Below are 55,118 nucleotides of genomic sequence, written 5' to 3'. Positions count from 1 at the left end.
ATCCAGTCGGTGGACGGGATTAAGCTGGCCGTGGTCTCTTCTCGTGATGAAGAGAAGGTTAAACGCGATCTGCCGGATGTACAGGTAGTCGCGACACCGGAAGAGGCCATTCAGCATCCTGATATCGATCTGGTGGTGATTGCCTCCCCCAACGCCACGCACGCCCCGCTGGCGACGCTGGCCCTGAACGCGGGTAAACACGTGGTGGTGGATAAGCCTTTTACCCTCGATATGCAGGAAGCTCGCGACCTGATTGCGCTGGCGGATGAAAAGCAGCTTCTGCTCTCCGTCTTCCACAACCGCCGCTGGGACAGTGATTTCCTCGGCATTAAGCAGGTTATTGAGCAAGGCACGCTCGGCAAGGTTAAACACCTGGAATCGCATATCGACCGCTTCCGCCCGGAAGTGCGCGTGCGCTGGCGCGAGCAGAACGTCCCCGGGAGCGGACTGTGGTTTGACCTGGGCCCCCACCTGATTGACCAGACGCTGCAGCTCTTTGGCCTGCCGCAGTCGGTTCAGGGGAATATCGCGACGCTGCGCGACGGTGCAGAAATAAACGACTGGGCGCACGTGGTCTTAAACTACCCGGAGCACAAGGTTGTTCTGCACGCCAGCATGCTGGTGGCTGGCGGTACGGCGCGCTTTACCGTCCACGGGGACAAGGGCAGCGTGGTGAAAGCCAGAATCGATCAGCAGGAAGCGCAGTTGCTCTCAGGGGTGATTCCCGGCAGTGAAACCTGGGGCGAAGACAGCGACAGCATGGTCTTCTTTGGGGCCGACGGCGCGCCGCAGACGATCCCTACCCCGAAAGGCGATCAGCGCCAGTATTACGTCAACGTACGGGATGCGCTGCTCGGGAAAATCGCCAACCCTGTCCACCCTGTTGAGGCACTGGCGGTCATGGCCGTGCTGGAAGCGGCGGTGACGTCGTCGGAGACGGGGTCAACGCAGCCGCTGGCATTAACGGCTGAAGAGCGTGCGCTGCTGGGTTAAAAAAATAAGCCGGGTGGCGCTAGCGCTTACCCGGCCTACGATTCAGAGCCGTTTGTAGTCAAGAGTTAAAGATTACTGACGCTTTTTCGGCATCATGCGCAGAAGGGTATTATCTTTCCAGAAATAGTGATGCATCAGTGCCGCCACCGCGTGCAGGCCAATGACAAAATAGCCCAGGTTCGCCAGCGTCTCGTGCCATTCTTTCAGCACATCAACCAGGTCAAAATTTGACTCCGCCGCATGCGGCATCACCATGCCAAACGCAAACCAGTCGCTGCCCCGGTTATACATCATCACAATGCCAATCAGCGGCAGCGCAATAAACAGCAGATACACCACCAGATGCCCCAGATGAGACAGCCCCGTCACCATTGCTTTTGGCTTCGGCTGAATCGGGGGCGCGCGGAATTTCAGGCGAACCAGCAGACGCGTCACCATCAGCACCAGGATACTGATACCGCACGAGACGTGGATCATATTGATCGCCGGGCGCGCGGTGCGCGGGAAGAAGCCTTTGAACTCCATGGCGCAGTAGGCGACGATGATTAACAGAAACACCAGCCAGTGGATGCCGATTTGCAGGCTTGTATATTTAGTGCGCATGTCATTTCCCGATTAAAAACAGTTATCGCGCCAACATAATCCCCTTTCCTTAAAAATTCATTAACTTTTCTGTATGGTTTTTCAAATACTTCCTCCCGCATGAAGCATCTTCAATTGCCGCCCTGCCCGTGATGGTCTAAGCCTGGATGAGTTCAAACTGTCGCATCGACACGTTTACAGGAGAACACCATGAGTAAAATTGGCATTAACGGTTTTGGACGTATTGGACGCCTTGTACTTCGTCGCCTTCTTGAAACCCAGGACAGTAATACCGTCGTCGCCATCAACGACCTCACCTCCCCGAAAGTGCTGGCCTATCTGCTCAGGCATGATTCCAACTACGGTGGCTTCCCGTGGAGCGTGGATTTCACCGAGGATGCGCTAATTGTTGACGGTAAAACCATTGCGGTGTACGCCGAAAAAGAGGCGAAGCACATTCCGTGGAAAACCGCAGGTGTGGATATCGTCGTCGAGTGCACCGGTTTTTATACCTCTGAAGAGAAATCACAGGCGCACCTGGACGCTGGCGCGAAGAAAGTGCTGATCTCAGCCCCTGCGGGTGACATGAAAACCATCGTCTACAGCGTGAATGACGACACCATTGACGCCGGTGATACCATTATTTCCGTCGCATCCTGCACCACCAACTGCCTCGCCCCGCTGGCGAAGGCCCTGAACGATGCGTTTGAAATCAAGGTGGGCACCATGACCACCATTCACGCCTATACCGGTACGCAGGCGCTGGTAGATGGCCCGCGCGGGAAAGACCTTCGCGCCTCACGGGCGGCGGCAGAGAATATTATTCCCCATACCACCGGTGCCGCCAAAGCCATTGGTCTGGTGATCCCCGCACTCAGCGGCAAGCTGAAGGGCCACGCGCAGCGCGTGCCGGTTAAAACGGGTTCGGTAACCGAGCTGGTGGCGATTCTCGGCAAGAAAGTAACCGTTGAGGAAATCAACGCCGCGCTGAAAAAGGCGACGCAGGGTAATAAGTCGTTCGGGTATACCGACGAAGAGATTGTGTCGTCCGATGTGATTGGCTCGCACTATGGTTCGGTGTTTGACGCCACGCAGACGGAGGTGTCAGAAGCGGGAGAGCTGCAGCTGGTGAAAGCCGTCGCGTGGTATGACAACGAGTACGGTTTTGTGACGCAGCTGGTGCGGACGCTGGATAAGTTTGCTGCGCTGTGATTTCCCTGACCCTCTCCCCAATGGGGCGAGGGAATGGTTCCGTGCTTAGATTATTTTGCGTGCCCCCTTGAGAACCGGATCCTGCTGCAGCTGTTTCCACGCGGCAATCACCGCCTCAGGAAAGTCGACGTGCGCGATAAAATCGCGCCCGACCGGGCCGTAGCCGTTAACGTCATCATACAGCCGCGGCAGTTCCCCCAGAACCAGTGACAGGTAGCGGTCAACGGGCCACAGTCCGCTATTGCCCGCGCTAAACTCCACGCCCTCGTTGCCGTTATGCAGTATCGGCGTAAACCCGGGATGGCTTATCCACTGCGGTGACGCGGGTTCATCCTGGCAAACGCGGGCAAACGTCGCCATCGTACGGCGCTGCATCGTCGGATCCTGCACCACCAGCACCCGCCCGGTTGCTCGCTGATGCTGTTTCAGCATATTCCAGCTAAAGCGCGCGTTTTCACCGCAGTTGGTGGAGCGATCTTCAATCCACAGACGCGCCTCGGGGATCTGCCAGAAATCCCGCGCAATGTCGGCGAGAATGCTCGCTTCGGCCCGCCCTTCGACCTGTAAGGTGTGATAACGCGGATGACTGCCGATGGCAGCATATAAAAACGCGGTTGAATGGCCAATACCGCCGCTAATCAGGAGCGGAACGTCTCTCTGCGCGGCTATTCGGCAGGCAGCCTCAATGGTCGGGATCACCGCGTTTCCAGCGAGAATCACCGCATCAATCTCCGGAGCCTGACGCGTCGCGCTCAGTTCGTCCTGCGCCAGCCATACGCCGACAGTATTAATGGCCGCCAGCGTGGCAACCGCCAGAAGGGGAAAATGGGGCTGAACCATGATGAACTCCTCACGTTGTTGAATCGCCGAATTTATCATTTTTCTGAAATAACCAGAAACATCCAAAAATCATCGGGTTGCACCTGCCTATTATGCTTTTGATTTCCAGCCTAACAAAACATTGTATTGTGCAGGCGTCATGACAAAGCACCCAGCGCTGCTTATTTCACCGTGATCTGACCAGTTTTATCCCCCCTGCGCTTGCCAAACACAACATCCAACCCTAAGTTGCTTAACAATTTCACAACCTTTTTTATCATCACGGGTTGCACCTGAAGCGCGCCAGGTGGCACCTCTCTCAATATCAACGTAGCGGGGTTTCAGGTCATGACAGAGCATGAAAGTACGACGACGGTATTACGAAAAAATAAGAAGGTGTTAATCGCCAGCCTTACCGGAAGCGCCATTGAATGGTTTGACTATTTTCTCTACGGTACGGCGGCCGCGCTGGTTTTTAATAAGATCTTTTTCCCGATGGTCGACCCGGTGATCGGACTCATTCTCTCGTATCTCTCTTTCTCATTAACCTTTTTTATTCGCCCCATTGGCGGGGTACTTTTCGCCCATATCGGCGACCGCATCGGCCGTAAAAAAACGCTCGTACTGACCCTCTCTTTGATGGGAGGTGCAACCGTTATGATTGGCCTGCTGCCCACGTATGAGATGATTGGGCTGTGGGCGCCCGCTCTGCTTATTCTGATGCGTATCATTCAGGGGATGGGCATCGGCGGTGAATGGGGCGGCGCGCTGTTGCTGGCCTATGAATACGCGCCCGAAAAACGTAAAGGCTTCTTCGGCAGCATTCCGCAGGCGGGCGTCACCATCGGCATGCTGATGGCGACCTTTATCGTCTCGCTGATGACGCTGTTCAGCGAGGAAGATTTCCTCTCCTGGGGCTGGCGCATTCCGTTCCTGCTGAGCTCGGTTCTGGTCTTGCTCGGGCTGTGGATCCGTAAGGACATCGACGAGACGCCTGATTTCAAGAAGGTAAAACAATCGGGCCAGGTGGCGAAAGCGCCTCTGCGCGATACCCTGAAACATCACTGGCGCGAAGTGCTTATTGCCGCCGGTCTGAAGGTGGTAGAAACCGCGCCGTTCTATATCTTCTCGACGTTCGTCGTGAGTTATGCCACCACGACGCTGACGTATCAAAAATCCCAGGCGCTGGAAGCCGTGACGCTGGGAGCCCTGGTGGCCACGGTGATGATCCCGTTAATGGGGCTACTCTCGGATAAAATTGGCCGTCAACGCATGTATGCCGCGAGCGTCTTCATCCTGGGTTTGTTTATCGTGCCGTGGTTTATGCTGCTCAATACCGGAACAACCTGGGGCATTGTGCTTGCGACGGTCATCGCCTTTGGCGTGCTGTGGGCACCTGTAACGGCGGTACTCGGCACGCTGTGCTCTGAAATTTTTAGTGCAAACGTACGCTACACCGGCATTACGCTCGGTTATCAGCTGGGTGCCGCGCTGGCAGGCGGTACCGCGCCGCTGATTGCCACCGGACTGCTGGCGAAATATGACGGCGACTGGGTTCCGGTGGCCTGGTATCTTGCCGTCACGGTAGCCATTTCCCTAATCGCGATTTTCTGCGCCAGCCGCGTTAAGCGAACGACCCTTCTGCAGGCACAGCCCGAACATCTCTGATCGTTGTCGGCCCGATTTTCGGGCCGCTCTTTTTCCTTAAACTTCCCTTCTACATTTGATTAACATGCGTAAATCATATTCACTTGAATTATCATTTGCGGCAGACGTAGAATCGCTAGCCCGCTAATTATTCAATTATTTCTAAGGTAAACGACGTTATGCGCCTGCCCGAACGCGACCCTTATGCTCCTCGCGAGTGGCAGCCACATGAGAAACCCGCCCTGCTGGGTTCGCCTTCCACACCCGAGCACACTACCCCAAAACGTATTGCCTACGGCGTCGTTGGCCTGCTGGTGTGCCTGACGGGCGCGCTGGGAAATGCGGTGGTGACCGCCAATCTGCAAAACCTGCAGGGGACCTTCGGGGCCTGGTCGACCGAAATCGCCTGGCTGCCCGCGGTCTACGTGATGACCAACATCTCTATCAACCTGCTGCTGGTCAAGTTCCGCCAGCAGTACGGTCTGCACGCCTTCACCGAAGGTTTTTTGGTGCTGTACGTGCTGGTCACCTTCTTCCATCTGTTTGTGAACGATCTCAGCTCGGCGCTGATGGTTCGCGCCGCGCATGGGATGGTGGCCGCCGCGCTAAGCTCGCTGGGGATTTACTATCAGATCCAGGCCTGGCCTGCGAAGCACCGCCTGAAGGCGCTCACCATCGGGATTACCGGGTCGTCACTCGCAATCCCACTTGCCCGCCTGTTTTCGACCGAACTGCTGCAGCTTGACGAATGGCGCGGACTCTATTTCTTCGAGCTGGGTCTGGCGCTGATCTCCCTCGCCTGCGTAATCGCCTTAAAACTGCCGCCGGGCGACAGGCGCAAGGTCTTTGAGAAAAAAGACTTCATCACCTTCTTTTTAATGGCCCCCGGAATGGCCCTGCTCTGCGCCGTACTTTCCCTGGGCCGTCTTGACTGGTGGTTCGAGGCGCCGTGGATCGGCTGGTCGCTGGCGCTATCGCTGGTGCTGATTGTGTCTGCCATAGTCTTTGAACATAACCGCACTAACCCGCTGCTGAACACCCGCTGGCTGTCGAGCGGCAGCATCGTCCGTCTGGGGCTGATTATGCTGCTGATCCGTATCGTGCTGGCAGAGCAAAACACCGGCGTCATCGGCTGGCTGCAGTACGTGGGGTTACAGAATGAGCAGATGACCCACCTGGCGTGGTCCATTTTCGCCGGGATCGTCTGCGGGATTGTCACCAGCTGTCTGACCATCAAGCCCACCAAACTGGCGTGGCCCATCATCACCTCTCTGGCGCTGATGATTATCGCCTCCCTGCTGGACAGCCAGTCAAACAACCTGACCCGGCCGGATCAGCTGATGCTAAGCCAGTTCCTGCTGGGCTTCGGCAGCGCCTTCTTCCTGGCACCCGCCATGCTGGCCGCCATTGGCGGGGTGATCGCTGACCCGCGCAATCTGGTCAGCTTCTCGGTGATGTTTGGCATGAGCCAGAACCTCGGCGGCCTGCTGGGATCCGCGATCCTCGGGACCTTCCAGACCTGGCGCGAGAAGTACCACTCCAGCCTGCTGGCGGACCAGCTCACCACGCTCAATCCGCTGGTCAACGAGCGTATCCAGATTTACACCCAGATGTACCGAAGCCTGATTGGCGACAGTTCGCTGCTGGGAACGCAGGCGATAACGCAGCTGCAAACGGTCACCACGCTGGAGGCGAACATTCTGGCTTACAACGATACTTATCTGCTGACGGCGAGCATTGCTGCCGCCACGCTGGTCTGGATTTTATGGCGCCTGTTGCGCCTGCGCATCACTGCCCGCATGGCGCTTAAGAACGCCACCGGCAACAAATAATTGAAATAGTTCTGGAGAGTTTATGAGTCAGCAGGATGCCGCCAAAGAGCAGGCCAACACCCGCAAAAATGTGCGCATTGTTTCCGTTTTCACCGCCGCTGCCATCGGTATTGTCGGCGTACTGGTGATCCTTTATGCGTGGCAGCTGCCGCCGTTCACCCGCCACACGCAGTTTACCGACAACGCCTACGTGCGCGGTCAGACGACGTTTATCAGCCCCCAGGTGAATGGCTATATCACTGAGGTGAAGGTTCAGGACTTTATGCAGGTTAAAAAAGGCGACCTGCTGCTGCAGATTGATGACCGCATCTATCGTCAGCGCGTGCATCAGGCCGAGGCACAGCTGGCGATGAAAATTGCCGCGCTCAATAACAACCTGCAGCAGCGTAAAAGCGCCGAAGCAACGATCGCTAAAAACGACGCGGCGCTGAAAAATGCCCGCGCCCAGAGCCTGAAAACGCAGGCGGATTTAAAGCGGGTGAAGGATCTGGCGGCGGACGGTTCGCTTTCCGTACGCGAACGCGACGCGGCGCTGGCCAGCGCCGCCCAGGGCAGCGCCGATATCGACCAGGCCAAAGCCACGCTTGAGATGTCGCGTCAGGACCTGCAGACGGTGATTGTCAATCGCGGTGCGCTGGAGGCGGATGTCGAAAACGCGAAAGCGGCGCTGGAGCTGGCGCAGATTGACCTGCAAAACACGCGTATTGTGGCCCCGCGAGACGGTCAGCTCGGCCAGATTGCCGTGCGTCTCGGGGCGTATGTCACCGCCGGGACCCATCTCACTACCCTTGTGCCACCTCAGCACTGGGTTATTGCCAATATTAAAGAAACCCAGCTTGCGGAGCTGCGCGTCGGTCAGCCTGTCAAATTCACCGTCGATGCCCTGAACGACAAAGCGTATCAGGGCCGCGTGGAGAGTATTTCGCCGGCAACCGGGGTTGAATTCAGCGCCATCACGCCGGACAACGCCACCGGCAATTTTGTCAAAATCGCCCAGCGTATTCCGGTGCGCATCGAGGTGCTCGGCAAGCCTGAAGAGTCCGCCCTGCTGCGTCCGGGCATGTCGGTGCAGGTGACCATTGATACGCGGGAGGCGAAGCCATGATCCTTCGCCCGATAGCCGGTCTGGTGCTGGCGGTCATGCTCGCCGGATGCCAGTCCGTCGACGTCAAACCGACGCAGCCGACGCTGCAAATTCCCGCCCAGTGGCGTGCTGACGCCGGCCCTGCCAGCCCGGCGGAGCAGCTCTGGTGGCGCAATTTCCATGACAACAACCTCAACCGCTATGTGGATCGGGCGCTGAAGAACAACAGCGACGTGCTGAACGCCCGCGAACGAATTAACGAGTATCAGGCGCGGGTCTTTGCGGCCGACGGCAGCCTGTTTCCGTCGCTTGACGCGGGCGTAACCGGGACGCGCGCCCGTTCGCAATCCGCCGCGACCGGGCTGCCGGTCTACGGCACGCTCTACAGAGGAAGCCTGACGGCGAGCTATGACGTTGATATCTGGGGCGTCAACCGCAGCACGGCCAATGCTGCCGAGGCCTCGCTGGAGGCGCAAAAAGCCGCCGCTGCCGCCGCGGATTTGACCGTCGCGTCGTCCGTGGCATCCGGGTATGTCACCCTGCTCTCGCTTGACGAACAGCTGCGCGTGACCGAATCCACGCTGAAATCGCGCGAAGAGGCATTTAACCTCGCGAAACGTCAGTTTGAGACGGGCTACAGCTCGCGTCTGGAGCTGATGCAGTCGGATTCCGAACTGCGCTCAACGCGGGCGCAGGTCCCGGTGCTGCAACACCAGATTGCACAGCAGGAGAACGCCCTGAGCCTGCTGCTGGGAAGCAATCCCGGCGCGGTAGCGCGCAGCGAAAGCTTCGCGGCACTGACGCCGCTGTCGCTGCCGTCACAGCTGCCTTCTTCGCTTCTGAATCGTCGGCCGGATATCGTTCAGGCTGAACGACTGCTGGTTGCGGCGGACGCCTCGCTTGCCGCGTCACGCGCCAGCCTGCTGCCGTCGATCAACCTGACCGCAACCGGATCGGTCCAGGATCGCACCCTTTCAGGCCTGCTGGACAACCCGCTTCAGCTCTGGAGCGTCGGGGGCAGTATTCTTGCCCCGCTGCTGAACCGCCAGGCGCTGAATGCGCAGGTGGACATTTCCCAGTCCCAGCGAAACCAGGCGCTGTACGCCTATGAAAAAACCGTGCGTAACGCGTTTGCCGAAGTGAACAACAGCCTTGATGCGATTACGCGCTATCAGGAACAGCTAACGGAGCTGCTTGCCCAGCAGAATGTAGCGCAGGAGACGCTGCGCATTGCGCAGAATCGTAATCGCAACGGCTACTCCTCTTATCTGGACGTGCTGGACGCGCAGCGCACGCTGTACTCGGTTCAGACCAGCGTCGTGCAGGTAAAAAATAGTCTGCTGCTGGCACAGATCGATTTGTACAGGGCGCTGGGCGGCGGCTGGGCCAGTGCCTGAAAACCTGCCCGGTGGCGCTTCGCTTACCGGGCCTACATTTCACCCCGTAGGCCGGGCAAGGCGTAGCCGCCACCCGGCAATCCCTCCCAAGGAGTCAATCTATGCAACAAAAATGGTCTGCAGTAGATAATTACATGATTTCTTCGCTTATTCCTGAAGATGACGTACTGAGTCAGGTACTGGAAAACAACAAGCGCGCCGGGCTCCCCGAACACGACGTGGCGGCCAATCAGGGGCAGCTGCTGGCGCTGTTCGTGCGCATGACGCAGGCACGACGCATTCTTGAGATCGGGACGCTGGGTGCCTATAGCTCAATCTGGATGGCGCGCGCCCTGCCGCCGGACGGAAAGCTGGTTACGCTCGAGGCTGACCCGACGCATGCCGATGTTGCCCGCCAGAATATTCACCTCGCCGGTCTTAACGATCGCATTGAATTAATTGAAGGCCCGGCGCTGAGCTCGCTGGAGAATTTCGGCGAGGTTCCGCCGTTCGATCTGATCTTCATCGATGCGGATAAGCCAAACAACCCCGGCTATCTGGAGTGGGCGCTGCACTACTCCCGCCCCGGCACGGTGATTATCGGCGATAACGTGGTGCGTGACGGCGAAGTGATTAACGGGCAAAGCGACGACGCGCGCGTGCTGGGCGTGCGGCGTTTTATTGAGATGATGGGGGATAACCCGCGCTTAACCGCCACCGCGCTGCAAACGGTGGGGGTTAAAGGATGGGATGGGTTTACGCTGGCGATTGTAGAACGATAACCAGCCGGGTGGCGGCTACGCCTTACCCGGCCTACCCGTTCTCCCGTAGGCCCGGTAAGCGCAGCGCCACCGGGCAAGTGTTTTAACCGGAAATCTGCTCCATCGCCTGCAGGATGCGCTTATCCGAAATGGGATACGGCGTACCGAGCTGCTGGGCAAAGAAGCTGACGCGCAGCTCCTCGATCATCCAACGGATCGCCTGCACGTCTTCATCATCGCGGCGCGCCGGCGGCAGCTTGTTCAGCCACTGCTGCCACGCCTGCTGCACGCTCTCCACTTTCAGCATCTGCGCGCGATCGCGGTGCGGGTCGATGGCCATTTTCTCCAGCCGTTTTTCAATCGCCTGCAGATAGCGCAGCGTATCGCCCAGACGCTTAAAGCCGTTGCCGGTGACGAAGCCACGATACACCAGCCCCGCCATCTGCGCCTTCACGTCCGACAGACCCAGCGCCATGGTCATATCCACGCGCCCCTTAAGGCGCTTGTTGATATTGAACACGGCGGTGAGGATCTGCTCGACCTGTTTGGCAATCTCCACCACGGTGTCGTTCAGCTCCGCGCGCACCTTTTCATGCAGCTGAGCAAAGCCCTCTTCCGTCCAGACCGGACCGCCCGCATCGTGGATCAGCTTGTCCACGCCACAGGAGATGCAGTCGTCGATCAGATCCAGCACCTTGCCGTACGGGTTAAAGTACAGCCCCAGCTTGGCCTTGTTCGGCAGCTTCTCGTGCAGATACTTAATCGGCGACGGGATGTTGAGCAGCAGCAGGCGACGCAGCCCGCGCCACATCATCTGCTGCTGTTCCTGCGGGTTATCAAACAGTTTGATTGCCACGCTGTCGCGCTCGTCCACCAGCGCAGGCCAGGCTTTGACCTTATAGTTACCGCGCTTCTGTTCGTAGCTTTCCGGAAGCTGACCAAAGCTCCAGATATGAAGCCCGCTCTGCTCGATACCGTCGTCCGCCACCGCAGACAGCGTCTCCTGAACTTTGCCTTTCAGCGCCTCTTTCAGCTCGCTCAGGGAACGTCCTTCCAGCAGCTTTTTGTTTTTATCGTTCACCACGCGGAAGCTGATTTTCAGGTGATCGGGCACCTGATCCCAGTTCCAGTCGTCGCGGTCGATGGTGGTGCCGGTCATGCGTCGGAACTCGCGCTCAAGCGCGTCCAGCAGCGGCAGCTCCAGCGGCGTGACGCGGCCTAAAAACGCTTCCGCGTAGTTCGGCGCAGGCACAAAGTTACGGCGCACCGGCTTAGGCAAGGATTTGATCAGCGCAATCACCAGCTCACGGCGAAGACCGGGGATTTGCCATTCAAACCCGCTCTCGTCAACCTGGTTTAGCAACGGCAGCGGAATATGAACGGTCACGCCGTCCGCGTCAGTCCCCGGCTCAAACTGATAGGTCAACCGCAGCTTGAGGTTGCCCTGATGCCAGAAGTTCGGGTAGTCGAGCTTGCTGACCGACTCCGCCCCTTCCTTAATCAGCATGCTCTTTTCAAAGTTGAGCAGGTCCGGCGTCTCTTTGCTGGCCTTCTTCCACCAGCTGTCGAAGTGGCGGGCGGAGATAACATCGTGGCTGATGCGCTGGTCGTAAAACTCAAACAGCGCCTCGTCGTCCACCAGAATGTCGCGGCGGCGGGACTTGTGCTCAAGCTCCTCTACTTCGGCGCGCAGCTTCAGGTTTTCGCGGAAGAAGGCATGGCGCGTCTGCCAGTCACCCTCCACCAGCGCGTGACGGATAAACAGCTCGCGGCTCAGCGCCGGATCGATCTGGCTATAGTTCACCTTACGCGCGGCCACCACCGGCAGGCCGTAAACCGTCACTTTCTCGGTCGCCATCACCGCGCCCTGCGCGCGTTCCCAGTGCGGCTCGCTGTACGAGCGCTTCAGCAGATGCTGCGCTACCGGCTCAACCCATTCCGGATCGATACGTGCGGCAATGCGCCCCCACAGGCGGCTGGTTTCCACCAGCTCCGCGACCATGGTCCACTTCGGCGGCTTCTTGAACAGGCCGGAACCCGGGAAGATGGAGAAACGGGCGTTGCGCGCGCCGGTATACTCCTGCTTTTCGGCGTCCTTCATCCCAATGTGGGACAGCAGGCCGGTCAGCAGCGCGATATGAATTTCGCGGTACTCCGCCGGTTCGCTGTTAACCGGAATGCCCAGCTCTTTCACCACCTGGCGCAGCTGGGTGTAGATGTCCTGCCACTCGCGCACGCGCAGGTAGTTGAGGAAATCCACGCGGCACTGGCGGCGGAACTGGTTCGAGGAGAGCGCTTTCTGCTGCTCGCCGAGATAGTTCCACAGGTTCACGAAGGCGAGGAAATCGGACTCTTTGTCGTGGAAGCGGCGGTGCTTTTCGTCAGACGCCTGCTGTTTGTCCATCGGACGCTCGCGCGGATCCTGAATGGAGAGCGCCGAGGTAATGATCATCGCCTCGCGCACGCAGCCGTGCTTTTGCGCTTCCAGCACCATGCGCGCCAGGCGCGGATCCACCGGCAGCTGGCTGAGCTGGCGGCCCAGCGGCGTCAGCGTGTAGACCGTCGCCTGCTCGTCGGTGGTAATCGCCCCGAGCTCTTCCAGCAGACGCACGCCGTCCTGAATGTTGCGTTTGTCCGGCGCTTCGACGAACGGGAACGCCGCGATGTCGCCCAGCCCCAGCGCGGTCATCTGCAGGATAACGGACGCCAGGTTGGTGCGCAGAATTTCCGGGTCGGTAAACTCCGGGCGCGACAGGAAATCATCTTCGGAATAGAGGCGAATACAGATCCCTTCCGACACGCGGCCGCAGCGGCCTTTACGCTGGTTGGCGGACGCCTGGGAGACCGGCTCAATCGGCAGCCGCTGGACCTTCGTGCGGTAGCTGTAGCGGCTGATGCGCGCCGTGCCCGGATCAATCACGTATTTGATGCCCGGCACGGTCAGCGAGGTTTCCGCCACGTTGGTTGCCAGAACGATACGTCGTCCGCCGTGCGGCTGGAACACGCGGTTCTGTTCGCTGTTGGACAGGCGGGCATACAGCGGCAGGATCTCGGTGTGGCGCAGGTCGCGCTTGCTGAGCGCATCGGCGGTATCGCGGATTTCGCGCTCGCCGCTCATGAAGATCAGAATGTCGCCCGCGCTTTCGTTGCCCAGCTCGTCAACGGCATCAAAAATGGCCTGCAGCTGGTCGCGCTCGGTATCATCCGCCTCTTCCACAATCGGGCGATAGCGCACTTCCACCGGGTACGTGCGACCTGACACCTCGATAATCGGCGCATTGTTGAAATGCTTCGAGAAGCGCTCCGGGTCGATGGTTGCGGAGGTGATGATGATTTTCAGATCCGGGCGACGCGGCAGCAGCTCTTTCAGGTAGCCGAGCAGGAAGTCGATGTTCAGGCTGCGCTCGTGCGCTTCGTCAATGATGATGGTGTCGTACTGCATCAGCAGGCGATCCTGCTGAATTTCCGCCAGCAGAATACCGTCCGTCATCAGCTTGACCATGGTGTTATCGCTAACGTGGTCGCTGAATCGCACCTTGTAACCGATGCAGCCGCCCGGCTCCGTCTGCAGCTCTTCGGCAATACGGTTCGCCACGGTGCGCGCCGCCAGTCGACGCGGCTGGGTGTGGCCAATCAGCCCTTTTAGACCGCGTCCCAGCTCCATACAGATCTTCGGCAGCTGGGTGGTTTTCCCCGAGCCGGTTTCCCCCGCAACAATCACCACCTGGTGGTCGCGTACGGCCTCGAGGATGTCCTGTTTTTTCTGGCTGACGGGCAGGTTTTCCGGGTAGGTAATCGCCGGACGTGCAGCTTCGCGCAGCACAACCTTCCCTGCCGCCTGTTCAATCTCTTTCGCCATCTCCTGGTAAATGGCCTGTTGTGCATCAGGATTTTTAACCTTCTTGACGCCGTGCAGACGGCGCGCAAAGCGCTGTTTATCGCGCAGCGTCAGAGAATCAAGCTGTTGCAGGAGCATCGGGAAGGTTAATTTTTGTTGTTCTGTCATAGCGTTAAAGGGCAGTACACGCCCTGATAAACTCTCGTTTTAATGATTGCTATAGAGTACCACATTGACGCCTTTCGCGCCTTATTCAAAAAATTCGAACATAGGCTTCGATATATTGCGCTATCTCTGTGGCAGGATTGTGAATAGAGTGTCAACAAGCAACGGGGCAACCCCCTTCAATCAAATGCAACAACAGGAATCACCCATGAGCAAAGTATTAGTTTTGAAATCCAGTATTCTGGCAGGGTACTCTCAGTCTGGTCAGCTGTCTGATTACTTCGTTGAACAGTGGCGTGAACAGCATTCTGCTGACGAAATCACCGTGCGTGACCTGGCTGCAAACCCAATTCCTGTGCTGGACGGCGAGCTGGTTGGCGCTTTGCGGCCATGTGGAAAACGATGAGGGAATAATAGACGCACCGATTGCCAAAGACCCGGCGCTGTTCCCGCTGATGTCGATTTGCGCCATCAACGGAAAACCCGCCCGCTCCCGCTATCGGGTCGTGGAACGTTTTTATCAGGGTACGGGAGTGCCGTTAACGCGGGTGATACTGACGCCGGAGACCGGGCGAACCCATCAGCTGCGTATTCACTGCCAGCAGCTGGGACACCCGATTCTGGGTTGCGATCTGTATGGCGGTCTTGAAGCACCGGGGGCGGAAGACGCGCCCCGGCTGATGCTGCATGCAAGCGAGTTGAATTTTATTCATCCCGTGAGCGGAGAGCCGGTTAACGCCCGTCACGCCGCCCCGTTCTGAATGCGGTTTACCACATCAAATCGTCAGGGATTTTGAAGTCCGCGTACGGATCGTCTTCGTCCTGCTCTTCCTGGCTGAGCACGCTGTTTAAGACGATGCTGTCGGCATCGCGCTGGGCAATTTTATCGGCCACCACCGCCGGGATAATCGCGTATTCACAGTCGCCGCTGGCGTTGATGACCAGGCGGGCAATCGCCAGACGGCCGTTGATCAGCTGAGCCTGGGTTTGCTTGTCGACGTCGATTTTTTTGATCAGATTACCGTCGGTGAAGTTAAAGGTGATGTTGCCTCTCGCCACGGTGATGCGGTTCATCTCAATCAGCTGCTTCACCTGCGCCTTAAACTCTTTCGCCAGCACGGCCTGCTTCTGCTGCTCGCTCAGCAGCTTGTCACGCTCGATCTGCGCCTTTTTGTTCTCTTCTACCGCTTCACGAGCCTCACGCGCCTGAACCCGTGATTTCTTTGCCGTGCGCTGCACTTTCGCCGCTTTCTTGCTGCTGACGAGGCCCGCTTTCAGCATCTGCTCTTGTAAGGTGAGTTTTGTCATGATTGTTTCTAAACCGGTTGGAAATTTTGGGGATTATAGCGGGAATTGCGGAGCGTGTGCCAGAGAAGTAGGCATGGCGTTTTGTTAGCTGAGCCTGGTTCATTATTCATTCAGCATTAACTAACGTTAACGCCTAAAGAGTGATTAAAAAATGTCAGGTCAATTTCTTAAAAAAAATGAGGAACTCATAAATATGATGTGAGTTGAATATCTGTACCCGCGTCAGGCGTAGGCTGCCTTTATCTTATTAAAAGGGTGCGGAAAAATATGGCCTTAAAAGGAACAATGCTGCTTAACGGTGCTGACTATGCGCCTTTTAACCTGCACGGCGTTGGCGTGTTTATGGCGCATTCCGGGCAGGGAATTTATAGAAACAATGGATTTTGTGGTGCAGTTAAAGGATCGGGTCCAATTCCCCCGGGTAAATACTGGATTGTTGACAGAGGGACTGGAGGTTTCTTTTCAGGGTTAAAAGCGAAGGTTCAGGATCGGTGGAACAAGGTTAGATCCGGCGCAGAATTTGGCCGCGATGAGTGGTTTGCTTTATACAAGGATGACTGGGGAATCGATGATGGTACCTGGATTGATAACGTTTATCGGGGTTTGTTTCGGCTGCATCCGGGTACGGTATCTGAAGGATGTATCACGATTGCCCATAATTCTGATTACGCATTAATCCGGAATGCTCTCATGAGTACAGAGCTTATTGAAGTTCCCTGTATGCGTTCGCTGATGGCACGCGGCTGGGTTGAGGTGAGTGAAAGTGGCTATACCAGCACTTGTCCGTAAATGGGGCATCAGGCTATTGAAAACGGCCTGGTTTCTATGCATCAGCATTTTAGTAGGCCGCACATTGGGACCCGCTGAACATTATCTTGATCATGACGTGGTCTCATCTCTATGTAATTTTATTTATGGTGATGTGAATGCTGAAACAATATATGACACATATACCAATATCGATATTTTAATCGTACTGACCCTCGCTACGGTTATTTATCGCTTAACAACGCTACTACTCAATAAAATAAGGAAATAAAGAATGCCTATTCCTCCCTACATGTGGCTAAAAGACGACGGTGGAGCACATATTAAAGGATCTGTAGATGTTCAGGATCGTGAAGGTAGCATTGAGATCATAGGACTGAGTCATGGCATTAATCTCCCAGTAGACAGCGCTAACGGCAAGATCACCGGCACGCGTCAACACTCATCTATGCGGATTGAAAAGGAAGTTGATAGCGCCACGCCCTACCTTTACAAAGCAGCATCTACCGGTCAGGCACTCAAAAGCGCTGAAATTAAGTTCTATCATATTAATGATGCCGGACAGGAAGTCTGTTATTACACCGTACTAATGGAAAACGTAAAGGTTACGGGTGTTAACTGCAGCGTGCCGAACGTGAAAATCGCTGCCAACGATAAAATGAACCATGTTGAAAGCGTAAGTCTGCAGTACGAAAAAATTACCTGGCGCATCGTCGACGGGAACATCATGCACAGTGACGCCTGGAACGAACGCCCTACAGCATAACGCTAAGGGGCGCGATGCCCCTTACTCTCTCACTTCCCTCTCCAGGCTGTGCACAATCCTGTTCATGAACTTCCCTCATGTTGCATTGAAATTAAGTCACTTCCCCTGCGCTGCGGGCTCAGGCATAAATTATGCATCGGCAACTTCTTAGCAACATGAACTTAGGATGCATAACCACAATGAGCAAAGCTTTCACATATACCCTTAAGCGCAGTTGCTTCGATGAGAATTACAACCCGTCAGAAAATACGCGTACGACCACCAACTTTGCCAACCTGGCGCGCGGGGAAAAGCGTCAGGAGAACCTGCGCAATACGCTGGTGATGATCAACAATCGCTTTAACGCCTTAGCGCGCTGGGATAACCCAAACGCCGATCGCTACGCGGTTGAGCTTGAAATCATCTCTGTCGATCTGAACATTGGCGCGGAAAAACCGTTTCCGGCCATCGAGATACTGCAAACCACGATTGTCGACAAAAAAAATAACCTGCGTATCCCGGGCATCGTCGGGAATAACTTCTCTTCTTACGTGCGGGATTACGATTTCAGCGTCCTGCTGCTGGAACACAACAAGAACCAGCAGCACTTCAGCATTCCGGAAAAATTTGGCGAACTGCACGGCAATATTTTCCGCCACTTTGTGAATTCGCCGGAATACAAAGAGAACTTCAGAAAGGGACCGGTGATCTGCCTGAGCGTCTCCAGCAAAGACACCTACCGCCGCACCGGTAACCAGCACCCCGTGCTGGGCATTGAGTATCAGCCGGATGGCGAGTCGCTAACGGAGCATTACTTCGCGAAGATGGGCCTGCAGGTTCGCTATTTCATGCCGGAAAACAGCGTGGCGCCTTTCGCATTCTTCTTTACCGGGGATTTGCTGAGTGATTACACCGATCTGGAACTGATTGCCACCATCAGCACGATGGAGACCTTCCAGAAAATCTATCGCCCGGAAATTTATAACGCAAACTCGGCGGCGGGGCTGTGCTATCGACCGGATCTGAACCAGCAGGATCACTCCTTAACCAAAATTGTTTATGACCGGGAAGAGCGAAGCCAGCTGGCGATTGAACAGGGCCGTTTTACCGAAGCGTACTTCATTAAGCCTTACCAACATATTCTTGAGCAGTGGTCTGATAACTACACGCTTTAATTCATTCAAAAAGGTCTTTTATTATGAAAACATTGCTCCCGACTTCTACCGCTGGCAGCCTCCCTAAGCCGACCTGGCTTGCACAACCTGAAACGCTGTGGTCACCCTGGAAATTACAGGATCAGGAATTGCTGGCGGGTAAACAGGATGCGCTGCGCCTGTCTCTGGATGAGCAGATCCGTGCGGGAATCGATATTGTCAGCGACGGGGAACAGACCCGCCAGCATTTCGTCACCACCTTTATTGAACACCTGAGCGGCGTGGATTTTGAAAATCGTCAGACGGTGCGCATTCGTAACCGCTATGACGCCAGCGTGCCGACCGTGGTTTCAGCCGTTGCGCGTCAGAAGCCGGTCTTCGTGGACGATGCGAAGTACCTGCGCCAGCTGACGGACAAGCCAATCAAATGGGCCCTGCCCGGGCCGATGACCATGATCGACACCCTTTACGACGCGCACTATAAAAGCCGTGAAAAGCTGGCCTGGGAATTCGCCAAAATCCTCAATCAGGAAGCGCGTGAGTTAGAGGCCGCAGGCGTCGATATTATCCAGTTTGATGAACCGGCATTTAACGTCTTTTTTGACGAGGTGAACGACTGGGGTATCGCCGCGCTGGAACGCGCCGTTGAAGGGCTGAAGTGCGAAACCGCCGTACACATCTGCTACGGCTACGGCATCAAGGCCAATACGGACTGGAAAAAGACGCTCGGCTCAGAATGGCGACAGTATGAAGAGGCCTTCCCTAAGCTGCAGACCTCCAGCATCGACATTATCTCCCTGGAGTGCCACAACTCCCGCGTGCCGATGGATCTGCTGGAGCTGATCCGCGGTAAGAAAGTGATGGTCGGCGCGATTGATGTGGCAACCAACACCATTGAAACGCCGGAAGAAGTCGCCGATACGCTGCGTAAAGCGCTGCAGTTCGTCGACGCGGACAAGCTTTATCCGTCAACCAACTGCGGCATGGCTCCCCTCTCCCGCCAGGTCGCTAACGGCAAGCTGAACGCGCTGAGCGCGGGCGCAGAGATTATCCGCAAAGAGCTCGCCGCGTAATCCCTTACGTTTGCCAGTACGGCGGCGTGCCAAAGCGCTCGACGTAATAATCAATCACCGCCCTGACGTTCAGGGGCGGATGACGGGCATCAGGATAGATCGCCGCGATTGCCTGCTGTTCTGTATTGATCGCGCACTCCAGCGCGGGCAGGAGCGAAATCAGCTCGCCGCGCTGGAGCTGCTCGCTCACCAGCCAGTCCGGGAACAGCACAATCCCCATTCCACCCAGCGCCGCAGCCAGTAACGCTTCCGCATTATTCGAGGTCATCAATGGCGTAACGGGATAGTGTATCCACGCTTCACCCTTCCCGCGAAACAGCCAGCGGTTAGGCCCTGACGATCCGCGATAGACAAGACAGTGATGACGGTTCAGGTCATCCGGCCCTTCGGGCGCACCCTGTTTTCGCACGTAGTCTGGCGACGCGGCCAGATGATAAACCTGCCGCCCGAACACCCGCGCATGAAACGAGGAGTCCGTCAGCACGCCAATCCGGAAGATCACGTCGGCGGCGTCCCGATGGGGGTCGATAAAATCATCGGTCAGCGTCAACTCTATGCTGAGGCGGGGATAGCGTTCCGACAGGCCGGGAAGGCCGGGGGCAATATGCTTCTGGCCGAAAAACACCGGTCCGTTAATTCGGATCGCGCCGGAAGGTTCCACCGCACGCGCGTCCAGCTCCCGTCGCGCCTCTTCCAGATTTTCCGCCATCGACCGGGCATAGCGAATAAACAGATGACCGCTTTCCGTCGGGATGACGGCCCGCGTATTGCGGTAGAAAAGCTGTTGACCGAGCGCATCCTCAAGCTGGTGGATCACGCGCGATATCTGCGAGGCCGATATCCCCTGCCGCCGCGCCACGACGGAGAAATTCTGCGCTTCATACACGTCAATAAAGATCAGCAGCGCGCGGACGTTGATGTTACTAGCGTCGACCATTAATGCATATCCTGCAAAGGTGTTTCCAGCATTATGGCATTTTTCTCACGAGACTGACGACGTAATCTTCTTCGCCAGAAAAAGGAGGAAGCGTAATGCAGTTTGTGTTGATTTTACTGGTGATTGCCGGCGGGATGGGGCTGTCCGTAGAGGCGGGCCTGCTGGGGCCGCTGGGCGGCGAAGTGGGTGACCTATGGGCGACGTTCAGCATCTTCGGCGTGGGTGCCGCGCTGACGTTTCTGCTGATGCTGTTTTTCAGCCCCCGTAACAGCCCGTCGTTTTTCGCACAGCCCGGCTGGCAGCTGCTCGGCGGCGTGCTTGGCCCTGTCTACGTGGTCATTCTGACCGTTGCGACCCCCGCTATCGGCATCGCGATGACCATGATTGGCATTCTGGCCGGTCAGGTCTTTAAAAGCCTGATCATTGACCACTTTGGTCTGCTGGGTACGCCGCACAGGAAGATAAACGCGAAACGCATCGTGGCGCTGGTTTTTATTATTGCCGCACTGGTTCTGGTGGCGCAGGGGTAACGTATGACACTGATGATGATTCTTTTGGCCGTGTGTGGCGGCGCAACGCTGAGCATTCAGGCCGCCATTAACGGGCAGCTCGGCAGCAGCGTGGGCGTATTTAAAAGCGCGTTCCTGACGTTTTCCGTCGGTGCGCTGGTGACCGCCCTGCTCATTTTCTTCTTTGAGCCTAAGCAGGCGGTCACGCTGCTGGACGTGCCGAAATGGCAGCTCCTCGGGGCGATGTTCGGCGTGCCTTACATTGTGATCATGGTCCTGGCGGTGCAGCGCATCGGCACCGCCGTCGCCACGGTGGCGGTGATATTCGGCCAGCTCGCCATGAGTATGCTGATTGATAACTTTGGCTGGCTGGGCAATCCCGCTATTCCGTTTTCGCTGAGCCGTCTGGGCGCGGTGGTGTGCCTGGGGATTGCCCTGTACTTTATTTACGCCAGCAGTAAAACCGGCAGCGTCCGCGACTAGGCTTACGTCTTCCGGGTAAAGAACAGCGTCACCGTGGCGACGGTGACGCCCAGCTTCTTCATCTCGGTTTTATTAAACAGATGCGTCTCATCCTGCAGGTACATCCAGTCGTCGAAGTTCAGCAGCCAGGTGCTGCCGTTGGCCTTCACGTTCATGCTGTAATGCCAGTTGAACGCGTTGCCTGCGGCCTGCCCCGTGGCAACCCCTTCGATATCCCCTGCCGTTCCCTCGTAGCGATCGCTTCCTACCCGGCGAATATGCCAGACCCGCTGCTGCTTCTCGCCGTCGTCGTAAACAAAGCGTTCATTCAGCGTCAGCGTATCGCCAATAACATCCCCGGCAATCTCAACGTGGAAACGGCGGATCTGCTTGCCGCTGCGATCCTGTACCATCCCCCACGCTTCGGTTTTGCCCTGGAAGTAGTGGAAAATATCAAGCCGTGGCTGCTGCTGGCGATACTCGGCCACCTCCGTGCTACAGCCCGCCAGCAGCATCGTGAATGCCAGCGCCATCATCAGGATACGTTTCATTTTTGGCCTCCGATTAACTGCTGACGCAGTTCAGGATATTGCGTACGGGGATCGAGCCAGATGGCCAGAAAACGGGTGCTGAACGCTTCCGACTGGCGTGGTCCGAGTGGAATAAAGGATGTTTGCGCCGTTGACGCGCGATACCAGAACTGTCCCTGCTTATCGTTGAGAACAAACGCCAGCTGTGAGCCAGGTCGGACATCCGGCCACAGCGACCGGAGCATCCGCAGCCAGGCTTCGCTTTGCGGTTCCTGCGCCAGGATCCCCTGCGCCTGCCACTGGTCACGGGTCGCCTCAACCAGTTCATCGCGATCGATGTCCCGCGCATAGGTAATAATCAGCGCCTGATCCTGATTGTCCCGACTGTAACGGCCATCCGGGGTGCGCAGCTGGGAGGTATAGACGGTGAAAGGCCCCCAGGTGAGCGTGGCGTCCCCCACCTTCCGCCAGGCAAGCCAGTCGGCGGCCTGAGCAACCGGAACAACCAGCGTCAGCCAAAGCAGCAAAACCGCAGCTCTCATTTTTGTCTCCCCATCAGCAGGTGGAAAAACAGCATCAACACCAGCCAGCCCGGCGCCATCCAGCTGACGACGATAAAGGTCGGCTCCAGAAAGGTAATTCCCCCTAGCCGCTCGCCAAACAGATAGGCCACCGGCCCCCCCACGGCGGCCAGCAGGGTCAGCAGCCAGCCGGGCAACGTGGTGGTGCGCGTCAGCTGCGTCCAGACCGTGGCGAACATCAGCCACAGTGCCACCATCCATAACGGCATCAGGGACTCGCCCGTAAAGGCAATCAGCCCGGTCAGGGCCCAGAGCGCGTCCAGCAGGCTGCCCGCCGCGGCCAGCCCAATAGCATAAAAACGGTAAGCAGGCGGCAAAAGCAGGCACGCCAGGATCGCCAGAGCGATCCAGATAATCAGGCCCTGTTCGCGAAAGAGCACCACCAGCGCCCAGTAGAGATCGAACGCAATGGCCAGCAGGAAGACCTGAAGGTAACGTCTCATACGCGCTCGGCGGTCAGCTGCACCACGCTGATGGTGCGAGCGTTAAACCCGGCTTCGCAGTAGCCGAAGTAGTACAGCCACATGCGGCGGAACCGTTCATCGAAGCCGAGCTTTTCAATCTCCTGCCAGGCGTGGACAAAGCGCTGCCGCCAGTGGGCCAGCGTGCGGGCATAGTCGGGGCCCATGTCGAAGAGATTACGTACCACGAAATCGGTGTGCCGCGTCATCAGCTCGTTCATCGCCGTAATGCTCGGCAAGAAGCCGCCGGGAAAAATGTAGCGCTGGATAAAATCAACGCTTTTGCTGTAGTCGCGATAGCGCTGGTCCTGAATAGTGATGGCCTGAATCGCCATCCGTCCTCCGGGGCGCAGCCGCGCCTGGCAGGTACGGAAGAACGTCGGCAGATAGCGTTGCCCGACGGCCTCAATCATCTCTATCGAGACCAGCTTGTCGTACTGTCCGGTGAGGTCGCGATAGTCGCAGAGCAGTACCTCAACGCGATCCTGTAACCCGGCGCGGGCGATCCGCTCGGTCGCCCAGAGATATTGCTCCTGCGACAGCGTGGTGGTCGTTACCCGACAGCCATAATGACGGGCCGCGTATTCCGCCATCGCGCCCCAGCCGGTGCCAATTTCGAGCAGGTGGTCGCTCGCACTCAGCGCCAACTGCTCACACAGGCGCGCCATTTTGGCCTGCTGGGCCGCCGTCAGATCCTGCTCGTCAGCGGTGAACAGCGCGCTGGAATAGAGCAGTTCCTTATCCAGGAAATGGGCATAAAAGGTATTGCCCAGATCGTAATGGGCGGCAATATTTTCGCGGGCCTGGGCTCGAGAATTACGCCGGGTCCAGTGGCGTATCCGCTCCAGCGGCCTGCCGAGCAGACGGAACCCGTTTTCCAGACGGCCAAGCACCTCGCCGTTGAGCGCGAGCAGCTCCAGAAGCGGCGTGAGGTGCGCGGTTTCCCATTCGCCGTCCATCCAGGCTTCTGCCGCAGCAAGGCTCCCGCCCGTTAAAACGCGCCAGTAGACGCCGGGCGTGAGGATCTGCACGTCGGCATGCAGCGCGGAGGATGTCTCGCCAAAATGGAAGGTCTGGGCCCCTTCGCGCAGGGTGAGCGAGCCGCCGCGGATGCCGCTTAACAGACGAAACAGCAGCCATCGCGCGAGGCGGACGTTGCGCGGGATATCGGGTTCTAACGCAAAGACGGGATCGGTCATGAGCGTTCACTCCTGCTGACGGGATGGTTATACAGCGGCACGCGCTTGAGCCACAGGCGCAGCGCCTGCCAGTAAATGGCAAAAACGGTTTTCAGGGTCATGAGCGGAATGCGCAGCAACAGCGAGCGCAGCGCGGGGCGCGTCAAAGGCTCCCGGCGCAGCGCGAGCGTGGCGTCAAAGACCTTCGCTTCCTGATGGTTTTCAATGTGCATATGCAGCGTGTTATCCGGGTCGTTAAAGCGCCAGTGGTAGATCATGTCCATCGGGTTGAAGGGGGAAACGTGAAACGCTTTTTCCGTGGGCTGCGCATCCTGTCCGTTGACGGCATAGTAATGACGTTCATTCCACGGCGTGTTGCGGACCTCCGCCAGCACCCAGCGCAGCGTTCCCTTCCTGTCATAGCAGTAGTAAAAGTTGACCGGATTGAAATGAAAGCCGAAATAGCGCAGCTGCGTCAGAAGCATCACCCGCCCGTCCGGACGTTCCCCGGTCAGTCTCTCCAGCCTGCTCAGCACGTTCTCTTTGAGCGGCGTGCCGAGCGGATAGTCAGCGTCGTGGAACGAGGCGGCGGCAAAGCGATTGCGCCGCACGCCGACTGACGACAGCAGCGGCAGTTCATCCAGATCCAGCCAGGCCATAAACACGCTGTAGCTAAATTCATGGGTTTTCGGCTGGAGGCGGCGGTGGCGTAATACGCCGTGGTAGAGGCAGCTGTTCATCTCAGTTCCCCTCTCCGGCCGCTATCGCATTGACCACGTCCAGCGCGCTGCGCACGCCATCTTCATGAAAACCGTTGTACCACCAGGCCCCGCAGTACCAGCTCCGGTTATGACCGTTGATCTCGCCGCGCCGCGCCTGCGCCCGCCAGCTTTGCGGGTTAAACAGCGGATGTTCATAGACAAAGCGTTGCCAGACGAAGCGTTCGTCCACCGGCGCGTCCGGGTTCAGGGTGACGCAGAACAGCGGACTGCCCGCAGGCAGCCCCTGCAGGATGTTCATGTTGTAGGTGACACAGGCGCTGGCCTGGTCCTGCGCGCTCAGGCGGTAGTTCCAGCTGGCCCACGCGCGCTGCCGCACCGGCAGCCAGCGCGGATCGCTGTGTAAAACGACCTCGTTGCGCTGCCAGCCAATATCGCCCAGCACCTCGCGCTCTGCGGGCGTCGGGTCATCAAGCATCGCCAGCGCGCTGGCGGAGTGGCAGGCAAAAATCACCCGATCGAAGGTATGGCTGCCGTTTTCAAGCTGAAGCGTGACCCCGTGCGCGTGGCGGCTCACTCGCTGCACCGGCGCGTTGAGGTGCAGCGTCAGGCGGTCACCCAGTTTTTCCATCATTGCGCGGATATACTCCCGCGAGCCGCCCGGCACCACATACCACTGCGGGCGCTGGGTGATATCCAGCAGGCCGTGGTGGTGGAAGAATCGCAGGAAGAGCGGCAGCGGGAAACGCTTCATCTCCTGCAGCGACGATGACCAGATGGCGGCCCCCATCGGCAGAATGTAGTGGCGCGCGAAAAACGGCGTGAAGCCGTGCTGGTCCAGAAACGTCTGCAGCGTGGCGTTCGGGTCCACCTCCCCGTCCAGCGCCTGTTTCGCCAGACGATTGAAGCGGACGATCTCCCCGAGCAGCCGCCAGAATGCTGGATTCACCAGGTTCCGACGCTGGGCAAACAGCGACGTCAGGGTGTGTCCGTTGTACTCCAGCCCGGTCGCGGGATTGTGCACCGAAAAGCTCATCTGCGTTTTTTGCCCGCTGATACCCAGCTCGCTGAGCAGGCCCATAAAGCGCGGATAGGTGCGGTCGTTGTAGACGATAAACCCGGTATCGATCGCGTATGTGCCCTGTGGCGTCGTCACGTCAACCGTTGCGGTATGGCCGCCGGGGGTGGCGCCCGCTTCAAACAGGGTCACCTGATGGTGTCCGGCCAGGCGCCAGGCGCAGGTCAGCCCGGCGATGCCGCTGCCGATAATCGCAATGTTCATGAACGCACCATCCTGCGCAGCAGCGCGCGCTGAAGAAACGCAGGCAGTCCGGAGAGCAGCCGCAAAATGAAGCCAAACCCGACAGGAAATGCGATATGCATTTTCCCAGCCGCCAGCCCGATACGGATCGCCTTCACCGCCTCGTCGACGGTCACCCTACCCGGCATGGCAAAATCGTTTTTCCGCGTCAGGGGCGTATCAACAAAGCCCGGCGAGACAACCGTGACGGTAATTCCTTTTGGCTCCCAGTCCAGTCGCAGGCTTTCGGCAAACCAGCTCAGGGCCGCTTTGGACGCGCCGTAGGCCTCTGCCCGTGGGAAAGGCAGCCAGTGGGCCATGGAACTCACCAGCACCACGCGGTTGCCCGCAACCAGCTGCGGCTGTAGCGCCTCAAGGCAGTTCACCGGCCCGAGGAAATTGGTGTTCATAACCCGCTCCACCAGCGCGGCGTCCACCACGCCCTGCTCGAGGTATTCGCAGGTCCCGGCGCAGAGAATAATCAGATCGGCATAGCTGCCGGTCAGCGCCTGGCGACAGGCGTCCCTGTCTGTCATATCGAACAGGCGAACGGTGAGATTGGGGCAGGTTTGATGCAGCGCTTCGAGACGCGCCGGATCGCGCCCGCAGGCAATCACATGGTAGCCGTCAGCGGAAAAGGATTTCGCCAGCCCGGCGCCAATGCCCGAACTTGCCCCGGTAATCAGCACCGTCTTCATGATTTGACCCTCCGCTTCACGCCGCGTACCGCCCAGCCCAGCAGAGGAAGGTGTTCGTAGATCATCTCTCCCGCATCGTAATAGTCGCGCTGGTGCGTGATGAGATCGTTTTCGGTCTGCACCACTGAACACCCCGGCAGTTCGAGCGGCTCTCCCCCGGCGATGCGCGGGTGCGACCAGTGCATCACCCAGGTGACAACAAACCGGCTTCCGCTGCACAGCGGCGAATCAATGGTAAAACGGCAATGCTCGACGTTGGCCAGCAGATGGGTGAAATAGCGCTGAAGCGCGAAAATCCCGTCATGCTCGCCAAACGGATCGATAAGCGTGGCATTCGAATGGTAAAGCCCCACCAGCGCGGACGGCGGCTGGCTATCCAGTGCGGCGTAGTACTCAACAAACCGACTCACGACAGAGGGCAAAGTGCTCATGGGTCACATCCTGGCTGTAAACAACGTGGCGTAATCGCATAATTAAAACTTACACAATTAACGTTATTTGTCCAAGTTTGTGGTGATTTATTTTTTATTTTATATATACATCAATAACTTAAAGATAGACAAAAGAGTAGGTTTTGTAGGCCGGGTAAGGCGCAGCCGCCACCCGGCTTTAACTTTCAGGATATCCTTAAGGCAAACGCGCCGGTCTTCTTCCAGGCTTATCCTTTTTATTCATAAGGATGCCCTCGTGAAACGTTTCTTTCTCTCCCTTTTCTCCAGCCCGGAATCCTTACTGCAGGTGATGAGCCAGCAGGAAATCATTGAAGCCGTCGAAGATGGCGATCGCATCATCATCGACCAGGACGGGAACGCCTCGGTGAACTACAAAAGCAACGAAGTGCGGCAGGATTTTCTGCGTCACGTCGACACGCTGAAGAGGGCCTGATATGGGAACGGCGATATTTATGGTGCTGATGGTATGCGGTTACTGGTACACCAGCCGCGACCTGTCGACCCGCTTTAAAATCAAGCGCTCATTTGGCTGGGACGTCTATTTTCTTGTGGCGCTGTACGGCTGTATTTTCGTTCTGCAGGGCGTGATTGCCACCGGTCTGCTCTGGCTGCTCCTGCTCGCCCTTTCCGCCGCCAATAACGCTTTTCACTTTGCCTCACCGAAATATACCGACTGGCAAATCGACTTTATGAACTGGAGCTTTTTAGGCATTCAGGCGCCGGTGGTCGTGATGCTGGCGTTTGCCATCCTGTTTTGCCTCTACCGCTCTAACTGGGCGGGCAGCGCCAGGCTGGACGGCGAAAGCCGGAAAAAGCTCTACAAGCGTCTGGCGCAGTCGAGCGGTATTGAACAACTTCTTTACCAGTGTATGGAGCAAGGCGAACTGGCGCAGGTCACGCTCCGGTCCAGGCGGATTTACGTCGGTATGATCCACACCGCGACGCTGGAATATGAAAAAACGGCCAATATCGTGCTGATCCCGATGTTAAGCGGGTACAGAGACGCGAAGACGATGAACTTTCGCATTGAGAATAACTACAGCAGGTGGTATGCGGAACATGACATCACGCTCGACTCCGAACCCCGAAGCGCCATGTCATTCCGGAAGGTGATTTTACTCAATCAGATCGAGAGCCTCTCATTGTTCGACCCCGCCAGCGCCAGCGCGCTATCGCTGGCACAGCGGGACGAGAGTCGCCCTAAAGAGACATCCCCATAATCCTGATTATGCTCTGCTGTGAAGCGGTTTCGAAAAGGACGTTCTTAACGCAGAGCATGCCCTGCTTCTGGTAGAACCGGTACGCTCCCGCGTTCTGCTCCAGCACTTCCAGCCAGAGATACTCCTTCCCCCTGCTCCGGGCCATGTCGGTGATGCTGTTGAACATCACCTGACCGAAGTTCTTGCCGGTCTCGGTGGGATCAAGATAGAGCTTGTTGAGGAGCACGCCCTGCTTATCCGTTTCTGGAATCATGGCCTCCCAGGTCACTTTCATGAATCCCACGGGCCGATCGGTCTCGGCAACATACCAGGAAACAGCGTTATCTTTCAGGCTCTGTTCAAGTACGGAAAGCGCGTAATCGCCATGCAGAAAATCCTTCATCTCTGCCTCTGACACCCACAAATGCTGAAAATGGGCGGGGTAGATTCGGTATCCCAACTCGCTTAAAAGCGCTGCATCGGCCACGGTGGCCTGTCGAATTCGAAGAGTCATGAAAAGTATCCCTGGTAATCACCCGCGCTGGGCATTTTGATAGAGATCCCAGCGGTTGCCGTAAATATCTTCAAATACCACCACCGTACCGTACTCTTCCTCACGAGGTTCTTCGCAGAAATGAACGCCTTTGTCTTTCATGGCACGGTAATCGCGCCAAAAATCATCCGTCTGAAGGAAGAGGAAAACTCTGCCGCCGCATTGATTGCCGATAAAGCTTTCCTGCCTCTCGTTAGACGCACGAGCCAGCAAAATATTGCAGTCGCTTTCCGGGTTGGGTGAGACGACCACCCAGCGTTTACCGGGCTGAGGCGTATCTTCAACGAGGGTAAAACCCAGCTTGTCCGTGTAGTATTTAATGGCACGATCGTAGTCATCAACCACAATAGCCACACAGCCCAGGCATCTTTTCTGAGTTCTCATTTTTTCGTTACCTTTACCCTAAATGGTTATGCTCATCGCTTTCTCACAGAATACGCGCGCATGAAAATATTTTACAGACTGATAGGTCTGCTAAGTACGCTCCAGGTTCAGACACACTAAAAAGGGTGGGTGAAAAACCTCATCCGATCGCGCTACTCTGCCGCTGATGAAGGGATGATGGGTGATAAAAACATATGGAAATTATTTTGATGCGGCATGGAGAACCTCAGCACAGGGGTGAGCCAAAAGTATCGTACAGGCAAATGTTTGAGTGGATCGACAGCTATAACCGCTCTTCAACGGGCAGCGACAGACCTTCGGAGATAGCTCAAATCCTCGCGTACCGCGCGCTCACGTTTCTCAGCAGCCCTCTCCCGCGAGCCCTTTCATCGTTGAAAACGCTGGGGTGTGAACCGGGTTTAATTGATGAGGTTTTTCGGGAAGCGGAACTGCCGGTATTTCGTATCCCAGGGTTACGGTTGTCGCCTTTTTACTGGGCGGCGCTGTTTCGCGTTCTTTGGCTCTGCGGCCTGTCTGGCGAAGCAGAGTGCGTAAGCGTCGCAAAAAAACGTGCCGCTAAGGCGGCTGAGATCCTCGTGACGGCGGCTAAGGACTCCGATGGCCCCGTCTTGCTCATGGGGCATGGGATCATCAATCGGTTTATTGCAAAAGAACTGATCGCATCAGGCTGGAAAGAACAGACTCGTCAGGGCAAGGGTTACTGGGGCGCGGGGGTTTACAGCGCTGTGTAGCGGCACATGCGGCGCCGAGGTTTTTTAATCCTCGGCGCTCAGGTCATCGGGTCTGGCTAAGAATAATGCGATCGAACAGACGGTCACCCAACCAGACGCGCATGCCGATGAGCATCCTGGCATACTTGCCGGCTGCATAGCGTGTACGCGGATGCGGGCTTTTAACCGCGCGGGCAACCACGTCCGCAATCACCTTCGGGTCGCTGCCTCTGCCATTTCCATAAGCATTTTTGACCGAGTTAGCCACGTTCGCTACCAGATGACCATAAGGGCCACTTGCTGAACGTTTGACAAAATTGCCGCTGACCACATCACCAAAGCCTGTCTCGATTAAACCCGGTTCAACAATCACAACCTTAATGCCAAATTCAGCCACTTCAAGACGCAGACAGTCAGACCATCCTTCAAGCGCATGTTTCGTTGCGTGGTACCAGGCTCCCAGAGGGGTGTAAATTTTCCCTCCTATAGAAGTGATGTTAATAATGTAACCACTGCGTCTGGCGCGCATGGCCGGGATCAGCAGCTGCGTAAGGCGGGCTGCGCCAAACACGTTAACCTCAAACTGATAGCGAGCTTCATCAATACCGATCTCTTCTACCGGTCCATAAAGCCCAAAACCCGCATTGTTGACCAGTACGTCAACCCCACCCGTCTGAGACACTATGGTATCCACTGCAGCCAAAATGTCTTCATCACGTGAGATATCCATCCGCAGAGGGCGCGCGCCAAGCTGGGCGAGATCGTTCATTTTCTCAACGCTACGGGCAGCGGCATAAACCTGATAGCCATCCTGAATAAGACGACGGGCGATGACTTTGCCCATACCTGACGATGCACCGGTGACCAGCGCGGTTTTCTTGTCCTGAGTAAACATAATTACCTCGGTGAGTAGACTGTCGTTAGTTTGCCCTCCCTCGGCCCAACGTTAACTAGCGTATCGCGCCATATGACTCGCAAACTGCGTCATTATAGCGGTAATTATGCCCGGATTTATTCAAGGCGCATGGCTGTTCTGGCCGCTTCAGGAGTCTGGCCCGTCCAGGTCATAAATGCGCGATAGAATGAATTAGGATCTTCGAAACCCAACAAAAATGCGATCTCATACCCGGAAAGACGCGTATTGCGAAGATAATGACGGGCCAGGTGTTCACGACACCCGTTGACAAGATTGCGGAAATTATCCCCTTCCTGCTCAAGCCTGCGCTGCAGCGTGCGTTTGCTCATTCCCAGACGCTCCGCCGCTTTTTCAATTGTCGCTTCGTTACCGGGAATAAGTTCCAGGAGTACCGCACGAACGCGCTCGGCGGTTGAAGCCTGTTCATTTAACTGACCGAGACGACGCTGCAGTTCTGGTTCAAATACCTGCCACATCCCATCATTTACCGTTAAAAATGGCCGAAGCGCTTCGGCTGCGGAAAAGCTGATGGCAGGATGTTCTCCGTTTTGCACGTCAGTACCAAAGAAACGCGAAAAGTGGCTGTTCTGAACCGCTGACGGTAGCGCAGAAACGCAGATTCGTAAGGGATTAACCGGTTCGCGGGTCCCCAGCCGCAGAAGCTTGAGCAGGAAGCCCAGCTCTGCCACCTGCAGAAACGGCGGGAGAGCTGTCGCAAAAAGCCAGCGCGGTGAAACGGTAAGGTTGCCGTTTTGGTCGACCGTTGTCTCCAGAACCATGGGAGCAATAAGCTGTTTATATCTGGCCAGACGCTGGACAGCCTGCATCATATTGCTACTACACAGTGCGGCAAAAAGTGGCGGATCGAATATATCCGCAGAGATCGATTCAATAAGTGGTACGGGAAAGGCGGGATCGTTCGTTTCTGCCTCCAGCGCGTTCCAGAAGCGGATGTATTCATCCGTATCGAGTCCGCGCGTTTTTTGCAAAAAGAGATCGTCAGGTAATCCTGCCCTGCGGAGAATGCGTTCTGGCTCAAGCCCCGCGTCTTTCAGCAGCGTTTTCCAGCTTATATCGAGGGCGAAAGTACGGTTATAGGCCATTTGCTCATTCCCGGTGTGAAGGTTATTCAACGCTAAGTGTTGTTGTGTTGCGGACGCTTGTCAGTCGTCGCAGGTGTAAACATTATTTACCCACTAATAACGCTGCGGCTAATGCCCTCTTCAAAGAAGTGACGACATCATCCGTATCCATGCCCATCTGTGCATGAATAATTGCGCCGTCAATGAGCAGCATGATTTCATTGACGACGCGCTCATCAGAATTCTTCGTCAGCAAGGCAATAATTTTCTTTGTCTCTGATTTATGACTGCGGCATATCTCTTTTATTTCACTTTCAATATCTTCCGATTTTGCCTCTGCGCTGGCATTAATAAATGCGCAACCGTGGAACTCGGGCGAAATAAACCATTCGTGAAGCGTTGCAGATATCGCATCAGCAGGTATTTCGCCTTCATCGAGATGTCGACGCAGCGTGGCCTCAAACCAGTTAATCCATATTTCATGCCGATAGTGCAAATAGGCCAGAATAAGCAAGCTCTTACTCGGGAAATACCGATAGAAAGTCACCTTGGTCACTTTAGACGCTTTAATCAGCGTATCCACCCCCGTCGCCCTGAAGCCCGTGGAATAAAACAGATCGTGCGCTGTGAGTAATATCTTATCTCTGACGCTGATTTTAGTATCGTGGACTGCGGGTTCGGTTTTCACTTTTTGGTAGCCTCAAAAAGAATGTTGACAGCGTTATTTTATAGGCATAGATTACCGCAAGTAGACAGATCTGTCTACATCATATCACACAGAGGTAATCGCAATGAACACACGTCCTCCTTTACCGCCCTTCACCCGTGAAAGCGCTATCGAAAAAGTCAGACTGGCAGAAGATGGCTGGAACAGCCGCGACCCGGCGAAAGTCGCGCTGGCCTATACGCTGGATACCCAGTGGCGCAACCGCGCAGAGTTCGCCACCAACCGTGAAGAGGCGCAGGCGTTTCTGGAGCGGAAATGGAAAAAAGAGCTGGACTATCGTCTGATTAAAGAGCTTTGGGCGTTTACGGAGAACCGGATCGCGGTGCGCTATGCCTATGAATGGCATGATGATTCCGGCAACTGGTTCCGCTCTTACGGCAATGAAAACTGGGAGTTTGAGCCGGACGGACTGATGAAGCGCCGCTTTGCCTGCGTAAACGATATGCCGATAAAAGCCTCAGAGCGGCTGTTCCACTGGCCGCTGGGCAGACGCCCGGACGATCACCCTTCGCTGAGCGATCTTGGCTTATAGGATTTTCGCATCACTCCGGGCCGCCCCGGAGTGATGAATTTACAGGGCGCCCACCTGTTTCATCAGCGTCAGGTTGTCCTCAATATGCCAGTTAGCCACAATCTCACCGTCAGCGATCTCATAAATATCGGTGGCGATAAAATCTATTTTCTGCCCCTTTCCTTTCAGCTTTCCAAATGTCCCGGTGAATGTGCCGTGAAAATGTAAATGTGAAACCACGCGATCGCCTGAAATAATCATTTGCTCAACGTCACAGTGCAAATCAGGCACGGCCGCACGAAACGCACGGGAAGCTAAAATAGCGCCTTCCGGCCCCTGCTTGCGCCCCTCCGGAGGCGTTTTATCAATAAAGTTTCCCGCCAGGGCATTACGCGCCAGGGTTTCATTACCCGTGTTCCAGAATGAAGCATATTCTCTGGCGACAGCTTCATTCGCCTTTAATTTCGCCTGCGGCAGGCTGTTGTCCACTATAAGCTGTTTCGGCTTTACCCATTCTGCCTGTGCCGAATACGCGGTGCCCGTCAGACCAATAAAAACAAGCGCCGCTAGAGCGGGGCGTAAATATGTCGACCCGATGCCGGAAGCACCGCCGATAATTAAGGTTTTACGGGTCATAACGTTTCCTCCTGCAGGGTGTAAATGGGGTAATCGGTATATCCCGTAGCGGTGCCGCCAAACAGCGTGGCGGGGTCGCGCACCTGGGCCAGAGGCAGCTGGTGCGCCAGCCGGTGGGGTAAATCCGGGTTGGCAATAAACGGCCGTCCGAAGGCAATCAAATCGGCATAGCTGGCAGCAAGGATCTTTTCCGCTTTTTCAAGGTCATAGTTCCCCGCGACGATAAGGGTTCCGCTAAACGTCTCGCGTAGCGATTGACGGAACTGTTCAGGTACCTGTGGCGCATCGTCCCAGTCGGCTTCCGCCAGGTGGATGAACGCAATCCCTTTTTGTTCACACCAGGACGCGAGAGCGAGTATGGCTTCCGTCACCTGCGGATCGTTCATCCCGCGCTGGGTAATAAACGGGGAAAGGCGAATGCCCGTACGCTCGCGGCCAATGGCCTCGGCAATGGCGCTTAGCACTTCCTGAGCAAAGCGGATCCGGTTCACCAGCGTGCCGCCGTACTCGTCCGTACGTTTGTTGGAGGTTTGACGCAGAAACTGGTCGATCAGATAGCCGTTTCCGCCGTGAACCTCCACGCCGTCAAACCCGGCCTGAACGGCATTCAGTGCCGCCTGACGATAGTCCGCGATGATGCTGTGAATGTCCTTGCGCGAGAGGGTTCTCGGCTGCGGGCAGTCAACCATTTGGCCTTCGTCCCGCTCATTCACCACCCACACCTGCGCGTCCGGCGCCAGTGCTGATGGGGCGACGGGCTGACCATCCTGATGAAAACTGGCGTGCGACATTCGCCCGACGTGCCAGAGCTGCGAAAAAATCACCCCGCCCGCCTGATGCACGGCGCCCGTCGTGAGTTGCCATCCTGAAACCTGCTCAGGCGAATGGATGCCGGGCGTCCATGAGTATCCCTGGCCCTGGGGCGAAATCTGGGTGGCTTCCGTGATAATTAATCCGGCGCTGGCCCGCTGCCGGTAATACTCCGCCATCAACGCCGAGGGAATATTTCCCGGCTGCAGGGAGCGCGCGCGGGTCATCGGCGCCATGACGATACGGTTTTTCAGGTCCTGCTGACCCAGCCTGTAGCGTTCAAAAAGTGAGATACGTTGCATGTTTTCATCCCTTATGGTTTGGATGAAATCACTTTACAGTCGGCATCTGATTTTGATAATTACGCTAAAAGTAGATGCACTTTTCGGAAAATATGAATAATGGGTAAACTCGAAGACATGGCGTTACTGGTGGAAGTTGCCGAGGCCGGCGGTCTTTCTGCCGCCGGGCGACGCCTGTCGCTTTCTCCCGCCACCATGACGGCCAGGCTGAAGGCGATTGAGGAGCGTTACCAGACGCGCCTGTTTCACCGCTCAACGCGATCGATCACGCTGACCCGCGCCGGGGAAGAGTTTTACCATGCCGCGCTGCGCGTGCTGGAAGAAGTGCATCACGCAGAGTCGTTACTGACGCAAAAGGAAGGCGTGCTCGGCGGCAACATTCGCCTTTCTGCGCCCTCGGACTTTGGCAGACAGTATCTTAGCCCCGCCGTCGTGGAATTCTCCCGACGCCATCCCGACGTTAAATTTTTCATCTCGCTAAGAGAACACGTTGAGGACCTGGTCGCTAACCGGCTGGATATGAGCGTGCGTTTTGGCAACCTGCCGGACAGCAGCCTAGTCGTCAGAAACATCCGTCCGAACCATCGGGTGCTGGTCGCCTCCGGGGAGTATCTTAACGAACGCGGCATCCCCGCCACGTTTGCCGATTTAGCTCAGCACCGGTGCCTGGTGCTTGAGTCTCAGGGCGTGGTGATGAACGAATGGCGCTTTGAAAAAGATGGCGAGGAAAGCGTCGTTCGCGTAGAGCCTGCCATGGTGTGCGACGACGGGGCTTTGCTTCGTCAGTGGGCACTCAGCGGAGCTGGCATCGCGGGGAAATCGTGGTGGGACGTCAAAGACGATGTTGACACCGGAAGGCTCACGGTGCTGTTTGCCGACAGCTTCACTGGCTTTAGCCGATACGATCGCAAAGATGTCGGGCTGCAGTTTGTTTACCCGCAGCGCAAACTGCAGCCGCTTCAGGTCACGGCTTTTAGCCAGTTTTTTCTCGACTGGCTAAAAAAACATTAACGCAATAAACAGTGATACACTCGCCCTATACAATTCATTATCCCGTCCAAACGGCTTATGACTGCAAATATTGCTTTTTTCGATTTCGATGGAACGATAACGTTTTCCGACACCTTCACCCCGTTTATTTATCGTTCCGTTGATGAAAAAACGCTACGGCGCGGAAAGCTGCGCCTTCTTCCCTACATCCTCGCCTATAAAGTGGGCGCGTTATCGGGATCGTTTTTACGAAAAAAAGTGGTAAGAATAGCGTTAGCAGGCAAATCTGAAGCTGAATTAAAAAACGCCGGGCTTTTCTACAGTAAAACAGAAATTCCTGCCCTGTTGCGGGAGAATGCCATGAAGAAAATCAGCTGGCATAAGTCTCAGGGGGATACGGTGGTGGTGGTTTCAGCCTCGCTTGATTTATACCTTAAACCCTGGTGCGAGCAGAATGGGCTTGAACTCTTGTGCAGTGAAGTCGCATTTGCAGGTGGAAAAGCAACCGGAGAATACAAAGAGGGTGACTGCAGCGCTCGCCTAAAAAAAACGAAGATAACTGATCATTATAATTTATCTTCCTACAACGTCATCTATGCCTATGGCGATACGAAGGAAGATTTAGACATGCTCTCTCTTGCCTCGAAGAAATTTTATCAGTGGAAAGAAATGGCCTGATCCCGACATGAGATATCAGAAAAACATCAAAATAAGAGGCCTCAGGCGGCAATAATTATTTTGTCACCAAAATCAGAGGTAGCGCGCATTTCGCTGACAACCTCAGGACTACTCTGTGTGCGGTTTTCAGGAGGTAAAAAATATGAAAAAGCTTCTGATCTGTTGTTTGTTTGGTAATACCGCAAACTCTCTCGCCAAAAAGATGCAGTCTCTGGCAGAACGCGAAGGCTATCCGCTGATGATTAGCGCTGTTGGGCTGGATAACTTCGCCAGTGTCGCTCCCGCTTTCGATGGTTTCCTCGTCGCGCCGCACATTCAGTACAAACTCAATGAGATAAAAGAAACGGTGGGTAATACGCGCTCAATCGCCATTATTGAGAGCCTGCCCTATGCGTCACTGGACGCGAAGAAAGTGTTGAATTTCGTTAAGGAACAGATGCCTGAACTGGCTGCCTGACAGATAAGGCCGCATCAGTTTTGCGGCCTCCTCTCACCCGGCGCTCAAAACGTGTCGACGCAAGGCTGGCCGACCTTATTAAGAGCGTTTTTCAACCTGGCTCTGAGTTCAATTAACGCCGCTTCTTTCTCTTCAAGCTGCTGCAGCTTGCGGCGCAGTGAAGCCTGTTTTTGCTCAGCGGTAAAGTTGTCGTCAACCCAGACAGCTAAAACCTCTGCAATTTCGGCTAAGGTAAAGCCCAGCATTTTGGCATGCCTGATCATGTTTAAACGCTGTAAATCGACGGCGGAATAGACTTTATAGTTATTGCTGCGATTGGGCTGCGGGATATTCTCTAACAGCCCCTGTCGCTCATAGTAACGCACCGTCTCTTTCGACAATCCCGTTTTCGCACACAGTTCACCAATTCGCATCGCGTCGCCCTCACCTTGTAAAAATCACGCTTGACCGTGTACCTAAGTGCACGGTTTATCCTGTGCAGCATACATCAGGGAAACGGGATTAAAGATATGAATTCTTTTGATTATACAGGTAAAACAGCGCTGATTACCGGAGCGTCGTCGGGCATAGGCCGTGATTTTGCCCGGCAGCTCGCCGCTCGCGGCACGGCCTTGATCCTGGTCGCCCGCTCCGAGCCAAAGCTGCAGGCGCTTGCCGCAGAGTTGGTCAAAAAGCACGGCGTCTCCATCACGATTATCGTGCAGGATTTAGTGAAGCCGGAAGCCATTCCCCACATTGTGGAACGGCTTGAAACCTTAAGACGCGTCCCCGACATTCTGATTAATTGCGCCGGGTTTGCCACCTACGGGCCATTCGAAAAGCTGTCAATCGACAGGCAGCGTGATGAGATAAACGTGAACTGCCTGGCCCCCGTGGCGCTGACGCACGCCTTGCTGCCGGGAATGCTCCAGAAAGGCTCCGGGGTGATGATTAACGTTGCCTCAACGGCCGCGATGCAACCGGATCCCTATATGGCGATTTATGGCGCGACCAAAGCTTTCCTGCTCTCGTTTTCTAACGCGCTGTGGGGAGAATATCGCTCAAAGGGTATCCGCGTCCTGGCGCTTTGCCCCGGCGCAACGGATACGGCCTTTTTTGATGTGGTGAATGCTGAGGAAGCCTCGGTAGGGAGAAGAATGCCCGCTGACAAGGTGGTCACCCTGGCGTTGAAGGCCGTGGAGAGTAACCGCAGCTACCTGATTACCGGATGCGGTAACTGGCTTCTGGGGCAGCTACACCGGTTCGTGACGCGCAGGCGACTGGTACTTATCGTTGAAAAGATATTGCGCCCGCGCTCGGCTTAAGCAAAAACGGCTCTGTTCAGCGCAAGGGAGTTGCGCTGAAATCCTCGCTTATCGCAGACAGATAGATGCCATAGTGCACGAAAAACAGTGATACACTTACCCCACCTGGTTGATCGTCCCGTCTGAAGGGCTCATGGTGAATGGCGGTAACCAAAGTACCAAATGGTCACTCGTTGTTAATCGTAGCCTGTCACGCTAAGCTTAAATAATGACTAAAAAAATGAATCCCCCGTCATCACGTGGTCCACTTGACCACGCTGTCAGAGAGCAAATCGTCGAAGCCGCTTTTGAGCACTTCGGCCACTACGGCTATGAAAAGACCACCGTCGCCGAACTGGCTAAATCCATCGGTTTTTCAAAGTCCTACATTTATAAGTTTTTCGACTCCAAACAGGCTATCGGCGAGGTGATCTGCGCTAACCGCCTGGAGCTGATCATGGCGGCGGTGCTTTCCGCCATCGAGGATGCGCCGTCAGCAAGCGAAAGATTACGCCGCCTTTTCAAAGCGCTCTCCGAGGCGGGAAGCGAGCTGTTTTTCCACGACCGTAAGCTATACGACATCGCCGCCGTCGCCGCGCAGGAGCAGTGGCCTTCCACGCAAAAGTACAGTGAAAGTCTGATGAAGCTGATTGAGAGCATCATTATCGAAGGCAGGCAGGCCGGCGAGTTCGAAAGAAAAACGCCGCTGGATGAGGTCACCAGTGCCGTCTACATGGTGATGTGCCCTTACATTAACCCCGTTCAGCTGCAGTACAACCTCGAAATGGCCCCCACCGCGGCGGTGCTTCTCTCTTCACTGATTTTAAGAAGCCTGGCCCCCTAATTTGTGACCATTGACAATTTTGGTCACTAGTCAGAGAATGCGGATACCGTCCTGTTACGTCAAAAAGGTTTCCCATGCTCAGGCTCACTTCAGCCCGCGTTGCCGCTTGTCTCCTGCCGTTTGCCCTGGTGGCATGCGGCGATATTTCCGCGAGTGACGATCCGCGCACAAAGCCACCGCTTGTCAGATCCGCCTCCGTCGAGCTAGCGAACACTAGCGCCCGCGCCTTCACGGGCGTGGTGGTCGCAAGAACGCAAAGCGATTTAGGCTTCAGGGTTCAGGGAAAAATCCTTGAGCGACTGGTCGATACGGGGCAGACCGTCAAACAGGGCCAGCCCCTGCTGCGCCTGGATCCGGTTGACCTGAAATTACAGGCTCAGGCGCAGCAGCGCGCGGTGGATGCGGCTCAGGCGCGCGCGCGAAAAGCCTCCAGCGATGAGGCGCGCTATCGTGGACTTGTGGCGTCCGGCGCCGTGTCTGCCTCGGAGTATGACCAGATCAAAGCGGCGGCCGATACGGCTAGGGCCGATCTCAGCGCCGCCCGGGCGCAGGCCAGCGTGGCGCAAAACGCCACGGGCTATGCCGTACTGCTGGCGGATTCAGACGGCGTGGTCGTGGAGACGCTCGCCGAGCCGGGTCAGGTCGTCAGTGCCGGACAGGTGACGATCAGGCTCGCCAGAGCGGGACAGCGTGAAGCGCTGGTCCAGCTTCCGGAAACGCTGCGCCCTGCCGTCGGCAGCGAAGCGCAGGCCACGCTGTATGGCAATGAAGAACACCCGGTCACCGCAACGCTGCGCCTGCTGTCTGACTCGGCCGATGCCGCGACCCGCACGTATGAAGCCCGCTACGTGCTGGATGGCCTGCTGGCGAACGCGCCGCTGGGGGCGACCGTCACGCTGAACATTCAGGACAATAAGGCAGAAGGTCAGGTCATGCAGGTCCCGCTGGCCTCACTCTATGATGCAGGAAAAGGTCCGGGCGTCTGGCGTATTTCCGCCCAGCCGGCAAAGGTCGCATGGACGCCCGTCAAGGTGCTGAGCGTGGGTGAAGATGCGGTGCAGGTCACGGGCGGGGTGAAGCCCGGTGAGAAGATTGTTGCGTTAGGCGCACATCTTCTGCACGAAGGTGAGGTCGTCAGGCTTGCTAAACAACGCAATGCCGCCCTCGCGGAGAACACACCATGAGCGGAAGCCGCTTCAACCTGTCAGCGCTGGCCGTCCGCGAACGTTCCGTCACGCTGTTTCTGATCGTTCTGGTCACGATTGCCGGAATTTACGCCTTCTTTGGGCTCGGGCGCGCGGAAGATCCGCCCTTCACGGTAAAACAGATGACGGTGATAACCGTCTGGCCGGGTGCGACCGCGCAGGAGATCCAGGATCAGGTCGCCGAACCGCTGGAGAAGCGCCTGCAGGAACTCAAATGGTATGACCGTACCGAAACCTATACCCGTCCCGGCATGGCGTTTATTACGTTGTCATTGCAGGACAAGACCCCGCCTGCCGAAGTGCAGGAGGAGTTCTATCAGGCGCGTAAGAAGCTTGGCGATGAATCGCAGCGTCTTCCGGCGGGCGTCATCGGCCCGATGATCAATGACGAATTCTCGGATGTCACCTTTGCTCTCTTTGCCCTGAAAGCAAAAGGCGAACCGCAGCGGCAGCTGGTACGCGATGCCGAAGGCATGCGCCAGCAGCTTCTGCACGTTCCCGGCGTGAAGAAAGTGAACATTATCGGCGAACAGGCCGAGCGGATTTATATCTCCTTCTCCCATGACCGTCTGGCGACGATAGGACTCTCGCCCCAGGATATTTTCAACGCACTCAACAGCCAGAACGCGCTAGCCGCGGCGGGTTCCATTGAGACCCGAGGCGCGCAGATTTTTATCCGCCTGGACGGCGCGTTCGATGAACTGCAGAAAATCCGCGATACGCCTTTTATTGCTCAGGGCAAAACGCTCAAGCTGTCCGATGTGGCGACGGTTGAGCGAGGCTACGAAGATCCCCCGACGATGCTGATACGCAATCAGCGTGAGCCCGCCCTTCTGCTGGGCATCGTGATGCGTGAAGGCTGGAACGGTCTGGCGCTGGGTAAAGCGCTGGATGCGGAAACGGCGAAAATAAATGATAGCCTGCCGCTGGGCATGTCCCTGACCAAAGTTACCGACCAGTCCGTGAATATTCGCTTGTCGGTCGATGAGTTCATGATTAAATTCTTCGTCGCCCTGCTTGTGGTCATGGTGGTGTGTTTTGTCAGCATGGGCTGGCGCGTGGGGGTGGTGGTTGCGGCGGCGGTCCCGCTGACGCTGGCGGTCGTTTTCGTGGTGATGGAAGCCGCGGGAATAAACTTTGACCGCGTGACGCTGGGCTCCCTGATCCTCGCCCTCGGCCTGCTGGTTGATGATGCCATTATCGCCATCGAAATGATGGTGGTTAAAATGGAGGAAGGTTACGACAGAATCAAAGCCTCGGCCTTCGCCTGGAGCCATACCGCCGCGCCCATGCTGGCAGGAACCCTGGTGACGGCCATTGGCTTTATGCCGAATGGTTTTGCCCAGTCCACCGCCGGGGAATACACCAGCAATATGTTCTGGATTGTCGGCCTGGCCCTGATTGTCTCGTGGTTTGTTGCGGTGGTGTTCACGCCCTATCTTGGGGTGAAGATCCTGCCGGCGATCCCCAAAGTAGAAGGGGGTCATGCCGCCATCTACAACACGCCTCGCTATAACCGTTTTCGCCAGCTGCTTGCCCGCGTTATCGCCAGAAAATGGCGGGTGGCCGGGTCGGTGGTCGCCATTTTCATCCTGGCCGTGCTCGGCATGGGTCTGGTAAAAAAACAATTTTTCCCGACCTCCGACCGCCCGGAAGTTCTGGTTGAGGTGCAGATGCCCTACGGTACCTCGATAGCGCAAACCAGCGCCGCAGCGGCCAAAATAGAAGCGTGGCTGGGCCAGCAGCCGGAAGCCAAAATCGTTACCGCATATATTGGTCAGGGTTCACCCCGCTTTTATCTGGCGATGGCGCCTGAACTGCCCGACCCGTCTTTTGCGAAAATCGTGATCCTGACGGACAGCGAGACGTCACGCGAGGCGCTCAAGCTCCGGCTGAGAGACGCTGTCGCCAACGGCCTTGCGCCCGAAGCGCGCGTGCGTGTGACGCAGCTGGTGTTTGGCCCTTACTCGCCCTTCCCGGTTGCCTGGCGCGTGTCGGGTCCGGATGTCGAACAGGTGCATGACATCGCTGATAAGGTGAAAGCCGTGCTTCAGGCAAGCCCGTTGATGAGAACCGTCAACACCGACTGGGGGTCACGCGTTCCCGTCCTGCATTTCACCCTCGATCAAAACCGCCTGCAGGCGACCGGATTAACCTCCAGTGCCGTTGCCGAGCAGCTTCAGTTCCTGCTCTCTGGCGTGCCCGTCACCTCCGTGCGGGAAGATATTCGCTCGGTAGAGGTGATTGGCCGCGCGGCGGGCGATATCCGTCTTGACCCGGAAAAAATCGAGGGTTTCACGCTTGTCGGCAATGCGGGACAGCGCGTTCCGCTGTCTCAAATCGGCAAGATTGAGGTCGGCATGGAAGATCCGATCCTGCGTCGTCGCGATCGCACGCCGACGATAACCGTTCGGGGCGATATCGCTAACCATCTTCAGCCACCGGATGTGTCGGTCGCCATCATGAAGCAGCTCCAGCCGATTGTTGATGCGCTGCCGGCCGGATACCGTATCGACATGGCGGGTTCGATTGAGGAATCAGGTAAAGCCACGCAGGCCATGTTGCCGCTGTTCCCGATCATGATTGCCCTGACGCTGCTGATCATCATTTTGCAGGTGCGCTCAATCTCGGCGATGGTAATGGTGTTCCTAACCGCGCCGCTGGGGCTGATTGGCGTGGTGCCCGTGCTGTTGATTTTCAATCAGCCGTTTGGCATCAACGCGCTGGTCGGTTTGATCGCCCTTTCCGGGATTCTTATGCGCAATACGCTGATCCTGATCGGGCAAATCGATCATAACCAGAAGGAGGGGCTCGAGCCGTTCCAGGCGGTGATTGAAGCAACGGTCCAGCGCGCGCGCCCGGTCCTGCTGACCGCCATGGCCGCCGTGCTGGCGTTCATTCCCCTGACGCACTCAGTGTTCTGGGGCACGCTGGCCTACACGCTGATCGGCGGAACGCTGGGCGGGACGATCGTCACCCTTGTCTTCCTGCCCGCGTTGTATGCGATCTGGTTCCGGATCCGCCCTGCGGAACAACGCGTGCAGCGCACCGCAGAAAGCGTGTAAACTACCATGAGTAGATAACAGTTTTGAGGAAAGCATGGTTGTTAAGCGCTTAAGAAAAGAGGACCGCCGCGTGCAGCTGCTGGAGGTTGCGCGCGGAATTGTTCGTCAGCAAGGCACGGAGGCGCTGACGCTTGGCTACCTGGCCGAGCGGGCCAACGTGACCAAGCCTATCCCCTACGACCACTTCGGCGATCGTGAAGGGCTGCTGATGGCGCTGTACCAGGATTACAGCGACCGGCAGCTGGCGAAATTCCGCGAGACGCTGGCGGTCGACAGCAAAACGCTGGAAAAGACGATCCGCTTTTTCAGCGCCGCCTATATCGACTGCGCCATAAGTGCCGGGCCTGAAACCGGGCCAATCGCTGCCGCGCTCTCCGGATCCCACGCGTTGCAGACGTTTCGTGAGGCATGCGTGGCCGAATGTGCCGACTGTCTGCGGACCGCGCTTTCCCCGTTCGTCGCGCTGAAAGGCGTTCAGGGAGAAGCGGTACTGACGGCAATCATCGGCGCGGCGGACGCGCTCAGCACTGCCGCAGGTAACGGCGTGCTCGCCCGGAACGTGGCGGAAGATACACTCAGCGGCGCCATGACCGGCGTGCTGGAGACCTACGTGAATAGCACAAAATGATCGCTCGGGGCGGATTGACACCTAAGTTACCAATAGTAATATAGAAGTCAATTCTCACCCATTCGAGGTCGCTATGTCTGCTACACATGCCATTAATAACGCACTGATCGTGACGGCTCACCCTGTCGACAATTCGTTATCCCATTCGCTGGCAGCCCATATTGCCGGGAAATTACGCGAGCAAGGTACGCAGGTTGAGATCGCCGATCTGCATGCTGAAGGGTTTAACGCGGCGATGACCCGCGCCGATCTCGAGTTGTATCACGGCGATCCGAGCGCCCTGCCCGACGATATTTTGCGCGAGCAGCAGCGCGTCGAGCGCGCGGATATGCTGGTGTTTGTCTTCCCGGTGTACTGGTGGTCGGTTCCCGCGCTGTTGAAAGGCTGGTTCGATCGCGTGTTAACCCTGAACTGGGCGTATAAGGTAGCCGACGACGGCCGGATTGTGGGCAACTTACGGGATGTTCCCGTCCGCCTGATTGCCACCGGCGGCAGCGATCTCAGTGGATTCGACAAACACGGCTATTCGACGGCGATTCAGACGCAGATTATCGAAGGTGTGTTTGGCTTCTGCGGGCTGAAGAACGTTACGCTCGATGTCCTTTACCAGGCAGACACGGCGACGCCTGAGCAGGTTGAGGCGTTCGTGCAAGGCCTCGGCAATATTAAATAATATCAGCCAGTGAACTTCATATAACCAGGCGCAACGCTAACGTTGCACCTACTGATGTTAGTGTATTGAAGAGAATCGCTCATCAGCGCTATAACTGGATGCGATAGCTGCGCTAACAGCGAAATAAACAAAGGTCACTACATGGTTAAGTCAGTTCAGTCAACAGCCACCCTCACCACCACCGACACCTTCGGCGGCGTGGGCGTATCTGTAGCGAACGACTGACAAACAGAACCTCACTCCCCGCCAGCCTGGACGGGGAAATATCTCTCCGTTCACCACCCTCGGAATGGAGAAAGAAAATGGTTTCATCTGACAATGCGCTCTTAATTATCGACATGCAGCAGGGCCTCTTCCGGGGTCCGGTTTCCCCTTGGTCTGCCGAAGTCGTTCTGGCAAATATCCGTATGTTAATATCCAACGCGCGGCACGCGCAGGTATCCGTCTTTTTTGCCCGCCATATCGGGCCAGACGACTCCCCCTTCTCAGAGAAGGGGCCGTTAACGCAACTGATACCCGAGCTGGACGTAAAGGAGCAGGATATTGTTTTCACCAAGCGCTATCCCAGCTGTTTTCGGGATACCGAATTGCTGCGTGAACTTAATCAGAGAGGCATCAAACAGCTGGTCATTGCCGGGATGAAAACAGAATTTTGTGTCGACACCACCTGCCGGGCCGCGCCGGAGCTGGGTTTCAGGACGGTATTGATTTCAGATGCGCATACCACTATGGATAATGCACATTTATCCGCCAGTGACATCATTGCGCATCACAACAGCACGCTGGCCGGCCCGTTCGTGACGCTGTCGACTGCCGGCGACTGGCATTTTAATACGTTCAGTTGAGTTGGCGGGATCGTCTCTCTTTCCCGGCGCGCCTTTCCGCGCGCCGGGTACATAAGAACACAATTACAGAGTAAAACCACCGTCACCCACCTGCGCCTGGGCGTACCATTTCATCAGCTCCGCGCAACCGGGCGCGTTCTCAGCCGGTGACCATCGGGCGGTATCGTGCTCAGGGACAGGCTGATAGCCGCCGTGTTTTACCTCAAAAATGACGCCGCCTTTATCCAGCGACAGCACGGCATGCCAGGTCCCGGCATCCATCTCCAGCACTTTGCACTCTTCACCTAACACCACGCGCTGGGTCACGTTACCGTTATCGTCAAAATTCAGCACCAGAAAGCGACCGCTCAGAGCGGTCAGCAGTTCAAACGTGTGTGGGTGGCGATGGGGGCGGACATAGGTGCCAGGCTCCATCGCGATGGCCAGGCGCTGCACCGGGTCGCTCAGCTCAGGATGTAAATTGCGATGCGCGCGTAAGCGAGGAGAATTGGCAGCCTGCTCGCTTTGTTGCTGCAGGTCACTGAACGTAATTTGTTTCATATACACCTTTGTGAATGGAGTCAGCGGGCGGCAACCCGATTGCCGCAAGACGTTATACCATTCTGAACGGTCGATGAGCGATGGCATTTGTGAAACAAATCGCTGCATCGGTTTCGCAGGCTCTGTTACGACGTGCTCAAAGCAGTGAGATGGACTCATCCAGCCAGCCGGGGAGATGTTCTCTGTACCAGCTCAGGTAGAGCTTATAATCACTTTTTTTCCTTTCGTGCAGTAGTAACACGACTTCAGTGACAATCCATGCTTTAGCAAGAGCGATTTCTCTGGCTAATCTGCCTGCGACCGAATGCGTGGCAAAAACACGGTAGCGCTCGGCAAGTTGCAAAAGGCTTTGTTTTGAGCCCATCCCTTTTACCAGCGGAGCAAGGTCAATAGCCGGGCTGCCAGTACCGAACCTTTCCCAGTCGAAAAGTATCGTATCGCCGTTTTCTCTTCTGCCCCAGTTACCCGCATTGGTATCACCAGAAATTAAACATTCCTGACTAAACAAAACGCTACTCCCTTGCTGAAAACACCGCATCTGCCGCTCAGCCCGGACGGGCAATTCCAGAAGAGACAGAGATTTTTCTAGCGCTGACTCAGACCAGGTATGGGTGTGATAAATCCATGCAGGGTCGGCAGGATAATCGTGTAAACGTGAAAGTCGTTTCAGTATGTCGTTTCCCGCAACCTCATCCTGTGAGATCTTATGAGGAACGTATTCAAGCGTCAGGCTGCGTCGGTGTGGATCGGCGTTAAAAAGTCGTGGGGATTCGACAACGCCACTGAGTGGTTCCGCCGCATGTTCATAAAAGCCGTATTCAACCTCACTAACAGGGTATTTTTCTATTACCTGATTACCATGGTGATCCACAATCAGAAGGACTTTTGCCGCGCCCATCTTGGACAAGTTTTTGCCAGCCATACCATCCTCATGCCACACGTTATGTTTCTGGGCTGAAGTATAGTGTGAAGGATCATCATGCAAGTTCTTGATAAAAATATATTGATTCATCTGAGTTTTTTCATCAGAATCTAGCTGATATAAATCCAATGCAATACACAAAGCTATATACACTGTCTGAGCAGGCATATTATGAACGTTAACGATTTCAAAACTGTAGTTTCTACAAGTTTTTCGATACTGAGCTCTGCAATAAGCCAATTGAGATCGGTAAAGAGTGACCCATTTTTGCAACTTGAAAGTTCTAACCGTGCGAACACACTTGAAAAACTTAGAACTCAAATTTCAACAATTAACAAGTATAGTTTTGTTCATTATCCTGAGCTTTATACTTCAGAAGAGAAGAGCGATCTCAATGAGATAATAATAACCATTGGAAACTACCTTTCAATAATCCAATCATCTATATTTGACGACACTGCTCATGAAAGGATAGAAAGCCTTTCCGAAAGCCTTATCAAGTACGTCAGAATAGCTCAACTAATTAAAGAAACAGATCAAAACGAAAGAATCGCTGTAACTTTCGAAAATAAAGTTAAAGAAGAACTTACAAAGATACTCAAGCTGAAGAATGATGTTGAAATAAACCTTTCAAAAGCTCAAGATATTTACTCAAATAGTACAGAGACTCATGAAACAATTATTAACTTGGTCAATGAACTTAAAAAAGAGCAAAGTGTAGCGAGCAAAAAAGGTCATGACCTAAATCAGTTACTAGTAAAAAGCAGTAGCACTTACAGCAATATTGAAAGTATTCACGACGCATTAAACACTGCAAAAATCACACTTGACGATCTTTACGAAAAATCTAAAAAATTACAAAATGAACTATCCCATTTCACAGAAGAGTCAAAAGAAGAAGTAAAACACATCATTAAAAAAACAGATGAGATAAACAAATTAAATGAAACAATTACATCTCAAAAACAAGCTGCTAAAGAACTTATAGATAATGCTAAAGCAGCTATGAATCTCGCTGGTACTTATCGACTATCAAGGCATTTTAAAACAGCTTACGAACTTGCAAAGTCTAATAGTTCATTTTGGGCTACCACGTCGATAATCTCCGCTCTTGGTTGTATTATCTTTGTAATATATATACTTTATGAAATGAATAAAGTTGCGGACACAACAGGAATAGGTCAAGGTTCGCATTTAATGATGTTATTCATCGCTAGGCTGTCAATGATTCCAATTATGATCGGTTTTTTTGCTTTTAGCGCGATTCAATACGTCAAACAAAATAATATCAGCGAAGATTATGCACATAAAAAATTGCTTTCTGAAACATTAATATCTTTTAAACAAGAGATCGGCAATAATAAATCAGAAAAGGTTTCTGAATTTATGGATCATATTTTAAAAAACATTCTCAACTCCCCGCTGAACTCGAATGATAAAAAATCCCACCGAGAGGAAACTAAAAGCATCAACAACTTAATTACAGCATCTATGCAGATAAATAAAGAAATATTAGACAGAGTATTGCCTGACGAAAGTAAAGAAAAAAATTCAATCAAAGATAATGATAAAAACAATGTAAAGTAAAACAACTAGGTTGGCTAAAAAATCTCATGAGGGATTTCTTGATCACCTCATGAGATTTATTTCAAACAAACAACATTTTACTACTTTGGGCATTTTTCTTTAGTTGGTTATTCTCTATTCGTGAATCAATTACTTGTGATAGCCATTCCCAACACTCGTCCTTTTTCTCCCGGGCATGTTTAAGTTGCATATCAGGATACTTGCCTAACGACATCCATACGGGAGCGCCTTGTCGCTTAACTTGTTCTCACCCGACATAAAAACTCATTCTGGAATACACATTGCAATACATACTTAACTGCTACGCCGTAAACAGTATAAAAGCAATGCAAACAAAACCTCTTCTTTCTTCATAATTAACAATAAGTTAATGAATGAAGTTGATTCTTCATGCGTACCCATGAGGTCGCGTGAAGGCTAATGGATCATCATCCGACATTGAGTAAAACTCACATTAATTCCCACTATTTATCGTTTTTCAAAAGCGCCCCCGCTGAAATACCATCCATTCATCCCTGGAATAGAAAAAATAAATAATACCAATCCTGTATGGAGCACCTATGACACTCGATGTTTTATTCCCTGTAATGAATATTATCTCGCCTCATAAATTTAGCGCCCATGCAAATGTGCATGAGTTGATAGCGTTACTTTCAGCCGAAAAGGAAAGCTCAGAGGCGCTTTCACCTTTCATCCATCGCCTGCACCTCCTCTCTTTCGCCCAAAGCAATCCGGGTAACGCCGAAGAGTTGCTCTCGGCGCATTTACCAAAAGAGGACGGGATCCTTCCGCTGCTTGACTTTGCGGAGTGGCCAAAGGTGCGTTACGCCACGTCAGGCGAAGTTCAGACGCGTGAATCTGAGGAGTATTTCCGTGAAATGACGTCGGCTGCCAATCTGTTACGCGCTGCGCTGATCGCTGCTGAACGCGCAAAGGGGACGCCTGCGCTTTATATTCTGGATAAATTACTTAACCTGAACAGCGCCCTGCCAGAAAGATATAAACAGATGGCGAATATACCCTACGCATAAAATCATTCATCATGCTGGATATTCCGGACGGAATATCCAGCATTTATATTTATTAAAAATGTTTCTTATCTTCATCGAGACAAACAATATCCAGAGAGGGAAAAACCGGCGTATGGAGATGAAGCCAGGCCATCAGGCGTTGGATACTCTCTCTTCTGAGCGAATTTTTTGGCCAGACAAGATAGTAGCCTTCGCCGGTTGCGATAGCTTCCCGGAAAGGCAGTGCGAGAAGCCCACTCTCAAGCGCTTCACGCGTAAGACGAAGATCGGCCATAGCAACACCATGTCCGTTCATGGCGGCACGGCTTCCCTGTTCCAGGGTGTCGAACACTATCCCTCGGCTCACGTCGAGCCCGGGGAATAATCCCGTTCTTTTCAGCCAGCGCTTCCAGTCCCGTCTGTCCGGCGAGGGATGAATAAGATCGCACTGGGCAAGCTGATGCCGGGCAGAATCAAGCAAAGACGGGGTACAAACGGGAATGAGCCATTCGCTGAAAAGCAGCCTGCTCTCTGTTGATTCGCCGAAATAGCCATTACCGAGCAGGATCGCACAATCGTAGGGCTCACGGCTGAAGTCAACGGAATCAACGTCCATCCAGACGCTGGCTATCTCAACCTGAGGTTTTGCATGGTTTTCACGAAAGATTTTCAGAACGTCAAGAAGCCACCGCATCGTCAGGGAGCTGGGGGCCTTGAGGCGCAGAAGGTGGTTTTCACTTTTGAATGCGCGACAGGCCCACTCGATGCTGGTGAAACTTTCGCTCAAATGTCCGGCCAGAACGCGCCCGGCATCGCTGACCTCCACTCTTGGCCCCTGACGTTTAAAGAGCTCACAGTCGAACCACATTTCAAGCGTCCGGATATGCCTGCTGACCGCGCCCGGCGTGATATTCAGTGCTTCAGCCGCTTTGCTGAAGGAGTTCAGCCGCGCGGCAACTTCAAAAGCGCGAAGCGCATACAGTGGCGGTAAAGACATACGTTCCCTTTCTGTGAGGTTTAACTATTCAGTGTTTGTATTATCGGCACTCGATGACTTGTCGCCCAGGCTCTCGGGCGGGAACGTCAACAGCAGCTCCCTGAGCAGGGATTCAAGCTGCGCGCGCTGCGCGTCAGACAAGCTGCTCAGCAGCGCATTTTGCGTTTGCGTATGCACGATCAGCGCCTGTTCGATACGATCCTGCCCGTGCGCGGTCAGGCTTACGAGGGTGCTGCGCTTATCATCCGGATCGGCAATTCGCCTGATAAGCCCTTGCTGTTCGAGATGGCTGAGCCGGTTCGTCATCGCCCCTGAGGTGATCAACAGCGATTTATACAGCTGCGTGGGGGAAAGACAGTACGGCTTACCGGCGCGGCGCAGCGTGGCGAGCACGTCAAACTCGCCCTCGCGAAAGCCAAACTGCGCCATGGCCTGCGCCCGCTCTTTTCCCAGATGCTTCATCAGCCTGAGCATCCGGCCAAAAATTTTCATCGACGAGGCGTCCAGCTCCGGCATGGCACGGCTCCACTGGTCGACAACGAAGTCTACATGGTCTTTCATTTTCACCCCTGGTGGCGTGGGTATTTATCCTGTTGTGCGGTAGATCTTACGCAAAAACAGATTTTATCTTAACGTTAAGATAAATGCTCGTGGCAATTTGCCCGGGCCATTCACAACCGAAAAGGACTCCATGTTGAAACGCACGTCGCCTTTACTCTTCGCCGTTATCGCTTTTATCGTCGGGCTGAACCTGCGCCCTGTTCTGGCTTCTGTCGGACCGCTGTTTTCCGTGCTGCAGCGCGAAGCGGGGCTAACCGCTACGCAATTCAGCCTCCTGACCACCCTGCCGGTCGCGATGATGGGACTGGCCGCCTTATGCGGCCCCTGGCTTTTAGCCAAAGTCGGTGCCGTACGGGGAATTATGTTCGGGCTCTTCATCCTGCTTGTGGCCTGTTTATTACGCGGTTTTAGCGCCTCACCGGAGAGTCTTATGGGCACCGCGTTACTGGGCGGGGCCAGCATAGGTACGATCCAGGCGTTAATGCCTGCCCTGATAAAAAAGGAATATACGCAAACGGCCAGCACGGTAATGTCGCTCTTCAGCACGGGCATTATGGCCGGCGCGGCAGTCGCCGCCGCCAGCGCCGAGCCGTTGTTTTCATGGCTCACGCTGAAGCCCGCGCTGGCAATGGCCGGGGTGTTAGCGCTGCTGGCGCTGATACTGTGGTTAACCCTGGTTAAGCATCCACAAGGTGAAAAAACGGCACGCGAAGACGTTACGTTCCCCTCCTCACGTACAGCCCTACTGTTGATCTTTTTCGGGGTGGGAACGGGAGCCTATACGCTGGTGTTAGCCTGGCTGCCCCCGCTCTATATTCAGGCGGGATGGTCCGCCCGCAGCAGCGGCTTCATGCTGGCCTGGCTGACGTTAACCGAGGTTGTCGCCGGGTTTGTCGTCTCCGCGCTGATCGGTAAATTCCCCGACCGTCGCGTGCCGCTGATCGCCGTACTGTTGCTGCTGCTGGCGGGATTACTGTGTCTGGTCTTTTCGCCGGGTACGACGCCGGTATTATCCACGCTGCTGCTCGGGACCGGGATCGGCGCCCTCTTCCCGCTGTCGCTCATCGTCACCTTCGATCATGCGCGAACGCCCGCGCAGGCCGGGAAGTTACTGTCTAAAGTTCAGGGAGGTGGGTACATGCTCGCCGCGCTTATGCCGTTAATTGCGGGGATCGTTCGCGACAGTTCGGTCTCGCTGACCACCGCATGGCTGATCATGAGTGCAGGAGTCGTGCTGCTGATCGTCATCGCGCTGAATTTTAAACCCGTCGTGGACGTGCAGGCACGGTGAATGCGAGACCAGAATTGAGAGTCGTATTTCAGTCGGTCGTAAGATAAATTCAGGGTGAATCTCACCTCATTCAGGAGTGGATATGTCGCAGACGTTACCAGAAATTGATGTCTTGTTCGTCGCCGGGTTCGGGCCCATTTCGCGGGATACGGAGACCAGCACCGCGTTTTATGTCCAGACACTCGGCCTTCCGCTGAAGCCGATGGAGGGGAATACCGATTACCTGCTCACTGAAGAGGGCCAGCTGGCAGGCGTGAAGCATTTCGCCATCTGGCCGCTCGCACAGGCGGCTGCGTCCTGCTTTGGAGAAGAACAGTGGCCCACTGAGTACCCGATACCGCAGGGATGGGTTGAGTACGAGGTTCAGGATCTGGACTCGGCAACCCGCAATCTGAGTGAAAAAGGCTATCGCCTGCTGGTGGCCAACCGCACCGAACCGTGGGGCCAGACCGTTACTCGCCTGCTCAGTCCGGAGGGACTGCTGACCGGATTGACGATCACACCGTGGCTGCGCGGGTAAACGGAATGTGTTTGTGGCGCCGGTTACAGTGAATAACAACGTTTTATCCGCAAACGACCGTTGTTTAGCATCAAGCCAGTAGTCATGTAAATATTAGCGGTCGCCTCCTTCAGGCGGCCCAAAGTTAAATATTGCTCCTTACGTCAAATTATAAAAAATTACCAAAACTGGCAGTTGATTCTTATTTGTATGACTTTTAATATTCCCCTGCAACTCATTGATTAATTTGTTTTAGGGAAATAAAAATGACAAGAAATATTGTTGCGGGAATGATGATGGCCGCGTTTTCAGGGGCAGTATATGCAGGTTCCTTACAAGCCACACCGGATTTCTCACCGGAAAGCTTCACGGTTTCAGCATCTGCCGGGATGCTGAGCGGAAAATCCCACGAGATGGTTTATGACGAAGTCACAGGAAGAAAAGTTAGCCAGCTGGACTGGAAAATAAAAAATGTCGCTATTTTGAAAGGCGATATTTCCTGGGATGCATACGCCTTCTTGACACTGAACGCTCGAGGCTGGACATCTCTGGCATCAGGCTCAGGTCATATGGATGACTATGACTGGATGAACGCCAAACAATCCTCCTGGACAGACCATTCAAGCCATCCTGCCACTAACGTTAACTACGCCAATGAATACGATCTCAACCTAAAAGGGTGGATCTTCCAGGGCGATAATTATAAAGCGGGCGTAACCGCAGGTTATCAGGAAACACGCTTCAGCTGGACGGCGACCGGGGGTACTTATAATTATGATAACGGCGCCTATCAGGGGAACTTCCCGGCAGGCGAACGCGGTATTGGTTATAGCCAGCGTTTCTCTATGCCATACATCGGCCTTGCAGGGCAGTACCGCTTTAATGACTTTGAATTTAATGCCCTGTTCAAATTCAGTGACTGGGTGCGTGCACATGATAACGACGAACACTACATGCGCGATCTGACTTTCCGCGAGAAGACAACGGACTCCCGCTATTATGGTGCGTCTGTTGATGCCGGGTATTACGTCACTCCGCACGCCAAAGTTTTTGCTGAATTTACCTATAGCAGTTATGAAGAAGGTAAAGGCGGTACGCAGATTATTGATACCAATACGGGTGACTCCGGCTCTATTGGTGGGGATGCGGCAGGTATTTCTAACCATAACTATACGATTACAGCGGGTCTGCAATACCGCTTCTGATTCAGGCGAAACGCAGTCCATAGTTAAAGCAGACCAGGCCCCTGATGGGGCCTTTTTCGTTGCGTTGAGCGAATGCCTTGCCAGGGACACTCCCAGGACGCCTGCCATCCAACTCCAGGTGTTGCGACAAATTCTGGAAGTACAATAATTGTCTCTTTACCGCACTACTGGCATCTTCATTTCCTTTAGCTGACGCGTTACAAAAAATAACAGTGTTAACTCAAAATAATAGATTGTAATATGGTTCCAAAATGCTAACAAACAAAGGAGTGATATGTTTTCTCAAATACCACGTGTCAAAAGAGGGATAGGGATTTCTTAGCGAAATTTTTAGATCAAAAAACAATCAATTACGGACATGGCGTTAGGTATTGGTGAGTCTGGTTCACGCACAACGTCACGCCCAAAAAAATGAATTTAAGTTATCAAGGATAAAAAAATGAAAATCATCATATCAAGTGTAATCATTGGCGCGTCAGTGTTGTTATCATCTGCGATGTTATCAGGAAATCTGGAGTTTAAGAAACAGAACATTTTAAGTAATGATAACGGTCATGTATCATTAGGAAAAGTTTATAGTGAAAATGCATTTATTGATGTTGAATTAAAAACAGACAGTGATAACTCAACCCTCTTCAAGCTTACTGATTTATCTGTCGGTTCTTATCAAGACGGCATTAAGAGAGAGATTCAGTCAATTATTGATGATTATAATAAAGACAAATCCGATGATAAAAAAACAACTAGCGACAAACTTTCTTTAAAAGTCCCTGCAACACTTACACTGAAGATCCACAATGTAT

Annotated in this window: 58 protein-coding genes and 2 pseudogenes (2 of these 60 cut by a window edge); 35 read left to right on the top strand and 25 right to left on the bottom strand. The window is 55.0% G+C overall.

The genetic code is table 11. The annotated features are described in order from the left end of the window. Positions 1-993, top strand: partial view of an oxidoreductase gene (locus L370_RS04730; protein ID WP_023335636.1) — the 3' portion only. The gene continues 75 nt to the left of window position 1, outside the view; 993 of the gene's 1,068 nt are visible here — the last part of the coding sequence; its start codon lies off the left edge, out of view; it ends in the stop codon at positions 991-993. Between the two features lie 72 nt (positions 994-1,065). Here the strand turns inward: L370_RS04730 and cybB are convergent, their stop codons facing one another. Continuing rightward, positions 1,066-1,596, bottom strand: coding sequence for a cytochrome b561 (cybB, locus tag L370_RS04735; RefSeq protein ID WP_023335635.1), 531 nt, complete (start codon positions 1,594-1,596; stop codon positions 1,066-1,068). Between the two features lie 189 nt (positions 1,597-1,785). On the opposite strand from cybB, the gene gap reads away from it, so the two are divergent. Further along, on the top strand, positions 1,786-2,787 hold the full coding sequence (gene gap, locus L370_RS04740; RefSeq protein WP_023335634.1) for a type I glyceraldehyde-3-phosphate dehydrogenase: 1,002 nt from the start codon (positions 1,786-1,788) through the stop codon (positions 2,785-2,787). 45 nt (positions 2,788-2,832) lie between these two features. Here gap and L370_RS04745 read toward each other — a convergent pair whose 3' ends face one another. Further along, positions 2,833-3,627: a YdcF family protein gene (locus tag L370_RS04745; protein ID WP_023335633.1), complete on the bottom strand. Its 795-nt coding sequence runs from the start codon at positions 3,625-3,627 to the stop codon at positions 2,833-2,835. Between the two features lie 327 nt (positions 3,628-3,954). On the opposite strand from L370_RS04745, the gene L370_RS04750 reads away from it, so the two are divergent. The 5 genes from L370_RS04750 to L370_RS04770 all read left to right on the top strand — a co-directional run bounded on the left by L370_RS04750 (position 3,955) and on the right by L370_RS04770 (position 10,327). Beyond that, entirely contained in the window at positions 3,955-5,274 is a 1,320-nt protein-coding gene (locus L370_RS04750; RefSeq protein WP_023335632.1) for an MFS transporter, read from the top strand. 158 nt (positions 5,275-5,432) lie between these two features. Next, entirely contained in the window at positions 5,433-7,085 is a 1,653-nt protein-coding gene (locus L370_RS04755; RefSeq protein WP_023335631.1) for an MFS transporter, read from the top strand. A 22-nt stretch (positions 7,086-7,107) separates the two neighbouring features. Further along, entirely contained in the window at positions 7,108-8,190 is a 1,083-nt protein-coding gene (locus L370_RS04760; RefSeq protein WP_023335630.1) for an HlyD family secretion protein, read from the top strand. After that, entirely contained in the window at positions 8,187-9,566 is a 1,380-nt protein-coding gene (locus L370_RS04765) for an efflux transporter outer membrane subunit (protein ID WP_023335629.1), read from the top strand. The genes L370_RS04760 and L370_RS04765 overlap by 4 nt, the downstream gene beginning before the upstream one ends. Positions 9,567-9,667: 101 nt before the next feature. Further along, positions 9,668-10,327 carry an O-methyltransferase gene (locus tag L370_RS04770; RefSeq protein ID WP_023335628.1) on the top strand — a complete coding sequence of 220 codons (660 nt, stop codon included), beginning with the start codon at positions 9,668-9,670 and terminating at the stop codon, positions 10,325-10,327. 82 nt (positions 10,328-10,409) lie between these two features. Here L370_RS04770 and hrpA read toward each other — a convergent pair whose 3' ends face one another. Beyond that, on the bottom strand, positions 10,410-14,312 hold the full coding sequence (gene hrpA / locus L370_RS04775; RefSeq protein WP_023335627.1) for an ATP-dependent RNA helicase HrpA: 3,903 nt from the start codon (positions 14,310-14,312) through the stop codon (positions 10,410-10,412). Positions 14,313-14,517: 205 nt separating this feature from the next. Between hrpA and azoR the strand changes: the two are divergent. Continuing rightward, positions 14,518-14,700 (top strand): annotated as a pseudogene (gene azoR, locus L370_RS22975) (FMN-dependent NADH-azoreductase); the annotation flags it as partial. Next, positions 14,690-15,070: pseudogene (locus L370_RS04780) on the top strand (RluA family pseudouridine synthase); the annotation flags it as partial. The pseudogenes azoR and L370_RS04780, both read left to right, overlap by 11 nt. Before the next feature lie 7 nt (positions 15,071-15,077). Here the strand turns inward: L370_RS04780 and L370_RS04785 are convergent. Further along, positions 15,078-15,617 carry a DUF2058 domain-containing protein gene (locus L370_RS04785; protein WP_023335625.1) on the bottom strand — a complete coding sequence of 180 codons (540 nt, stop codon included), beginning with the start codon at positions 15,615-15,617 and terminating at the stop codon, positions 15,078-15,080. Between the two features lie 267 nt (positions 15,618-15,884). Between L370_RS04785 and L370_RS04790 the strand changes: the two genes are divergently transcribed. The 4 genes from L370_RS04790 to L370_RS04805 all read left to right on the top strand — a co-directional run bounded on the left by L370_RS04790 (position 15,885) and on the right by L370_RS04805 (position 19,357). Next, positions 15,885-16,406 (top strand): DUF2778 domain-containing protein, encoded by a 522-nt coding sequence (locus L370_RS04790; protein ID WP_023335624.1) that lies wholly within the window; start codon positions 15,885-15,887, stop codon positions 16,404-16,406. A gap of 253 nt (positions 16,407-16,659) precedes the next feature. After that, the gene (locus tag L370_RS04795) at positions 16,660-17,151 is read left to right on the top strand and encodes an Hcp family type VI secretion system effector (RefSeq protein ID WP_023335623.1); all 492 of its coding nucleotides are present in this window, start codon (positions 16,660-16,662) and stop codon (positions 17,149-17,151) included. Positions 17,152-17,330: 179 nt separating this feature from the next. After that, positions 17,331-18,305, top strand: coding sequence for a DUF1852 domain-containing protein (locus L370_RS04800; RefSeq protein WP_023335622.1), 975 nt, complete (start codon positions 17,331-17,333; stop codon positions 18,303-18,305). A gap of 23 nt (positions 18,306-18,328) precedes the next feature. Beyond that, complete coding sequence (locus L370_RS04805) at positions 18,329-19,357, top strand: methionine synthase (protein WP_023335621.1); 1,029 nt, start codon at positions 18,329-18,331, stop codon at positions 19,355-19,357. Between the two features lie 4 nt (positions 19,358-19,361). On the opposite strand, the gene L370_RS04810 is transcribed toward L370_RS04805, so the two are convergent. Next, complete coding sequence (locus L370_RS04810) at positions 19,362-20,294, bottom strand: LysR family transcriptional regulator (protein WP_023335620.1); 933 nt, start codon at positions 20,292-20,294, stop codon at positions 19,362-19,364. A 95-nt stretch (positions 20,295-20,389) separates the two neighbouring features. On the opposite strand from L370_RS04810, the gene L370_RS04815 reads away from it, so the two are divergent. Together L370_RS04815 and L370_RS04820 are read left to right on the top strand one after the other, a co-directional pair. Beyond that, positions 20,390-20,824 carry a DMT family transporter gene (locus L370_RS04815; RefSeq protein WP_023335619.1) on the top strand — a complete coding sequence of 145 codons (435 nt, stop codon included), beginning with the start codon at positions 20,390-20,392 and terminating at the stop codon, positions 20,822-20,824. A gap of 3 nt (positions 20,825-20,827) precedes the next feature. Continuing rightward, a complete protein-coding gene (locus L370_RS04820; RefSeq protein ID WP_023335618.1) occupies positions 20,828-21,286 on the top strand; it encodes a DMT family transporter in 459 nt (152 codons plus the stop codon). 2 nt (positions 21,287-21,288) lie between these two features. Here the strand turns inward: L370_RS04820 and L370_RS04825 are convergent, their stop codons facing one another. From L370_RS04825 to L370_RS04860, 8 genes are read right to left on the bottom strand one after another with little or no spacing between them, the layout of a single operon-like run. Beyond that, positions 21,289-21,816 (bottom strand): DUF3833 domain-containing protein, encoded by a 528-nt coding sequence (locus L370_RS04825; RefSeq protein WP_023335617.1) that lies wholly within the window; start codon positions 21,814-21,816, stop codon positions 21,289-21,291. Continuing rightward, on the bottom strand, positions 21,813-22,337 hold the full coding sequence (locus L370_RS04830; protein ID WP_023335616.1) for a hypothetical protein: 525 nt from the start codon (positions 22,335-22,337) through the stop codon (positions 21,813-21,815). The genes L370_RS04825 and L370_RS04830 overlap by 4 nt, the downstream gene beginning before the upstream one ends. Then, positions 22,334-22,819: a DUF2878 domain-containing protein gene (locus L370_RS04835; protein WP_023335615.1), complete on the bottom strand. Its 486-nt coding sequence runs from the start codon at positions 22,817-22,819 to the stop codon at positions 22,334-22,336. The genes L370_RS04830 and L370_RS04835 overlap by 4 nt, the downstream gene beginning before the upstream one ends. Beyond that, positions 22,816-24,036 (bottom strand): SAM-dependent methyltransferase, encoded by a 1,221-nt coding sequence (locus tag L370_RS04840; RefSeq protein ID WP_023335614.1) that lies wholly within the window; start codon positions 24,034-24,036, stop codon positions 22,816-22,818. Before L370_RS04840 ends, L370_RS04835 begins: the two co-directional genes overlap by 4 nt. Beyond that, positions 24,033-24,755, bottom strand: a complete 723-nt coding sequence (locus tag L370_RS04845) for a DUF1365 domain-containing protein (RefSeq protein WP_023335613.1) — start codon at positions 24,753-24,755, stop codon at positions 24,033-24,035. The genes L370_RS04840 and L370_RS04845 overlap by 4 nt, the downstream gene beginning before the upstream one ends. A 1-nt stretch (position 24,756) precedes the next feature. Further along, a complete protein-coding gene (locus L370_RS04850; RefSeq protein WP_023335612.1) occupies positions 24,757-26,016 on the bottom strand; it encodes an NAD(P)/FAD-dependent oxidoreductase in 1,260 nt (419 codons plus the stop codon). Beyond that, positions 26,013-26,732 (bottom strand): SDR family NAD(P)-dependent oxidoreductase, encoded by a 720-nt coding sequence (locus L370_RS04855; RefSeq protein ID WP_023335611.1) that lies wholly within the window; start codon positions 26,730-26,732, stop codon positions 26,013-26,015. Before L370_RS04855 ends, L370_RS04850 begins: the two co-directional genes overlap by 4 nt. Further along, positions 26,729-27,163: a nuclear transport factor 2 family protein gene (locus tag L370_RS04860; RefSeq protein ID WP_023335610.1), complete on the bottom strand. Its 435-nt coding sequence runs from the start codon at positions 27,161-27,163 to the stop codon at positions 26,729-26,731. Before L370_RS04860 ends, L370_RS04855 begins: the two co-directional genes overlap by 4 nt. A 256-nt stretch (positions 27,164-27,419) precedes the next feature. Here L370_RS04860 and L370_RS04865 point away from each other — a divergent pair, with 256 nt between their 5' ends. Both L370_RS04865 and L370_RS04870 read left to right on the top strand, forming a co-directional pair. After that, complete coding sequence (locus L370_RS04865) at positions 27,420-27,617, top strand: hypothetical protein (RefSeq protein WP_023335609.1); 198 nt, start codon at positions 27,420-27,422, stop codon at positions 27,615-27,617. A gap of 1 nt (position 27,618) precedes the next feature. Further along, a complete protein-coding gene (locus L370_RS04870; RefSeq protein WP_023335608.1) occupies positions 27,619-28,404 on the top strand; it encodes a hypothetical protein in 786 nt (261 codons plus the stop codon). Here the strand turns inward: L370_RS04870 and L370_RS0122120 are convergent. After that, the gene (locus L370_RS0122120; protein ID WP_032666604.1) at positions 28,385-28,897 is read right to left on the bottom strand and encodes a GNAT family N-acetyltransferase; all 513 of its coding nucleotides are present in this window, start codon (positions 28,895-28,897) and stop codon (positions 28,385-28,387) included. The two genes, L370_RS04870 and L370_RS0122120, sit on opposite strands and share 20 nt — an antisense overlap. An 18-nt stretch (positions 28,898-28,915) precedes the next feature. Continuing rightward, positions 28,916-29,320 carry a VOC family protein gene (locus L370_RS04875; protein ID WP_023335606.1) on the bottom strand — a complete coding sequence of 135 codons (405 nt, stop codon included), beginning with the start codon at positions 29,318-29,320 and terminating at the stop codon, positions 28,916-28,918. A 194-nt stretch (positions 29,321-29,514) separates the two neighbouring features. On the opposite strand from L370_RS04875, the gene L370_RS04880 reads away from it, so the two are divergent. Next, complete coding sequence (locus L370_RS04880; protein WP_255344017.1) at positions 29,515-30,072, top strand: histidine phosphatase family protein; 558 nt, start codon at positions 29,515-29,517, stop codon at positions 30,070-30,072. A 43-nt stretch (positions 30,073-30,115) separates the two neighbouring features. Here the strand turns inward: L370_RS04880 and L370_RS04885 are convergent, their stop codons facing one another. From L370_RS04885 to L370_RS04895, 3 genes are all read right to left on the bottom strand, one after another. Continuing rightward, positions 30,116-30,946, bottom strand: coding sequence for an oxidoreductase (locus tag L370_RS04885; RefSeq protein ID WP_023335604.1), 831 nt, complete (start codon positions 30,944-30,946; stop codon positions 30,116-30,118). Between the two features lie 116 nt (positions 30,947-31,062). Then, a complete protein-coding gene (locus L370_RS04890) occupies positions 31,063-32,070 on the bottom strand; it encodes an AraC family transcriptional regulator (protein ID WP_023335603.1) in 1,008 nt (335 codons plus the stop codon). 82 nt (positions 32,071-32,152) lie between these two features. Continuing rightward, positions 32,153-32,737 carry a TetR/AcrR family transcriptional regulator gene (locus tag L370_RS04895; RefSeq protein ID WP_023335602.1) on the bottom strand — a complete coding sequence of 195 codons (585 nt, stop codon included), beginning with the start codon at positions 32,735-32,737 and terminating at the stop codon, positions 32,153-32,155. A 103-nt stretch (positions 32,738-32,840) separates the two neighbouring features. On the opposite strand from L370_RS04895, the gene L370_RS04900 reads away from it, so the two are divergent. Then, on the top strand, positions 32,841-33,308 hold the full coding sequence (locus L370_RS04900) for a nuclear transport factor 2 family protein (RefSeq protein WP_023311608.1): 468 nt from the start codon (positions 32,841-32,843) through the stop codon (positions 33,306-33,308). A gap of 39 nt (positions 33,309-33,347) precedes the next feature. On the opposite strand, the gene L370_RS04905 is transcribed toward L370_RS04900, so the two are convergent. Together L370_RS04905 and L370_RS04910 are read right to left on the bottom strand one after the other, a co-directional pair. Beyond that, a complete protein-coding gene (locus L370_RS04905; RefSeq protein ID WP_023335601.1) occupies positions 33,348-33,923 on the bottom strand; it encodes an ester cyclase in 576 nt (191 codons plus the stop codon). After that, the gene (locus tag L370_RS04910; protein WP_023335600.1) at positions 33,920-35,035 is read right to left on the bottom strand and encodes an alkene reductase; all 1,116 of its coding nucleotides are present in this window, start codon (positions 35,033-35,035) and stop codon (positions 33,920-33,922) included. The genes L370_RS04905 and L370_RS04910 overlap by 4 nt, the downstream gene beginning before the upstream one ends. 99 nt (positions 35,036-35,134) lie before the next feature. Between L370_RS04910 and L370_RS04915 the strand changes: the two genes are divergently transcribed. The 3 genes from L370_RS04915 (at position 35,135) to L370_RS04925 (ending at position 37,160) form a co-directional block, all read left to right on the top strand. After that, complete coding sequence (locus L370_RS04915) at positions 35,135-36,046, top strand: LysR family transcriptional regulator (protein WP_023335599.1); 912 nt, start codon at positions 35,135-35,137, stop codon at positions 36,044-36,046. 57 nt (positions 36,047-36,103) lie between these two features. Next, a complete protein-coding gene (locus tag L370_RS04920; protein WP_023335598.1) occupies positions 36,104-36,703 on the top strand; it encodes an HAD-IB family phosphatase in 600 nt (199 codons plus the stop codon). 142 nt (positions 36,704-36,845) lie between these two features. Then, on the top strand, positions 36,846-37,160 hold the full coding sequence (locus L370_RS04925; RefSeq protein ID WP_023335597.1) for a PTS sugar transporter subunit IIB: 315 nt from the start codon (positions 36,846-36,848) through the stop codon (positions 37,158-37,160). Between the two features lie 44 nt (positions 37,161-37,204). Here the strand turns inward: L370_RS04925 and L370_RS04930 are convergent, their stop codons facing one another. Next, positions 37,205-37,573 (bottom strand): MerR family transcriptional regulator, encoded by a 369-nt coding sequence (locus L370_RS04930; protein WP_023335596.1) that lies wholly within the window; start codon positions 37,571-37,573, stop codon positions 37,205-37,207. A 96-nt stretch (positions 37,574-37,669) separates the two neighbouring features. Between L370_RS04930 and L370_RS04935 the strand changes: the two genes are divergently transcribed. The 7 genes from L370_RS04935 to L370_RS04965 all read left to right on the top strand — a co-directional run bounded on the left by L370_RS04935 (position 37,670) and on the right by L370_RS04965 (position 45,703). After that, positions 37,670-38,464, top strand: coding sequence for an SDR family NAD(P)-dependent oxidoreductase (locus tag L370_RS04935; RefSeq protein ID WP_023335595.1), 795 nt, complete (start codon positions 37,670-37,672; stop codon positions 38,462-38,464). Positions 38,465-38,672: 208 nt separating this feature from the next. Continuing rightward, the gene (locus L370_RS04940) at positions 38,673-39,287 is read left to right on the top strand and encodes a TetR/AcrR family transcriptional regulator (RefSeq protein ID WP_023335594.1); all 615 of its coding nucleotides are present in this window, start codon (positions 38,673-38,675) and stop codon (positions 39,285-39,287) included. Between the two features lie 74 nt (positions 39,288-39,361). Next, entirely contained in the window at positions 39,362-40,471 is a 1,110-nt protein-coding gene (locus L370_RS04945; RefSeq protein ID WP_023335593.1) for an efflux RND transporter periplasmic adaptor subunit, read from the top strand. Then, positions 40,468-43,557: an efflux RND transporter permease subunit gene (locus L370_RS04950; RefSeq protein ID WP_023335592.1), complete on the top strand. Its 3,090-nt coding sequence runs from the start codon at positions 40,468-40,470 to the stop codon at positions 43,555-43,557. Before L370_RS04945 ends, L370_RS04950 begins: the two co-directional genes overlap by 4 nt. A 34-nt stretch (positions 43,558-43,591) precedes the next feature. Beyond that, positions 43,592-44,185, top strand: coding sequence for a TetR/AcrR family transcriptional regulator (locus L370_RS04955; RefSeq protein WP_023335591.1), 594 nt, complete (start codon positions 43,592-43,594; stop codon positions 44,183-44,185). A 73-nt stretch (positions 44,186-44,258) separates the two neighbouring features. Beyond that, complete coding sequence (locus tag L370_RS04960; protein ID WP_023335590.1) at positions 44,259-44,858, top strand: NAD(P)H-dependent oxidoreductase; 600 nt, start codon at positions 44,259-44,261, stop codon at positions 44,856-44,858. Between the two features lie 302 nt (positions 44,859-45,160). Continuing rightward, on the top strand, positions 45,161-45,703 hold the full coding sequence (locus tag L370_RS04965) for a cysteine hydrolase family protein (RefSeq protein ID WP_023335589.1): 543 nt from the start codon (positions 45,161-45,163) through the stop codon (positions 45,701-45,703). 63 nt (positions 45,704-45,766) lie between these two features. Here the strand turns inward: L370_RS04965 and L370_RS04970 are convergent, their stop codons facing one another. Together L370_RS04970 and L370_RS0122115 are read right to left on the bottom strand one after the other, a co-directional pair. Then, positions 45,767-46,243, bottom strand: a complete 477-nt coding sequence (locus tag L370_RS04970; RefSeq protein WP_023335588.1) for a WbuC family cupin fold metalloprotein — start codon at positions 46,241-46,243, stop codon at positions 45,767-45,769. Positions 46,244-46,379: 136 nt separating this feature from the next. Next, positions 46,380-47,165 carry a phosphotransferase family protein gene (locus L370_RS0122115; protein ID WP_032666719.1) on the bottom strand — a complete coding sequence of 262 codons (786 nt, stop codon included), beginning with the start codon at positions 47,163-47,165 and terminating at the stop codon, positions 46,380-46,382. A gap of 171 nt (positions 47,166-47,336) precedes the next feature. Between L370_RS0122115 and L370_RS04975 the strand changes: the two genes are divergently transcribed. Both L370_RS04975 and L370_RS04980 read left to right on the top strand, forming a co-directional pair. Next, positions 47,337-48,752, top strand: coding sequence for a hypothetical protein (locus L370_RS04975; protein WP_023335585.1), 1,416 nt, complete (start codon positions 47,337-47,339; stop codon positions 48,750-48,752). Between the two features lie 560 nt (positions 48,753-49,312). After that, positions 49,313-49,783 carry a hypothetical protein gene (locus tag L370_RS04980; RefSeq protein ID WP_023335584.1) on the top strand — a complete coding sequence of 157 codons (471 nt, stop codon included), beginning with the start codon at positions 49,313-49,315 and terminating at the stop codon, positions 49,781-49,783. Between the two features lie 52 nt (positions 49,784-49,835). On the opposite strand, the gene L370_RS04985 is transcribed toward L370_RS04980, so the two are convergent. Both L370_RS04985 and L370_RS04990 read right to left on the bottom strand, forming a co-directional pair. Beyond that, positions 49,836-50,759, bottom strand: coding sequence for a LysR substrate-binding domain-containing protein (locus L370_RS04985; RefSeq protein ID WP_023335583.1), 924 nt, complete (start codon positions 50,757-50,759; stop codon positions 49,836-49,838). Between the two features lie 24 nt (positions 50,760-50,783). Beyond that, on the bottom strand, positions 50,784-51,320 hold the full coding sequence (locus L370_RS04990) for a MarR family winged helix-turn-helix transcriptional regulator (RefSeq protein ID WP_023335582.1): 537 nt from the start codon (positions 51,318-51,320) through the stop codon (positions 50,784-50,786). A gap of 130 nt (positions 51,321-51,450) precedes the next feature. Here L370_RS04990 and L370_RS04995 point away from each other — a divergent pair, with 130 nt between their 5' ends. The 4 genes from L370_RS04995 to L370_RS05010 all read left to right on the top strand — a co-directional run. Next, positions 51,451-52,611 (top strand): MFS transporter, encoded by a 1,161-nt coding sequence (locus tag L370_RS04995; protein WP_023335581.1) that lies wholly within the window; start codon positions 51,451-51,453, stop codon positions 52,609-52,611. A gap of 82 nt (positions 52,612-52,693) precedes the next feature. Further along, positions 52,694-53,131, top strand: a complete 438-nt coding sequence (locus L370_RS05000; protein ID WP_023335580.1) for a VOC family protein — start codon at positions 52,694-52,696, stop codon at positions 53,129-53,131. Between the two features lie 245 nt (positions 53,132-53,376). Continuing rightward, positions 53,377-54,315: an omptin family outer membrane protease gene (locus L370_RS05005; RefSeq protein WP_023335579.1), complete on the top strand. Its 939-nt coding sequence runs from the start codon at positions 53,377-53,379 to the stop codon at positions 54,313-54,315. Positions 54,316-54,754: 439 nt separating this feature from the next. Beyond that, positions 54,755-55,118 carry the 5' portion of a hypothetical protein gene (locus L370_RS05010; RefSeq protein ID WP_023335578.1) on the top strand. The gene runs 164 nt beyond the window's last position, so the window shows 364 of its 528 coding nt (coding positions 1-364); its start codon is at positions 54,755-54,757; its stop codon lies beyond the right edge, outside the window.

This window comes from Enterobacter sp. MGH 24 (assembly GCF_000493015.1).
GTDB lineage: Bacteria > Pseudomonadota > Gammaproteobacteria > Enterobacterales > Enterobacteriaceae > Enterobacter.
Note: the sequence above shows the minus strand (reverse complement) of the source record. Positions and strands in the feature narration are given on the sequence as shown.

What these genes read in the sequence shown, in the direction of transcription:
- L370_RS04905 (WP_023335601.1), bottom strand. Translation starts at nt 33,923, where the DNA reads ATGACCCGTAAAACCTTAATTATCGGCGGTGCTTCCGGCATCGGGTCG.
- L370_RS04840 (WP_023335614.1), bottom strand. Translation starts at nt 24,036, where the DNA reads ATGACCGATCCCGTCTTTGCGTTAGAACCCGATATCCCGCGCAACGTC.
- L370_RS04770 (WP_023335628.1), top strand. Translation starts at nt 9,668, where the DNA reads ATGCAACAAAAATGGTCTGCAGTAGATAATTACATGATTTCTTCGCTT.
- L370_RS04795 (WP_023335623.1), top strand. Translation starts at nt 16,660, where the DNA reads ATGCCTATTCCTCCCTACATGTGGCTAAAAGACGACGGTGGAGCACAT.
- L370_RS04980 (WP_023335584.1), top strand. Translation starts at nt 49,313, where the DNA reads ATGACACTCGATGTTTTATTCCCTGTAATGAATATTATCTCGCCTCAT.
- hrpA (WP_023335627.1), bottom strand. Translation starts at nt 14,312, where the DNA reads ATGACAGAACAACAAAAATTAACCTTCCCGATGCTCCTGCAACAGCTT.
- cybB (WP_023335635.1), bottom strand. Translation starts at nt 1,596, where the DNA reads ATGCGCACTAAATATACAAGCCTGCAAATCGGCATCCACTGGCTGGTG.
- L370_RS04805 (WP_023335621.1), top strand. Translation starts at nt 18,329, where the DNA reads ATGAAAACATTGCTCCCGACTTCTACCGCTGGCAGCCTCCCTAAGCCG.
- L370_RS04815 (WP_023335619.1), top strand. Translation starts at nt 20,390, where the DNA reads ATGCAGTTTGTGTTGATTTTACTGGTGATTGCCGGCGGGATGGGGCTG.
- L370_RS04920 (WP_023335598.1), top strand. Translation starts at nt 36,104, where the DNA reads ATGACTGCAAATATTGCTTTTTTCGATTTCGATGGAACGATAACGTTT.
- L370_RS04925 (WP_023335597.1), top strand. Translation starts at nt 36,846, where the DNA reads ATGAAAAAGCTTCTGATCTGTTGTTTGTTTGGTAATACCGCAAACTCT.
- L370_RS04800 (WP_023335622.1), top strand. Translation starts at nt 17,331, where the DNA reads ATGAGCAAAGCTTTCACATATACCCTTAAGCGCAGTTGCTTCGATGAG.
- L370_RS04940 (WP_023335594.1), top strand. Translation starts at nt 38,673, where the DNA reads ATGACTAAAAAAATGAATCCCCCGTCATCACGTGGTCCACTTGACCAC.
- L370_RS04755 (WP_023335631.1), top strand. Translation starts at nt 5,433, where the DNA reads ATGCGCCTGCCCGAACGCGACCCTTATGCTCCTCGCGAGTGGCAGCCA.
- L370_RS0122120 (WP_032666604.1), bottom strand. Translation starts at nt 28,897, where the DNA reads ATGACTCTTCGAATTCGACAGGCCACCGTGGCCGATGCAGCGCTTTTA.
- L370_RS04850 (WP_023335612.1), bottom strand. Translation starts at nt 26,016, where the DNA reads ATGAACATTGCGATTATCGGCAGCGGCATCGCCGGGCTGACCTGCGCC.
- L370_RS04855 (WP_023335611.1), bottom strand. Translation starts at nt 26,732, where the DNA reads ATGAAGACGGTGCTGATTACCGGGGCAAGTTCGGGCATTGGCGCCGGG.
- L370_RS04900 (WP_023311608.1), top strand. Translation starts at nt 32,841, where the DNA reads ATGAACACACGTCCTCCTTTACCGCCCTTCACCCGTGAAAGCGCTATC.
- L370_RS04955 (WP_023335591.1), top strand. Translation starts at nt 43,592, where the DNA reads ATGGTTGTTAAGCGCTTAAGAAAAGAGGACCGCCGCGTGCAGCTGCTG.
- L370_RS04790 (WP_023335624.1), top strand. Translation starts at nt 15,885, where the DNA reads ATGGCCTTAAAAGGAACAATGCTGCTTAACGGTGCTGACTATGCGCCT.
- L370_RS04945 (WP_023335593.1), top strand. Translation starts at nt 39,362, where the DNA reads ATGCTCAGGCTCACTTCAGCCCGCGTTGCCGCTTGTCTCCTGCCGTTT.
- L370_RS04845 (WP_023335613.1), bottom strand. Translation starts at nt 24,755, where the DNA reads ATGAACAGCTGCCTCTACCACGGCGTATTACGCCACCGCCGCCTCCAG.
- L370_RS04985 (WP_023335583.1), bottom strand. Translation starts at nt 50,759, where the DNA reads ATGTCTTTACCGCCACTGTATGCGCTTCGCGCTTTTGAAGTTGCCGCG.
- L370_RS0122115 (WP_032666719.1), bottom strand. Translation starts at nt 47,165, where the DNA reads ATGGCTGGCAAAAACTTGTCCAAGATGGGCGCGGCAAAAGTCCTTCTG.
- L370_RS04760 (WP_023335630.1), top strand. Translation starts at nt 7,108, where the DNA reads ATGAGTCAGCAGGATGCCGCCAAAGAGCAGGCCAACACCCGCAAAAAT.
- L370_RS04885 (WP_023335604.1), bottom strand. Translation starts at nt 30,946, where the DNA reads ATGTTTACTCAGGACAAGAAAACCGCGCTGGTCACCGGTGCATCGTCA.
- L370_RS04835 (WP_023335615.1), bottom strand. Translation starts at nt 22,819, where the DNA reads ATGAGACGTTACCTTCAGGTCTTCCTGCTGGCCATTGCGTTCGATCTC.
- L370_RS04965 (WP_023335589.1), top strand. Translation starts at nt 45,161, where the DNA reads ATGGTTTCATCTGACAATGCGCTCTTAATTATCGACATGCAGCAGGGC.
- L370_RS04930 (WP_023335596.1), bottom strand. Translation starts at nt 37,573, where the DNA reads ATGCGAATTGGTGAACTGTGTGCGAAAACGGGATTGTCGAAAGAGACG.
- L370_RS04995 (WP_023335581.1), top strand. Translation starts at nt 51,451, where the DNA reads ATGTTGAAACGCACGTCGCCTTTACTCTTCGCCGTTATCGCTTTTATC.
- L370_RS04950 (WP_023335592.1), top strand. Translation starts at nt 40,468, where the DNA reads ATGAGCGGAAGCCGCTTCAACCTGTCAGCGCTGGCCGTCCGCGAACGT.
- L370_RS05000 (WP_023335580.1), top strand. Translation starts at nt 52,694, where the DNA reads ATGTCGCAGACGTTACCAGAAATTGATGTCTTGTTCGTCGCCGGGTTC.
- L370_RS04810 (WP_023335620.1), bottom strand. Translation starts at nt 20,294, where the DNA reads ATGGTCGACGCTAGTAACATCAACGTCCGCGCGCTGCTGATCTTTATT.
- L370_RS04750 (WP_023335632.1), top strand. Translation starts at nt 3,955, where the DNA reads ATGACAGAGCATGAAAGTACGACGACGGTATTACGAAAAAATAAGAAG.
- L370_RS04875 (WP_023335606.1), bottom strand. Translation starts at nt 29,320, where the DNA reads ATGAGAACTCAGAAAAGATGCCTGGGCTGTGTGGCTATTGTGGTTGAT.
- L370_RS04870 (WP_023335608.1), top strand. Translation starts at nt 27,619, where the DNA reads ATGGGAACGGCGATATTTATGGTGCTGATGGTATGCGGTTACTGGTAC.
- L370_RS04860 (WP_023335610.1), bottom strand. Translation starts at nt 27,163, where the DNA reads ATGAGCACTTTGCCCTCTGTCGTGAGTCGGTTTGTTGAGTACTACGCC.
- L370_RS04820 (WP_023335618.1), top strand. Translation starts at nt 20,828, where the DNA reads ATGACACTGATGATGATTCTTTTGGCCGTGTGTGGCGGCGCAACGCTG.
- L370_RS04975 (WP_023335585.1), top strand. Translation starts at nt 47,337, where the DNA reads ATGAACGTTAACGATTTCAAAACTGTAGTTTCTACAAGTTTTTCGATA.
- L370_RS04825 (WP_023335617.1), bottom strand. Translation starts at nt 21,816, where the DNA reads ATGAAACGTATCCTGATGATGGCGCTGGCATTCACGATGCTGCTGGCG.
- L370_RS04745 (WP_023335633.1), bottom strand. Translation starts at nt 3,627, where the DNA reads ATGGTTCAGCCCCATTTTCCCCTTCTGGCGGTTGCCACGCTGGCGGCC.
- L370_RS04970 (WP_023335588.1), bottom strand. Translation starts at nt 46,243, where the DNA reads ATGAAACAAATTACGTTCAGTGACCTGCAGCAACAAAGCGAGCAGGCT.
- L370_RS04960 (WP_023335590.1), top strand. Translation starts at nt 44,259, where the DNA reads ATGTCTGCTACACATGCCATTAATAACGCACTGATCGTGACGGCTCAC.
- L370_RS04935 (WP_023335595.1), top strand. Translation starts at nt 37,670, where the DNA reads ATGAATTCTTTTGATTATACAGGTAAAACAGCGCTGATTACCGGAGCG.
- gap (WP_023335634.1), top strand. Translation starts at nt 1,786, where the DNA reads ATGAGTAAAATTGGCATTAACGGTTTTGGACGTATTGGACGCCTTGTA.
- L370_RS05005 (WP_023335579.1), top strand. Translation starts at nt 53,377, where the DNA reads ATGACAAGAAATATTGTTGCGGGAATGATGATGGCCGCGTTTTCAGGG.
- L370_RS04880 (WP_255344017.1), top strand. Translation starts at nt 29,515, where the DNA reads ATGGAAATTATTTTGATGCGGCATGGAGAACCTCAGCACAGGGGTGAG.
- L370_RS04915 (WP_023335599.1), top strand. Translation starts at nt 35,135, where the DNA reads ATGGGTAAACTCGAAGACATGGCGTTACTGGTGGAAGTTGCCGAGGCC.
- L370_RS04830 (WP_023335616.1), bottom strand. Translation starts at nt 22,337, where the DNA reads ATGAGAGCTGCGGTTTTGCTGCTTTGGCTGACGCTGGTTGTTCCGGTT.
- L370_RS04785 (WP_023335625.1), bottom strand. Translation starts at nt 15,617, where the DNA reads ATGACAAAACTCACCTTACAAGAGCAGATGCTGAAAGCGGGCCTCGTC.
- L370_RS04890 (WP_023335603.1), bottom strand. Translation starts at nt 32,070, where the DNA reads ATGGCCTATAACCGTACTTTCGCCCTCGATATAAGCTGGAAAACGCTG.
- L370_RS04765 (WP_023335629.1), top strand. Translation starts at nt 8,187, where the DNA reads ATGATCCTTCGCCCGATAGCCGGTCTGGTGCTGGCGGTCATGCTCGCC.
- L370_RS04990 (WP_023335582.1), bottom strand. Translation starts at nt 51,320, where the DNA reads ATGAAAGACCATGTAGACTTCGTTGTCGACCAGTGGAGCCGTGCCATG.
- L370_RS04910 (WP_023335600.1), bottom strand. Translation starts at nt 35,035, where the DNA reads ATGCAACGTATCTCACTTTTTGAACGCTACAGGCTGGGTCAGCAGGAC.